We start from the raw sequence: 55,584 nt of genomic DNA, 5'->3' as shown, positions 1-55,584 counted from the left end.
GCCCTTGGTCATGCCGATCTTCTTGAACAGCTTATCGGCCTCGGCCTCGATCGACTTGACCATGTCCAGACCCAGCTGGTGGATCTCGTCGGGCGTCAGGGTCGAGGTCGTGTAGTTCTTCAGCGACAGCGCGTAGTAGTCAGCGCCGCCCTTCAGCCGCCAGACGCCCGCATCATGCGTGGCCTTCGGGCGGATGCTCTCCATCAGCGCGATCTGACGCTTCAGCGCCGGCAGCACCGAGTTCTCATAGATCTTCGAGGCCTCGCCCGCCCAGTCACCGGCGATCTTCTTGTCCTTGGTCCGACGCGCGATCGACTTGACCAGCGGCGCCTCGGCCGTCGGCGTGTCGGCGAAGGCGCGCATCTGGATCAAGGCCTTGTCGATGACGAAGTCCGGCGGGATCACGCCGTCGGCGATGTCGCGCTTGGCGATCGCCGTCTCCTGATCCATCAGCCGCGCGAAACCCTCCATCCGCGAGAGATAGGCGTCAGCATCGGCCTTGGTCTCGATGCTGTGCTGGGTGTCGAGGAAGTCGGGCATGTACTGGTAGCTGCCCGTCAGCTGGCTCAGCGCGTAAGGCGCGCCCGAGCCGCCGCCCGCATAGGTGAACTTCTTGTTGCCCTCGTCCTGCACCGACAGGATGAACTCGACCGTGTCGTAGTTCACCGCATCCATGCCCTTGAGCGCGCGACGGTCGATGGCGCGCAGGGCGGCCAGCTGCTTGCTGGTCATCGCTTGACCGGCCTCGATAGCGGCGAACGAACGATCGCCCAGCAGTCCCTTGGTCCAGGCCAGATCGCCGTTGTCGAGGCCAAGGCCGGTGGCGGTCTCGGGTGACTGGCGAAGCTGGATCGCCATCGCCTCGTCGAACAGGGCGTTCAGCTTGGCGACCTCGCCCTCGCGGGCCAGGGCCAGGGACGGCAGGCCGCCCGTAGCGGCGAACCCCGCCGCAGCGGAGGCGAACATCATCTGACGGCGATTGAGCAAGGCTTTTCCTCCCAGGAACCTATTTGGAGGACGAAGGCGTAAGGCCGCCGCCCATCGGCGCGAAATTAATTCCGAGTCATGTGGCCGCGTCCAGCCTTACTGATCACGCCAGCGTCACGAACAGCTCGTTCTCGATCACCCACTGGCCGGTGACCTTCTTCCACGTGGCGAGATAGGTCCCAGACTGCTCTGGCGCGTCCTTCCAGGCGCCGACCCAGCGACCCCGCTCGGCGGCGCGCGTCCCTTCGGCGTTCAGCGCGATGTCCTCGGTGGTGCGGACATAGGCCACAAAGCCCCTCTCGGCGAACTGCCCCGCGAACGCCGCCAGCACATCCTCGGCGCCCAACAGCAGGGAGCCGTCGCCGGCGATCAGCGTGACGCGCGGATCGAAGAAGGGCCTGAGGCGCGCGGCGTCCTTGGCGGCGATCAACTTGTTGGTCAGCTTGCGGCGGGCGGCGATGGCGTCGACGGGCGAGGTCATGGGGTCTTTCCTGAGAGGCTCGTCCGTGTAGCTTGCGGCGTATCCCTTCCGCAAACCTCGCGCCGATGCCTGCTCCGACCCTGACCACCGCGCGTCTCGCCCTGTCGCCGCCAACCTTGGGCGATTTCGAGGATAGCCGCGCCATGTGGGCCGATCCGATGGTGACCCGCCACGTCGGGGGCCGCCCGTTCACCGAGGAAGAGAGCTGGACGCGCTTGATGCGGGCCCGGGGCCTCTGGGAGGTGCTTGGCTACGGCTATTGGGCCGTGCGCGAGACCGCGACGGGGCGCTATGTCGGCGAGGTCGGCTTTGCGGACCTGCGGCGCGAACTGGAGCCCAGCCTCTACGACTTGCCCGAGATGGGCTGGGTGCTGGCGGCTTGGTCGCATGGGCAAGGCTTCGGAACCGAAGCGGTCCGCGCGGGCCTGACCTGGATCGACCAGGCCCTCGCGCCCGCAGTGGTCCCTTGCATCATCAACGTCGAGAACGCGGCCTCGATCACCCTGGCGACCAAGGTTGGTTTCCGAACAAAGACCCAAGCCACCTACAAAGGGTCGCCGATCCTGCTGATGGAACGGCGACGTCCAGGCGCGGCTTAAGCCGTGGCGGGTTGAGCCTCGGCGCTTGCCGCGAAACGCTTGGCCTGGGCGACCCATGCGTCGCGTTCGGCGCGCCCCTTCAGGCCCAGCTTCAGGTCGACCTCGGCCAGCTCCTCAGGCGTCCAGGCAGCGATCTGGCTGAAGGTGGTGACGCCCTGCTCGGCCAGCGAGGCGGCAAGCTTGGGGCCAACCCCCACCAAGCGCGTGAGGTCGTCGCCGAGCACGCTGATGACTTCGGCGACTTCGACGGCCGGCTCGACCGGAGAGTCCTCGACAAGCGCGGTCTCGACGGGAGCTGTTTCAAACGACGTCGCTTCGACCGGCGTCGTCTCGGCCAAGGTCTCGGACAAGGTCTCGGTCAGCGCCTCGACCGTCTCGGTCGTCGCGTCCTGCGCCGCCTCGGCCACGACTAGCGTGGCTTCGGCCAAGGTTTCTGTCGTCTCCTCGACAGCGTCGATCACGGCCTCGGTCGTCTCGACGGCGAGGGCGACGACCTCGACGATAGGCTCGGGCGTGGTTTCCAGGACTTCCTGGGCCTGCGCGGCTGGAGCGACGGGCTCTGGGGCCAAGGCCAACACGGCCTCGAGGTTCACCGCCTCACGCCACCGCGAAGCCCACCACCAGTAGGTGGCGCCAGCGACAGCCGCGCCGCCGAACATCATCCAAAGAGGAGAGGCCGCGCCCATCGCGAAGCGAGGGGCGGGTCCCGGTTCGATCTTGTCGGCGTCAAATGCTGGGAAGAAGGAGGACGAGGAAACCATGGGGCGCTCCCGGCTACCGCGATTTTGTGCGTCGCAGCATAACACGGAATTTCCTTTCGCAAGCGCGAAAATGATAACGTCACATCAACTAAGTCCGACCGCCTTCAGCAGCACGCCCGCGACGATCATGGCCGCGATCATCGCCAGCATCGGCAGCCGGCTGGCCAGCATCAGGGCCAGCGCCGTCAGCCCAAGCGCGGCGTAGTCGAGGCTTCCCAGATCCGGCAACATGACCCGCACGGGACCAGCCTCCAGCGTCTGGCCCGACCGGAACAGCAGGTGGATGGCGAACCAGAGCGCTAGCTGCCCGATCACCCCGACCGCTGCGGCCGAGATCAAGGCGAGCGCGCGGGCCGGACGCGGTCGCCGCCCCCAGCGCTCGAACAGTGGTCCGCCGGCGAAAATCCACAGGAACGAGGGCGCGAAGGTGGTCCAGGCCGCCATCAGCCCGCCCAGCACGGCCAAGGCCCAGGCCCACTCCGGCGCGGCCGTCTGGAAGGCGCCGACGAAGCCGACGAAGACGAAGACCAGGATCAGCGGGCCGGGCGTCGTCTCGGCCAAGCCCAGACCGTCCAGCATCTGGGTCGTCGTCAGCCAGCCGAACGCCGAAGCCGCCTGGCCCAGATAGGCGAGCGCCGCATAGGCCCCGCCGAAGCTGATCGCCGCCAGGCCGCCGAACGCCAAGCCCATCCAGGCCAGGGTCGAGCCGGGGGCCAACAGCCAGGCCAGGCCGATCGGCGCCAACCACAGAGCCAGGCATGTCAACGCCGTGCGCCCTTGCCCTTTCGCGGGCGTCGCAGCTTCCGCGACCGGCGCCCCGCCCTGCCTCGCCGTCAGCCAACCCAGCACGCCCGCGCCCAGCACCACCAGCGGGAACGGCACGGTCGTGAAGGCTAGCAGCGCGAAGGCCGCGCCGCAGACAAAGGCCGACAGCCGATCCTTCACCGCGCGCTTGCCGATCTTCAACAGGGCCTGCAGGACCAGCGCCACCACCGCCGCCTTCAAGCCCAGCAACACCGGCGCGGCCCAGTCCGATCGACCGTAGGCGATATAGAGCGCCGACAACCCCAGCATCACCAGCAAGCCCGGCAGCACGAACAGCAAACCGGCCGCGACGCCGCCTCGGATCCCGTGCAGGCGCCAGCCCAGCCAGGTCGCCAGCTGCTGGGCCTCCGGGCCAGGCAGCAGCATGCAGAAGCTCAAGGCACGGGCGAACTCGTCCTCGTCGATCCAGTCACGGCTCTCGACCACCTCCTTATGAAGAAGAGCGATCTGGCCGGCCGGACCGCCGAAACCCAGCACGCCGATCTTCAGCCAGACCGGCAGGGTCTCACCGAAACGGGGCGCGGCCTTGAGCTTCAAGTCAGGTCCGCCAGACGCGCGAGCGGCCGCCGGGCTCGCCCAGCCGCGCGGCGATCCATTCACCGGCCTCCGTGGCCGCCGCCTCCACGCTGGCGGGGGCGCCGACCATAATCATCGCGCTGCCGTTCATCTTCATGGGGTCCGTCAGGGGCCGCAGGCGGAGTTCGGCGACTAGCAGGTCTTTGGTGACGGTTTCCATCGCGCGCAGGAACGCGTCGAAGGTCTCGAGGTCCTTGATCGGCAGCCAGATGGCCAAGGCCGCGTCGGGCGCGCGGGCGAGGACCGCGCGGGTGGTCTGGGCGATCCGCGCATAGTCGTCCGGTCGCTCGAACGGCGGGTCGATGAGCACGAAGGCTCGCCCGCCCCTCCCCGCCTGGGCGGCGGCGGTGGCGTAGCCGTCAGCCTCAAGCGCCTTAGCGTTGGCGTAGGGCGCCAGCGTCTTGCTCAGCAGGAGCGCGTCATCCGGCCGAAGCTCGCAGCCGGCGTAGCGGTCGCTCGTGCGAAGCGCGCGGGCGATCAGTAGCGGCGAGCCGGGATAGAGGTCGCCAGCCTGGCCGCTGTTGATCTTGAGTACGGCCGCGAGCAACGGCGCGAACACCGCCGGCGCGTCGCTCGCCGCCTTCAGACGGAAGAGCCCCGCCTGCGCCTCGCCCGACCGTCGCGACATCTCGCCGGACAGATCATAGGCTCCCGCGCCCGCGTGGGTGTCGATCGCCGCCAGCGCCTGGCTTTCCCGCTGCAAGGCCGAAAGCATGGCCAGCAGGATCACGTGCTTTTGCAGGTCGGCGAAGTTTCCGGCGTGGAAGGCATGGCGGTAATTCATCTCGCTCCCTACCACGCCCCGTGCGCGCGGCCAGCCTCGCGCAGTTCCTGGACCATCATGTCCTTCAGCGCCTGAGGCGACACGATCTCGATGTCGCCGCCCCAGGTGAAGAGGTGCCAGGACAGCTCGCGCATGCCGCCCGCGCGGAAGGTGACCTGCACCGAGCCATCCGCCTCCTGTGTCACCTGCTGAGTCGCATGGAAGCGCCAGCGTAGGGCGTCCTCGGCGCGGCCCTTGTTGATCCGCAGGACCACGTCCTGGATCTCGTCGTGATAGATGCCGAAGCTCTCATCGGCGAAGGCCTGCAGCGAGAAGTCCTCCGGCGGCGAGGCCGGCTTATCGAGCACCTTCAGGTCGCTCATCCGGTCCAGGCGCCAGGAGCGCGGCCTGCCGCCCTTGCCCTCCAGCGCCACCAGATAGTTGCTGCGCCCGAACAGGACGCCCAGCGGCGTCACCTCGCGCGTGCGGCCCGGCGTGCTGCCGCCCTCGTAGCGGAATGACAGGGCCTGGAGACCCTTGACCGCGTTGCGGATGGCCGACAGCACGCCTGCGTCCTCGAACGGCCGGGGCCCCGCGTGGACCGCGATGGTCTCGGCCTGGACCAGGGCCTCGACGTCGGGGGCGACGCGCCGCCGCGCCGAACCGCGTAGTGCGGCCAGCAGCTTGGCCTCGAGCGCATACAGCGAGGCCGCGCGCGCCTCGGCGCCAGAGGCCTTGTAGCCGTCGGCCGCGCCGCGCAGGGCCGCCAACTCCTCGGCGGTCGGCGTCTGGAATACGCCATCCAGCCCGGACGGAATGCGGAAGCGCTTGGTCGGCGGATCGTCGATCGCCTCCATCTGGGGAAAGGCGGCCCAGACCGCGTCGCGCATCCGCTCGGCGGTGCGGCGCCCAACGTCCAGGGCCTCAGCCATCTCGTCGAGGGTCAGTCCCTCGGCGGAGCCGGCCAGCATCCGCGCTAGGTCCAGAAGACGGGTGGCTTTCTCGTGTCGCATGGCGGGAGCTTATACGACCGCTTCTGTCGCAGTGCGCGCACATTCTTCAAACGTCGAGAGTGGAGACCCCTCCAAGGAGCCCTTGATGTCGCGCTTCGCCTGTTCCCCCTGGGCCGTCGCCCCCGTCAACGCCGCCATGATCTCGGCCGTGCTCGACTACGCCGATATCTATCGCGACCTGGGCGGCGGCCGCATCCTGCGCCGGATCAGCCACGAGCGCGCCGCCAAGGCTGACATCTTCCTGCTGCTGGGCCGCGACGCTGAGCGTGTCACCGACATCGGCCTCGTCTGGGACGACCGCGAAGACCAGATCGTGCGGATCACCGACGACGCCGACCTGCGCGATTCCCGCCTCACGGCGTGGGAAGAGGCCTTCGACCTGTTCGAGACCGAAGAGACCGATGAGATGGCCGAGCCGATGCGCCTTTGCGCGTGAGCGAGGGGCGCTGGACACGCTCCGCGTGATTTCCGACCACGAACGAAAACGCCGTTCTGCCTAAAATCCGAGATCGACCGCCGCGCAAAATGGCGCCCATGAGGCGCCAGAGCGGTTCTCGCTCTTTCCAGCCACCCCCGCATTGCCGAACGCCGAAACTTCTCCCCCCAATGAATAGATCGGCCAGTTGCCGATGATTTTCAGTGCCCGCGTCAAAAAAATATAATCGTCGGGAGAAAAACGCCATGGAGAAGGGAATCTTAGCGCGTCAATAAACAGAATGAGGGGGTAGTTTATGAATCGGCGTTTTAAACCCGCATTGTTGGCGGGTATTTCTGCCTTGTCGGTTACTATTGGATACTCTTCTAACGCATTTGCCGCGGATGCGGCCGCCACGCCGCCCGACCAGGCTGAGGTCGACACCATCATCGTCACCGGCACGCGCCAAACCGGCCTGCGTGTCATCGACAGCCCAGCCCCCGTCCAAGTCGTCGACACCGCCACCCTTGAGCGCACGGGTCAGGTTGACCTGCGCCTGGGCCTTGCAAACCTGGTGCCGTCGTTCAACGCCCAGGCCTTTGGCGGCGACACCGCCAACCTGACCCTTTCGGCCCGCTTGCGCGGCCTTTCACCCAACCAGGCCCTGGTGTTGGTCAACGGCAAGCGCCGTCACACCACCGGCAACCTCGCGGTCCTGTCGGGCGTCTATCAAGGCGCCGCCGCCGCCGACCTCGGCTTCATCCCGATGGCCAGCATCGGTCGCATCGAAGTGCTGACCGACGGCGCCGCCGCCCAATACGGCACCGACGCCATCGCCGGCGTCGTCAACATCATCCTCAAGAAGAACGCCTCCGGCGGCTCGATCTTCGCCACCGGCGGCGAATACATCGACGGCGGCGGCAAGACTGCCGGCGGCTCGGTCAACATCGGCATGGCGCCGACCGAGAACAGCTATTTAAACCTGACGGTCGAGGCCAAGTACCACGGCTTCTCGAACCGCGGCCTGGCCGACCAGCGCGTGGCCAACCCCGCCAGCCCCAGCTACTCGGCCGCCCACAACGCCATCGAGAGCAAGATCCCGGGCTATCCGAACCTGAACCTGATTTCGGGCGACGCCGAGTATCGGATGCAGAACGTAGCCTTCAACGCCGGCGTGGAGCTGCCCGCCGAGTTCGAGCTCTACTCGTTCGGCACCTATGGGCACAAGGACGCCTCGGCCTACGAGAACTACCGCCGCTACAATCGCGTCCAGGGCAAGCAGGGCGCGGCCGACCGCCCCTTCCCGCTGGGCTTTAGCCCTCGCGAGCGCATCATCGAGGACGACTACGGCCTGACCCTTGGCCTGTCTGGCAAGGTCGCCGGCTGGGACGTCGACTTGGCGTCGACCTATGGCAAGGATGACATCGAGGTCCGCGTCGAGGACTCGGCCAACGCCAGCCTCTACGCCGACACCTCGACCCTGACGGCCAAGGGCTTCACCCCCACCTCGTTCCACGCCGGCAGCTGGCGCACCACCCAATGGACCAACAACCTGGATGTCCGCCAGGGCTTCGACGTTGGCCTGGCCGCCCCGCTGGACGTGGCCTTCGGCTACGAGCAGCGTCGCGACACCTACCGCATCGGCGCCGGCGACGCGGCCTCGACCTACAAGGAAGGCTCGCAGTCGTATCCGGGCTTCTCCAAGACCGACGCCGGCGGTCACTCGCGGACCAGCTGGGCGGTCTATACCGACCTCGCCACCAGCCCGGTCGCCGAGTGGAAGATCAACGGCGCGCTGCGCTATGAGAAGTTCAGCGACTTTGGCGACACCACCGTCGCCAAGCTGACCAGCCGCTACGACTTCAACGACCTGATCGCCGTCCGCGGCACGGTGTCGACTGGCTTCCGCGCCCCGACCTTGGCGGAGTCCTACTACTCGGCTACCAACGTCTCGCCGACCAGCGCCTTTGTACAGCTGGCGCCGAACTCCAATGCCGCGCGCCTTCTGGGCATCGAAAAGCTGAAGCCCGAGAAGTCGACCAACTACAGCCTGGGCATCGTGGCGCACCCGATCCCGAAGCTGACGGCGACGATCGACGCCTATCAGATCCAGTTGAAAGACCGGATCTTCGGCTCCAGCTCGGTCTACGGCATGCGTAACGGCGTGATCGTCAACCCGAACGTCAACGCCGCCATCGCCGCCAACGGCAACGTGCTCGACAGCACCGTCACCAGCACGGGCATCAACATCTTCTCGAACGGTCTGGACACCCGCACCCGTGGCCTGGACGTCGTGGTCTCCTACCCGACCGACCTGGGCGACTACGGCCGGATCGACTGGACCCTCAGCGGCAACATCAACAAGACCAAGATCACCAAGGTCAAGGCCGCTCCGGCCGCTCTGGGCGTGACCAGCACCACCTTCCCGAGCGGTCAGGTCCTGTTCGCCGGCAACGCCGCCTCGCTGCTCGAGAAGGCCGCGCCGAAGTACAAGATCGGCCTGAACGGCCTCTACACGTTCCGAAAGGTCACTCTGAGCGTGACCGAGACCTTCTACGGCAAGGCCTCGGCCCTGTCCGATCCGGGCACCGGTCCGCTGCAGACCACCGTGGCCAGCGCCACGGCGATCACCGACGCGGAACTCTCCTACAAGTTCCCCAAGGGCGTCGTCGCCGCGATCGGGGCCAACAACCTGTTCAACAAGTATCCGGACAAGTTCTCGGCCGCGTTCCAGGCCGCCTGCGTCGCGTCCGGCGGCGGCTGCGTCACCCAGTATCCCTCGTTCTCGCCCTACGGCATCAACGGCGGCTACTACTATGGCCGACTGAGCTTCTCGTTCTAAAACTCAAGGCTCAGGCGAAAAGCGAAGGGGCGGACCGAAAGGTCCGCCCCTTTTCTGTTTAGCGACTACAGCGCCTTGCCCATCCGGATCAGCGGCACGCGGTAGCCGCTGGAGGTCTCGGCCTCGAACGGTTCAATGTCGACATAGCCGCAGGCGCGATAGAGCGGCACGCCGCCCATGGTCGCGGCCATCTCGGCGCGCGTGAAACCTTCCGCGCGCGCCGCCACCTCGCAGGCGTCGAGGATCAATCGGCCCACGCCTTTGCGGGTATGATCGGGATGCGTGTACATCGCCCGCACCCGCGCCGCGTCCTTGGCGGGGTCCAGCAGCGCCGCGTCCCGACCAGCCGAGTGGTCACCGCCGAACAGGGTCGCGCGCCGGCTCCAACCGCCGCAGCCGGCGATCGCCCCTCCGTCCTCCACGACGAAGTAGGTGCCGTCCGCGATCAGCTGAGTGTCCAGCCCCATCACCTCATAGGACGCCGTCACCCCCTCGGGCGGCAGGAAGGCGGGCAGCAGATCGCCGATCGCCCGGTTCATCAGGGCCGAAAGGACAGGCATATCCTCGGGCTTGGCCAGACGCAGGCGAAGGGGGATGGCGGAAGCGGTCATGGCATATCCATCGGGCGGCGAGAGCGGGTGGAAAAACAGGGATTCGGTGAGTCCTCGACGATCTTTCCACCCCGCCCACCGATCGCTCAACCGCCGTCGTAGGCGCCCAATGGTCAGGCGTCCTATCGGTCAGTCCGCGTCTCGACTGAAAACGGATTGCGCGCGGCGGAGCTGAATTTCGAGATAGCCCCGTTCCGGCCAACGCGGCTGGACGAAGCCGGGCGCGGGGTCACCGTCCGGCCAACGAAAAAGGGCGGGGTGTAATGAGCGGTTTGGATTCTGTAACGGCGGGTGGCGTACTCACCCGGCGTCGTTTCTTCGAAAGCTTAGCCGCGGTCGGCGGCATGTCGCTGGTGCTGTCGGGCATGGAAGCCCTGGGCTTCTCTCAGGCCTCGGCGACCGAACTACCGCCCGAGCTGACCGGCGGCGCCAAGAACACCAAGGTTATCGTCCTGGGCGCGGGCCTGGCGGGCATGACCGCCGCCTACGAGCTCAGCAAGGCCGGCTACCAGGTCCAGATCATCGAGGCTCGCGACTTCGCCGGCGGTCGCTGCCAGACCGCGCGTAAGGGCTTCAAGCACACCGATCTTCTGGGCAACACCCAAGTCTGCGACTTCGACGACGGGCACTACATCAATCACGGCGCCTGGCGCATCCCGTATCACCACCGCTCGACGCTGCACTACACGAAGAAATTCGGCGTGCTTCTGGAGAGCTTCGTCAACGACAACGACGCCTCCTACGTCTACTTCGAAAAGGGCAAGGGCCCGCTGAACGGCAAGCCCGTCCGCAAGGGCGAGATCGCCGCAGACGTTCGTGGCTATACCGCCGAGCTGGTGGCCAAGGCCGCCAGCCAAGGCCAGCTGGACGCCCCGCTTTCGGGCGTTGATCGCGAACGCTTCATCGCCTACCTCATCAACGAAGGCCGGCTGTCGAAATCGGACCTGAGCTACAAGGGCACCGAGGGCCGAGGCTTCTCGGTCCATCCGGGCGCGGGCGTCGATCCGGGTCCTGGCAAGGAACTGCCGCCGTTCGCCTTCAAGGACGTCCTAGACAGCAACGCCTGGCGCGTTCTCAGCTCGGTGACGGGCTACGAGCAGCAACGCACGATGCTGCAGCCGATCGGCGGCATGGACCAGATCGCCAAGGCGTTCGAAAAGCAGGTCGGACCGATGATCCGCTACTCGACCCTGGTCGAGAAGATCAAGCAGTCGCCCACCGGCGTCACGGTCTCGGTCAAGGGCCCAGACGGCAAGACAAGCCAGATCACGGCCGACTACTGCGTCTGCACCATCCCGCTGAGCGTCCTCAAGCAGATCGACCTGGACGCCTCCGCCCCGTTCAAGGCGGCGATGGAGGGCGTGGCCTACGCGCCGGTCAACAAGATCGGCCTGCAGATGAAGAGCCGCTTCTGGGAAGACAAGCACCAGATCTATGGCGGGCACATCTATACCGACCTGGCGGGGATCGGCTCGATCTCCCTGCCCTCGTACGGCTGGCAAGGTCAAAAGGGCGTGCTGCTGGGCTACTACGCCTTTGGCGGCGAAGCCGCGCGCATCAGCGCCAAGAGCCCCGCCGACCGCGCAGCCTTCGCTGTGGCGGGCGGGCAGAAGGTCTTCCCGGAATACGCCGAGAACTTCGAGAACGCCTTCTCCTTCAGCTGGCACCTGGCCGAGCACAATCTGGGCGGCTGGGCTGAATGGGGCGAGACCGGCCGCAAGGAGGCTTATCCCGTACTGTGCGAGCCGGACGGCCGCCTCTATCTAGCCGGCGAGCACCTCAGCTACCTTGGCGGCTGGCAGGCCGGCGCCATCGAGTCGGCCTGGCAGCAGATCGCCAAGATCCACGCCCGCGTCCAGCAAGTCTAAGCTCCCTGTTCCGAGGATACGCATGACGTTCGCCTACCGTATCGCCGCCCTGACGCTCGCCGCGGGCCTCGCCGCCCCGGCCATCGCGTCTGCGGACGGCAAGTCGCTGTACATGGACAACTGCTCGGCCTGCCATCAGGTGTCGGGTAAGGGGGTCAAAGGCGCCTTCCCCCACTGGCCGGGTCGCCCCTGGTCCAGGGGCCGCCCAAGGTGGTTATCACCACCGTACTGAACGGCCGCGCGGGCATGCCCGCGTTCAAGGACGACATCAACGACGCCGACCTCGCGGCGATCCTGACCTATGCCCGCACGACCTGGGGCAACAAGGGCGCGGCGATCAAGCCCACTGAAGTCGCCGCCGCCCGCGCCGCAGCCAGGGCCGAAGCCAAGGCCCGTGGCCTACAAGCCCACTGATCCTCAACATTCATCCAGGGAAGAAACCATGAAACGCCTTATCGCTCTCGCTACGGCCGCCTGCGCTCTCGCCGGCGCCGCTCACGCCCAGGAAATCGTCCGCGGCGGCGATCCCAAGTCGCCGATCGCCAGCGTCGTCACCGTGCCGGCCGGCTTTGACACCATCTACGTCTCGGGCATGACCCCACCCGTGATCGACGACAAGGCTGTCGGCGTCGCGCGCTTCGGCGACACCAAGACCCAGACGCTTGGCGTGCTGGGCCGTATCGAGGCCGCCCTGAAGACCCAAGGCGCCACCATGGCCGACGTCGTGATGATGCGCGTCCTGCTGGTCGGCGACCCCGCCAAAGGCGGCAAGATGGACTTCGCCGGCATGATGGAGGGCTACAAGACCTACTTCGGCACGGCCGAACAGCCCAACAAGCCGTCGCGCATCACCAGCCAGATCTCCGGCCTCGTCGCCGACGGCATGCTGGTCGAGATCGAGGTCCAGGCGGCCAAGAAGAAATAGTCGCAACCCGCCGCCCGCCGACAACGCGGGCGGCGGATTTCACCGTTACGCGAAAGAATTTTCCTGACAACGTTGTCGGGTTCATTTCAACCGGCTATATGGAATTCAGCCCTTTCGGGCGTTTCCTCCCAATGACTCGGCCGCCTCCGCCTCCTGCGAGGCGGCCGTTCTTTTTTGTGTAGCGAGCGCGGCCCTTGGCTGGCGCCGCCAGACGCCTATCATGCGACCATGATCGCCCTGGCCGCCCTCGCGCTCTTGTCATCCGCCTCGCCGCCGCTTCCCGCCGCCGCGCGCGCCCATGTCCGGGATGTTCTGCGGATCGAGACCTTTAAGAGCGCGCAAGCGGACCTGAACGGCGACAGGAAGCCCGAGATTTTCATCTACGCCACCGGACGCGAGACCTGCGGCAGCGGCGGCTGCAATCTCTATGTCCTCTCCCCAACGAGGGCGGGCTATCAGGTCGTGCTGCGCGCCAGCGTGGCCCAACTGCCGATCCGACGTCTGGAGAGCGCGACGCGGGGCTGGCGCGATATCGGCGTCTTCGTCGCGGGTGGCGGCGCCAAACCGCATGAGGCCCGCCTGCGGTTCGACGGCAAGCGCTATCCGGGCAATCCCTCGATGGCGCCGGAGTCCGGAAATCCGCCTGGTGAGATCCTGATCAGCGATACGCCCTAGGCGGTGTAGAGACGCCCCTCCCGGACGAAGACCGGCCAGGGCGAAAGCCTGGCGCCGACGCAAGGCCCGCCGACGCACGCGCCCTCCTCCACCGTGAACACCGCGCCGTGCCACGAGCAGGCGATTAGGCCGCCATCCGGCGTCAGGTAGTGGTCCAGCTGCTGGGCCAGCGGCAGGCCGGCGTGCGGGCAGCGATCGACATAGCCGAACACCGCCTCGCCCTTGCGCACCACGAAGCCGTGGAAGCGCGCCTCACCGATCTGCAGGACATAGTTACGCGCGCCGCCGTCGGCGATCAGGTCCAGCGGGCCGAGATTGACCCCAGCTGGCGTCGACCAGACACGGCCAACGGCGGCGGCGCCCTCGTCCGTCAAATCCGCTCGACCGTCTGCTCGATGGCCCCGAAGATCGAGTGGCCCTTGGCGTCCTTCATCTCGATCCGGATCGTGTCGCCGCCCAGCAAGAACGGCGTCTTGGGCGCGCCGTGCACAAGGGTCTCGACGGTGCGGACCTCGGCCAGGCACGAATAGCCCAGGCCGCCGTCGCTGATCGGCTTGCCGGGGCCGCCATCGGCGTCGCGGTTGCTGACAGTGCCCGAGCCGACGATCGTGCCGGCGCACAGCGGGCGCGTCTTGGCCGCGTGAGCGACCAGGGTCCCGAAGTCGAAGGTCATGTCGACGCCGGCGTCGGCGCGGCCGAACGCCTTGCCGTCCAGCTCGACCAGCAGGGCGCCGTGCAGCTTGCCGTCCTTCCAGGCCTCGCCTAGGGCGTCGGGCGACACTGCAACCGGCGAGAAGGCGCTCGCCGGCTTGGACTGCACGAAGCCGAAGCCCTTGGCCAGTTCGCCCGGAATCAGATTGCGCAGGGAGACGTCGTTGCACAGCATCACAAGGCGGATGGCGGCCAGGGCCTCCTCGCGCGTGGCGCCCAGCGGCACGTCATCGACGATGACCGCCACCTCGCCCTCCAGGTCGCAGCCCCAGCTGGCGTCGGCCAGCGGGATCGGATCGCGGGGCGCCAGGAAGCCATCCGACGCGCCCTGGTACATCAGCGGATCGGTCCAGAAGCTCTCAGGCATCTCGGCGCCGCGCGCTTTGCGCACCAGCTGCACGTGGTTCACATAGGCCGAGCCGTCGACCCACTGGTAGGCGCGGGGCAAGGGGCTGGCGGCATTGTGCTCGTGGAAGCGCTCGCGCGGCACGGCGCCGTGCTCAAGGCTCTCGGCCAGGCCGCGCAGTAAGGGCTCGCAGTGCCACCAGTTGTCCAGCGCGGCCTGCAGGGTCGGCGCGACCGTTCCAGCGTCGGTGAACCAGGCCAGGTCGTTGGAGACCACCACCAGCCGGCCGTCGCGGCCGCCCTTGAGAGACGCAAGCTTCATCGGCGCTTCCTCGTTGTTCGTTCTTGTTAAGGTAGACGCGCTTTGGGAAAGCCCGCCCAGCACGCGTCATAGTCGGCCTGAAGCGCCGAAGTCTCCAGCGCGAACTTCGTCGGCCGGATCACCCAACGGCTCTCGAACATGAAGGCCAGGGTTCCGTCGATCTTGTGCGGCGCCAGCTCGGCTTCCGTGGCCTTGCGGTGGCTGGCGACGTCGGGGCCGTGGTCGCTCATGCCGTTGTGCAAGGACGCGCCGCCGGGGACGAACCCGCCTTCCTTGGCGTCGTAAGCGCCATGCACCAGCCCCATGAACTCGCTCATCACGTTGCGGTGGAACCAGGGCGGGCGGAACGTGTGCTCGGCCACCATCCAGCGCGGCGGGAAGATCACGAAGTCGCAGTTGGCGACGCCCGGCGTGTCGCTGGGCGAGGTCAGGACCGTGAAGATCGACGGATCGGGATGGTCGAAGCTGACCGTGTTGATCGTGTTGAACCGCGACAGGTCATAGCGGTACGGCGCGAGATTGCCGTGCCAGGCGACCACATCTAGCGGGCTGTGATCCCATTCGGCGGCCCACAGCGCGCCCTGGAACTTCTGGATCACCTGCGTCGGCGCGTCGATGTCCTCGAAGGCCGCAACCGGCGTTTCGAAGTCGCGCGGATTGGCGAGGCCATTGGCGCCGATGGGCCCGAGCTCGGGCAGGCGGAAGGCCGCGCCGTAGTTCTCGCAGACATAGCCGCGCGACGGCCCCTCGACCTCGACCCGGAACCGCACGCCGCGTGGGATCACCGCGATATGGCCCGGCCCGACGGTCAGCACGCCGAACTCGGTGACGAGCGTCAGCACGCCCATCTGCGGCACGATCAAGAGCTCGCCGTCAGCGTCGTAGAACACCCGGTTCTGCATCGAGGCGTTGGCCAGATAGACGTGGACGCCGACGCCCGACAGCGTCGCCGCGTCGGCGTTGCCGGCCAAGGTGACGAGACCGTCGACGAAGTCCGTCGGCGCGGCCGGGATGTCCAGCGGGCTCCAGCGCAACCGGTTGGGCGTCACCGGCCTGCCAAAGGCTGAGACCAGCTTGTCCTGCGCATAGGGCGCGTATGGCCCATGACCCGCGCTGGGCCGCAGGCGATAGAGCCAGCTGCGGCGGTTCTCATGGCGCGGCGCGGTGAAGGCCGTGCCCGACAGCTGCTCGGCATAGAGGCCGAACGGAACCTTCTGCGGCGAGTTCTGCCCGACCGGCAATGCGCCGGGATGGGCTTCGGTCTCGAAGTAGGAGCCGAAGCCGGTTTGGTAGCGGAGGTCCATCTGCGTTTCCGTGCCCTTGTTCAGCACTTATTCCCTCGTCATCCCGGACGCCCTGAAAGGGCGATCCGGGATGACGACGAAGGGTATTTTTCGAGGCGGTTCTACGCCTCGACCGTGATCACCCCGCGGCGGATCTGGTCCAGCTCGATGCTCTCGAACAGGGCCTGGAAGTTACCGTTGCCGAAGCCTTCGTTGCCCTTGCGCTGGATGATCTCGAAGAAGATCGGGCCAAACAGGTTCTCGGTGAAGATCTGCAGCAGCAAGCCTTCCTCGCCGACGGCGCCGTCGATCAGGATGCGGTTCTTGCGCAGGCGCTCCAGGTCCTCGCCGTGGCCGGGCACGCGCTTGTCGACCAGCTCGTAATAGGTCTCGATCGTGTCCTGCAGCTTGACGCCTCGGGCGCGCAGCTTCTCGACAGTGTCGTAGATATTGTCAGTGGTCAGGGCCAGGTGCTGGATGCCCTCGCCATTGTACTGGCGGATGAACTCCTCGATCTGGCTCTTGTCGTCCTGGCTTTCGTTCAGCGGGATGCGGATGGCCTTGTCGGGCGCGATCATCGCCTGGCTGAAGAGGCCCGTCGCCTGGCCCTTGATGTCGAAGTACTTCTGCTCCTCGAAGCCGAAGACCTGATGATAGAAGGTCGACCAGGTGCGCATCTGGCCGCGCTTCACGTTGTGGGTAAGGTGGTCCAGCAGGTCGAGGCCGACATTGTTCTTGGCCTCGGCCAGAGCCGCGCCCGGAACCTGCTCCCAGCTGTCATAGATCGTGCCGGCGTCGCCGTAGCGGTCGACGAGGTAGAGTAAAGACCCGCCGATGCCCTCCAGCACCTTGGCGCCTTCGCCCAGCAGCGAGCGCGAAGCGTCAGCCGGCCTGGCCCCGCGCTGGATCGCGTCGGCATAGGCGCGCTCGACGTTCTCCACCCGGAAGGCCATGCCGTTGGCCGACGGACCGTGCTCAGCGCGGAAGTCGGCGACCTGGCCGGCCGGCTCCTCGTTGACGATCAGGTTGATGCGGCCCTGCTTGTAGCGGGTCGCGGCCTTGGTCGGGTGCTTGCTGGCGGCGACGAAGCCCAGCTGCTCGATCAGGGCCTTCATGGCGGCCGGATCAGGGCTGGTGAACTCGACGAACTCGAAGCCGTCGAGGCCCAGGGGGTTCTGGTCGGTGACGAGGGTCATGGGCGGCTCTCTCCCTAAAGCTCTTATGTCGCCAGCGCGGCCGGCAAGGCGGCGATCATGGCGTCGTTGTCGGCCGGTCGGCCGATGGTGATCCGGACCCAGCCGCCGGCCACCGGCGTCGGGCGGATGATGAGCCCCTCCTGCAACAAACGCGCGGCGGTCACGTCGGGACCAGCCGGGGCATGCAGGAAGACGAAGTTGGCCTCGCTGCGCGTGTGCTCGACGCCCAGGTCGTCCAGCGCCGCCTCGATCCGGCCGCGCTCGGCGATGGTCAGGGCGACGGTGCGGGCCAGATGCTTAGGATCGTTCCAGGCGGCCAGGGCGGCGGCCTGGCTGACGGCGGTGACGTTGAAGGCCGGCCGCAGACGGTCGAGATAGCCGACCAGCTCAGCCGACGAGGCGATACCGTAGCCCACCCGCATGCCGGCCAGGCCATAGGCCTTGGAGAAGGTGCGGGCCGACACCCACGGACCGCCCCAGGCGTCCAGCAGGGCGAACGTGTCGAACGCCTCATGGTACTCGCGATAGGCCTCATCGACAAAAACGAGGGTCGAGCGCGGCGTCACCGACAGGATCTCCTCGATGTCCGAGGCGGTCAGGGCGTTGCCCGTCGGGTTGTTGGGCGTGCACAGGACCAAGAGCTTGGGCCCCTGCGCCGCGGCCGCCTTGAAGGCCGGCACGTCGAGGTCGAAGTTCGCCAGGCGCGGCACGTCGACGATCCTGGCCTCGGCGCAGCGGGCGAAGATGTCGTAGGCCGGGAAGGTCGGGCTGGAATACAGGATGGCGTCGCCAGGATGCAGCACCGCGCGGAACAGGTAGTCGATCAGGGCCTCAGAGCCCGGCGAGACCACGATCCGCGAGGCGTCGACGCCCAGACGGCCGCCGATCGCGGCGCGCAGCGTCTCGCAATAGGGGTCAGGATAGAGCTCGGGCTCGGCGATGGCGGCGGCGACGGCGGCGGCGACCTTGGGGCTAGCGCCCAGCAGGTTCTCGTTGCTGGCCAGTTTGGAGAATTGCGACCGCCCGGTGCGACGCCCGGCCTCGGCCAGTGTCATACCGGAGCGATAGGCTTGAACGCCATCCAGCGCCGGTCGCATCGGAGAGGCGAGCGCCTGGCTGACGGGCTTGCGATCCAGAACCAACATGCGGCCGCTCCAAAAGACGAGGAAGCGGCAGCTTATCGCGAGACCGAAGTCAGAACGTGGCAATCATGACCCAATTAAACTCGATTCAGGTCACATCATGCCAATTGAAGCGATTGATCCTCATCAAAGTGATCAGTCCAGATAATCCAGCGGCAGGGCCGTGGAATCCTTCAGCGTGTCGAGCACGAACGAGGAGCGGATGTCCTTCACCGCCGGCATCTTCAGCAGCCGCTTCATGGTGAAGTCGGCATAGGCGTCGAGGTTGGGGACGGCGACTTTCAGCAGGTAGTCATAGCCGCCGGTCATCACATAGCAGCCGACCACCTCTGGCTCGCGCAAAACCGCCTGCTTGAACGCCTCGGCCGCCTCCTCGCTGTGGCGGTCCACCTGCACTTCGACATAGGCCAGCACGTCCAGCTTGGCCTTGCGGCGATCCAGCAAGGCGACATAGCCGCTGATCAGGCCCGAGGCCTCCAGCTGCTTGACCCGGCGCAGGCAGGGGCTGGGCGACAGCCCCACCCGCTCGGCCAGGTCGACGTTCGAGATCTTGCCGTCCTGCTGCAGGATCTGAAGGATCTTCCGATCGGCGCGTGTAAGCTTCATCGTGACCGCTTTCCCGCCAGAATTGGCATAAAGTGACCAAGTAGCCGATTTCGTTGATCCTGAGGAGAGACGCCTTGCGCGCAGCCTCGCTTGCAGCTCTACCATTGGGGGCAAGATTTCACGCGAGGATGCCGCATGCCCGACAGCCCTTTCGCCTTTCCGCCCAGCAAGCCGTCCAAGCCCTCGCTTCCGATGGGGGGGCGGCAAGTCATGATCTGGACGGCGGTCGCGCTGCTGCTGCTCCTAGGCTCGTGCGCCGTCGTCACCCAGAGCTCGACGGTCGAGCCGGGGAATGTCGGCGTGAAGATCCGCACCCTGGGCGCGTCGGCCGGCGTCGACCCTGACCCCCTGCCCGCCCGCTGGTACCTGCGCGGGATCGGCGAGCGGATCATCCAGTACCCGGTGATCCAGCGCACCTACGGCTACACCCGCGAAGCCGATGAGCGCGGCAACGAGAACGAGGAGATCACCTTCTCGGACAACACCGGCCTGCCGATGACGGCCGACATCTCGGTGACCTTGCAGGTCAATCCGGCCTCGGCCCCGAGCCTGTACCAGACCTATCGTCTGTCCTTCGACCAGCTGCTGGACGGCCCAATCCGCAATGACGTCCGCTCGGCCGTCGCCGCCGAGGCCGAGAAGGTCGGGGTCGAGACGCTCTACAGCGGCGGCCGTCAGATGGTGATCCAGAAGGCCTACGCCCGCGTCTCCAGCAAGTGGGCCCGCCATGGGGTCAATATCAGCCAGCTCGACTGGATCGGCTCGATCCGCTACCCGCAGGCGATCATCCAGCAGATGCAGGCCAAGACCCAGCTGGAGCAGGAGGCCCTGGCCGCCAAGGCGCTCGAAGCCAAGGAAACCGCGCTGGCCAACGCCGCCGTCGCCAAGGCGCGCGGCGAGGCCGAGGCCATCCGCATCAAGGGCGAGGCGCTGCGCGCCAACCCGCAGGTCCTCCAGCAACTGGCCATCGAAAAGTGGAATGGCGAGCTACCGAAGGTCACCGGCGGTTCGACCCCGTTCGTGAAGATCGACTAGAGATCGGCCCTAGGCGCGGCGCGGACGGGTTGCTGACACGCGGCGGCCCGTCCGGCGCCTATCTTCCGGCCCAAACGACGGAAGCGCCGATGCGATACGAGTTTGAAGCCGAGATCTGGCGATCCAGCGGCGCAGGCGGGTGGTTCTTTCTCACCCTGCCCCTCGACGTGGCCCAAGGTCTGCGCACCTTGAGCGGACCGAAGGCGGGCTTCGGCTCGATCCGCGTCCGCGCGAGCCTCAACAATACGGACTGGAACACCTCGGTTTTCCCCGACGCCCGGTCGGGCAGCTTCCTGTTGCCGGTGAAGGTCGAGGTCCGCCGCCGCGCCAAGGTCACCGCCGGTGACCAAGTCCGCATCTGCCTTGAACTGGCCATGTGAGAGGCCGCTCGGCAAACCAGATGACCTGGCTTTAATGAGAAATATTTAAGTACCGCCCAGAGCCATTATGGCCAATAGAAAGCTCAGGAAGCGCCTCATTACCGGCGCTTGGTATATCACCGGGGCGAACTTGAAACACGTTGAACTCTACGGGCCAAGAGAGCCCGAGCATCGTCGTACATGGACCGCGGCGGCCATCCCTCTCATTCTTATGTTCTTCATCCTGGGCCAGCTGATCACGATCTTCGGCGTGCTGAAGCCGATGGGCTTCCACCAGGTCGATCTTGAGACCCAGTGGCTGCCCCACGTCATTCAGTTACTCGGCTTCGGCATAACGGCGGCGCTGCTGCTCGTCTGGGTCCGGCTGTTCGAGCGTCGGCCGCCGTCGGTTCTGGGCCTGAACGGCCAGGGCCTGGTTCGCTACGCCCGAGGCTTGGCGGTCGGTATGGGTTTTCTGTGCGGCGTGATCGCGCTGATCTGGCTGACGGGCGGCTACCGCATCGAAGGGCATGGTGTCTGGGCCGCGCCTTCGCCCCTGCTGTTCCTGCCGATCCTGGCCCTATTCGGAGCCTTCATGATCCAAGGCGCAACGGAAGAGCTGCTGATGCGAGGCTGGCTGATGCAGCTGGTGGCGTCCCGCCATGGGCTCGTCGCCGGCATCGTCGTCAACGCCGTGCTGTTCGCGCTGATGCATGGCGGCAATATCGAGCCATCCAAGGAGCTGGTGCTGGCCCTGGCCAATCTGGTGCTGTTCGCCGTGATGATCAGCCTCTACGCGATCAAGGAAGGCTCGCTGTGGGGCGTATGCGCCTGGCACACCGCCTGGAACTGGCTGCTGGGCGTGGGCTTTGGCCTTGAGGTCAGCGGCGGACGTATTCCGGTCCAAAGCCTGGTCATCGACCTGGCCCCCAACGCTGGAGCGCCCTGGTGGCTGACGGGCGGCGCCTTTGGCCCCGAGGCCAGCGTCGCGACGACGGTCGTGCTGCTGGCGGGCTGCGTCTATTTCGGCGCCACGGGCGCGCTCCAAGGCGCCAAGGCCCGGGCGGCGGCCTTCGCCTGAGGAGCACCGGGAGGGTCGAGTCTAGAGCGCTTCACAGAAGAAGCGCCCCGGGATCGGCCCCTCCGGGTAAAGCGCCTGAAACCGGTAGAGCACTAGAACCCATTCGGCCTCCTCCAAGCAGACGCCGAACCGTTGCGCCACCCAGGCGGCGGACGGCTCCTCGAAAGCGTCGTCCCGGATTTCGTCGCGGCGGCTCAGCTCCATTGGGGGAACGGATCCGGGAGCTTGGCCCAGGCTTTGAGGCCAAAACCGAATTGCAGGTCGGACAGAAGGCAGGCGTCAAAGCCCTGGGTCAGAGCCTCGCGATCCATGTTCTGGCCGATCAGCACGATCTCCTGGCGGCGGTCGCCGTGGACCGGCTTCCAGACCTTCTGGATCGCCGCGCGCCAGGCGGGGTCTTCGGGCCAGTATTCCTCCGGCGCGCTGGCCCACCAGCGGCCATGCGGGCCGAACTGGGTGACCGCGCCCGCCTGACTCCAACCGCCAACGCGATCATAGCGGGTGGCTAGCCAAAGGAAGCCCTTGGAGCGGATGACGCCCGGCCACTCGCTGTCCAGCCAGGCCTTCAGCTTCTCGGGATGAAACGGCTTGGACGCGCGATAGACGAAGTGGCTGATGCCGTATTCCTCGGTCTCGGGCAGCACCTCCCCCATCAGCGCCTTCTGCCAGCCGGCCGCGCCCTCGGCCCGGACGGGATCGAACAGGCCCGTGTCCAGCACGTCATCCAGCGCCACCGCGCCGCGCTCGGAGCGGACGATCCGCGCCTGCGGATTGAAGGTTGCGACAATCGCCTCGAGCCGGCCCAGGTCTTCGGCCGACACCAAATCGGCCTTGTTCAGCACGATAACGTCGGCGAACTCGATCTGCTCGACCAGCAGATCAACGACCGTGCGCTCATCGCCCTCCCCCGCCGTCTCGCCGCGATCGGCCAGGCTGTCGCGCGAAGCGTAGTCGCGCAGGAAGTTGAAAGCGTCGACCACCGTGACCATGGTGTCCAGGCGCGCCACGTCCGACAGGCTCTGATCGCTCTCGTCCCGAAAGTCGAAAGTGGCGGCGACCGGCATCGGCTCGGAGACACCCGTGGACTCGATCAGCAAGTAGTCGAACCGTCGCTCGGCGGCCAGACGGCGCACCTCCTTGAGCAGGTCTTCGCGCAGGGTGCAGCAGATGCAACCGTTGGACATCTCCACCAGGGTCTCGTCGGTGCGCGACAGGTCGGCGCCGCCCTCAGCGACCAAGGTGGCGTCGATGTTCACCTCGCTCATGTCGTTGACGATGACCGCGACCTTCTTGCCCTCGCGGTTGCCAAGGACGTGGTTCAGCAGCGTGGTCTTGCCAGCGCCCAGAAAGCCCGACAGCACGGTGACGGGCAGGCGGCGGTCGATCCGACCTCTGGTTTGGGGAGCTTCGACGGTCAAGCGCGACCTCATGTGTTATACAATAACACCAGTAGCGCGTCAGCTCAGGCCGCTCAATAGAATTGTTATCTTATAACACTTCTTCGCACGCGCCCGCCGAAACGCAAAACGCCCCGGAGTCTCCTCCGGGGCGTTTCGTCATTTTGGCCCCCTCTTGGGGTTCGCTTTTCAGTTGGCCAGGCGGCGCAGGAAGGACGGGATTTCCAGGTCTTCGCCGTCGTCGGCCTGAGGCGTTTCCACCGGGGCCAGCTGCGGGCGGACGCTCTGGGTGGTGCGAGCCTGCGGTTGCGGGCTCGAGGCCTGCTGCTCGTAGCGCTGACGACCACCGCCGAACATCGAGAGCCAGCCGCCCTGCTTCTGCGGACGACGCTCTTCGTAGTAGTTGCTGCTTTCCGGGAACAGCGGCTCTTCGGCAACCTCATCGACCAACGGATCGACGATGCGGTTCACCTGCCGGGCCGCCGGCTGGGCCACGCGCGGTTCTTCAGCTACGGTCGGCTCGTCGTAATAGAGCTCGGCTTCCGGCTCCGGCTGGGGCGCGGACATGACGATCTCGGGCTCGGGAGCCGGCGCCGGTTCTGGCGAGAAGGCCGACGAGTACGCCGTGGAGGGGCGCTCGGCCGGACGGGCCGCTTCATAGCGAGCGGTCGGGCGGGCGGGCTCCGGCTGCGGAGCCGGCGCGCGAGCCGTGTCGGCGATCAGCGGCTGGGTGGTGGTGTTGCGGGTGACCGGCTTGGGCTCGATCTGGGCGATCGAGGCGCCGTCCATACCTGTGGCGACCACCGACACGCGGATCACGCCTTCCAGCGACGGATCGAAGGCCGCGCCGAAGATGATGTTGGCTTCCGGATCGACCTGGTCGGAGATCGCGTTGGCGGCCTCGTCGACTTCCAGCAGGGTCATGTCCATGCCGCCGGTCACGTTGACCAGCACCGCCTTGGCGCCCTTCAGCGAGACTTCGTCCAGCAGCGGGTTGGCGATGGCGTTCTGAGCGGCCATCAGGGCGCGGTCTTCGCCCGTGCCCTCGCCGGTGCCCATCATCGCCTTGCCCATCTCGGTCATGACCGTACGGACGTCGGCGAAGTCGAGGTTGATCAGGCCCGGCAGGACCATCAGGTCGGTGATCGAGCGGACGCCCGAGTGCAGGACCTGGTCGGCCATGCCGAACGCTTCAGCGAAGGTCGTGCGTTCGTTGGCGACGCGGAACAGGTTCTGGTTCGGAATGACGATCAGGGTGTCGACGTAGCGCTGCAGTTCCTGGATGCCGCTGTCGGCCAGACGCATGCGGTGACGGCCTTCGAAGTGGAAGGGCTTGGTCACAACGCCGACCGTCAGGATGCCGCGCTCACGAGCGCACTTGGCGATGATCGGGGCCGCGCCGGTGCCGGTGCCGCCGCCCATGCCGGCGGTGATGAACACCATGTGAGCACCGTCGAGGTGCTCGCCGATCTCCGGGAAGCTCTCCTCGGCGGCGCTCATGCCCACTTCCGGGTGCGCGCCGGCGCCCAGGCCTTGCGTCACTTGCACGCCCAGCTGGATCCGCCGATCGGTCTTGGCGAATTGCAGCTGCTGCGCGTCGGTGTTGGCCACCACGAACTCAACACCCTCGAGGCCAGCCTCGATCATGTTGTTCACGGCGTTGCCGCCAGCGCCGCCAACACCAAAGACCACGATGCGCGGCTTCAGCTCGGTCGTACGCGGCGCGGAAAGAGAAATAGCCATGGGACCCTCGCGTCCTAACGCCGAAATCGTCAAATGTGACCTCGGCGACACCCAATCGCCGGGGAGCGCCTCGACGATCGTGTTAACAGAACAACCACCATCGTTAATCGGCAGTTAACTGCATAATCTGAGTCGGGGTCTGGTCGAGCGCGGCCGTGGGATAAATTGTGGTCTATCAACAGAAAACCCTGACGAACCAAGGGTTCAGTTAACATCCACAGACATGTGCGACCGAACGCCGCTGAGTCTCTATTCTGACGAATAGCCACGCTTCGAGTAGCAAAAAAGGCCCGTACGAGATGCTCGAAGGGGCCTTTAAAGTTAAACAGTAGAGTTAATCACGCTTAAGGTTTGAAGGCCGTGCCGGCCGCTCGGCCTAAAGGTTGTCGCGCAGCCAGGCAGCCGCGCGCGAGATGGGGCTGGCGTTCGGATCCAGCGGACGCTTGCGGGCGACGCCACCGGCCAGGGCCTTTGACGACACCGCCTCGCGCGGGCCGAAGGCGGTGCGATGGAGGGTGCCAGCGGCCGCGCAGAAGGCCGGGCCCGAAGCGGCGTCGGCCAAATGAGGAACCCTACGTGGACGACCCAGGCGCACGGGACGGTCGAACACCCGCACAGCCACTTCGCGCACGCCGGCCAGCTGGCTGGCGCCGCCTGTGAGCACGATGCCCGCGCCCGGCTCCACCGGCGCGCCGGAAGCCTTCAGGCGCTCGCGCAGCAGTTCGAGGGTCTCTTCGACCCGCGGCTGGATGATGCCCTTCAGCAGGGAGCGCGGGGCAATCACCGGACCCGCGCCCGGATCGTCGCCGCGCGGCGGCGCCTCGATCATCTCGCGGTCCTCGTTGGCCGAGGCGATGGCGCTGCCGTGCAGGGTCTTGATGCGCTCGGCGCCCACGACCGAGGTCTGCAGGCCGCGCGCGATGTCTTGGGTCACGTGCCCCCCGCCGACGGCCAGGCTGTCGACGTGGCAGAGGGCGCCGTTGTTGAACACGGCCACCGAGGTCGAGCCGCCGCCCATGTCGATGCAGACCGCGCCCAGGTCCATCTCGTCCTCTTCCAGGGCCGCCAGGGCCGAGGCGAACGGCGCGGCGACGACGCCCTCGAAGCTCAGGTGAGCGCGTTCGACGCAGTGGGCCAGCGTGTGGAAGATATTCTCGTTGACCGAGACGACCAGCAGTTCCAGCCCCAGCGAGCGGCCGAACATGGCGCGCGGGTCGCGGATGCCGCGCTGACCGTCGACCGACCAGGCGATCGGCAGCAGATGGATGGGCTTGCGGCCGGGAATGCGGACCTGGGCCAGGGCCGAGGCGATGGCGCGCGACAGGTCGCCGTCCGAAATCGGACGGGCGCCCAGCGAGACCTGGGCGTGGACGCGGTGGCTGGCCAGCTGACCGCCGGCGGTGCACACGCTGACGCCCTGGACGTTGACGCCAGCCACGGTCTCGGCGCGCTCGACGGCCTGAGCGATGGCCTGGGCGGCTTCGTCCAGATTGACGATCGCGCCGCCGCGCACGCCGCGCGACTGGACATAGCCGACACCCGAGGTCGTCAGGGTGCGGTTCTCGCGGTGGATGCCGTCGGGCTTCATGATGAAGCACGTCACCTTGGACGCGCCCAGGTCGACGGCCGCGATGGCGGGCTGGCGCACAAGCGTCGCCTTCAGGCCCTCGCGAGCCTGTTTCCGGTCCTCCATTCGCGACATCGCTATCGTCACCTTAGCCCATCAAGTCCATTACGCCCCATTCGCCGCGGGCTGCCCAGGCAGCGCCGCGTCGCGAGGTCTCACAGCCACCATTTCGGGGTCGCGCAGATCGATCCGCGCGAAACCCATGTCCAGGATTCTCTGCCGCTGATCGAGCTGATCCAATTGAATCAACGCGGATTCTTCGTCAATAGCGGGAAGCTGAATAAGCGACCCATCCTTCAAACGAAGATCCCAGCGGCGGTCGTCCACCCGCACCAGCGCTTCCAGCCGATCGCGCAGGCGGGGACGCGAGGCCACCGCCGGCAGGATCAGACCTGCGGCCTGGTCAGCGCCCTGCCCCACCACCAGCGGCAGCTGCGGGAAACGCGCTGGATCAGCCTCGTTGATCACCCGCCCCTCGGCGTCGATCACCTTCATCCGGCCTTGGTTCTGCCAGACCGCCAGAGCCGGCCGCTCCTGGACGGAGATCAGCACGGTGTCGGGCAGCATCCGCACGACCTGAACGTCCTTGACCCAGCCCACGCCCTGCACGCGCTGGCGGACGCCCGCCAGGTCCATGCCCAGCGTCGGCTGGTCAAGGTACAGGCCCGAGGCCTTCAGGATGTCGGCCTGGGCGGTCGCCGAAGCGCCCCGGATATGGACAGTCTTCAGCTTGAACCCAGCAGACGCGAACGCGCCGTCGACGCTATGGGCCATCGCCGCGCCGATACGCTCGGCGCGGTGCCCTGTGGCCAACATCACCACCAGTCCAAGGCCCAGAGCCGCACCCGCGACGCTGAGGGCGACCGTGGGCGACAGGCCCACGCCCTTAGCGGCGTGCAACTTGGCGGCTGGCTGCGCGCCTCGCGGCGCGGCCCGGCCTTTGCTCGGACTTACGGGCGCTTCGGCCCGGGGTCGCCTAGGCTTAGGCGGTCCCCCCGCGTTACGGCGGGCATAAGCGTCCTCCACGATCCATAGAACCAAATGATCAAACGGAATCCCGACGTGGGCGGCCTGCTCGGGGGCGAGCGAGGTCGGAGTCATGCCGGGCTGCGTATTGACCTCTAGAAGGACCAGAATGTCGTTAATGTCGTCATAACGAAGATCGGACCGGGTCACACTTCGGCAACCAAGAGCAGTATGGGCCAATTCGGCCATCCGCATAGCGCGATCCCTTACGCCATCAGGGATTGGGGCCGGCAGGACGTGGATCGAGCCCCCTTCGGAGTACTTGGCCTCGTAGTCATAAAAACCTGTGGATGCACGAATATCGGTGACCGCCAGCGCCCTGGGACCATTCGCCTCACCCATCACGGCGACCGCCAGCTCCAGGCCGCGGATGTACGGCTCGACCATGACCTCCTCGCCGAAGGTCCACGACGGCGCGCCGACCTCCTCGGGCGGACGGTTGGCGCCTTCCTTGACGATGAACACGCCGACCGAGGAGCCCTCGGCGTTCGGCTTGACCACATAGGGCGGCGGCAGGACGTGGTCGCGGGCCACGTCGTGACGGTTGAAGAGGCCCCCGCCGGGCACCGTGACCCCGGCCGCCGCCAGCACGGCCTTGGCCTTGGCCTTGTCCATCGCCAGGGCCGAGGCCAGGACGCCGGAGTGGGTATAGGGCAGCTTCAGGGTTTCCAGCACGCCCTGGACACAGCCATCCTCGCCCCATTCGCCATGCAGGGCGTTGAAGACGAGGTCGGGCTTGGCCGCCGTCAGCACCTGGGCGATGTCGGGGCCCGCGTCGATCCGCGTGACCTTGGCCCCCAGCCGCTCCAGCGCGTCGGCGCATTCGGCGCCGGAGACCAGGCTGACCTTGCGTTCCGACGAGGGACCGCCCAGCAGGACGGCGATGTGGCGGCCAGAGAGAGGCTGCTGGGTCATTTGGCGGGAGACTCTTTGGAAGGCTGTAGCGTTCAGCCACTCCTAGTCAGCCCGGACGCGCCTGCCAACCGCTAGACGCGCAAGCGCCCCCTCCGTCGCGAAGCTTCGCATCGCGCCACCTCCCCCGTTTCACGGGTGAGGAGGATACCGCCCATCCTCCCCCGCTCGCGGGGGAGGATGGGCGCAAAGCGACGAGACGGAGGGGGCGCTCTCAACCGCCTAGTGCGCCGCCGGGGCCGCCGGCTTCAGCGCGCGGAAGTCGATGTCGCTGTCGGCGACCAGATAGATCAAGCTGGTCCAGGCGGCGACGTTCTGGGCCAGTTGCAGCGGATCGACCTTGTTCAGAGTGTCGTCGGCCGTGTGGTGGTAGTCGAAGTAGCGGCTGGCGTCCTGCTTCAGCGCAAAGGACGGGACGCCAGCCTGCTCCAGGCCCTCGATATCGGCGCCGCCGTGGGTGGCGGGCTGGCGGCTCACATAGATCTTCAGCGGCGCGAGCACGTTCGCGGCGGTCGTGGCCAACGGGTGGCTCAGCGCGCCGGCCGGCAGGTTCAGGGCGTAGATGCGATCGGCGCCGCTGTCGCTTTCGCCGGCCAGGACGATCTTGGACACCTCGTCCTTGTGGGCGGCGATGTAGGCTTCCGACGAGCCGCCGCTTTCCTCCGAGCCCCACATCACGACGCGGATGGTGCGCTTGGGACGCTTGGGCAGCTCGCCGATCAACTTGGCGGCGGCCGTGGTGATGCCGATGCCCGTGGCGTCGTCCAGCGCGCCCGTGCCGACGTCCCAGCTGTCCAGGTGCCCGCCGATGACGATCACCTCGTCAGGCTTTTCCGTGCCCTTGATGTCGCCCGAGATGTTCCAGGCCACGTCGTTCGGATCGGTGGTCGAGGCCAGCTTCAGCTTGATGCGCAGCGGGCCCTTCTTGGCCAGGCGCTCCAGCTGCTCAGCCTCGGGCACGCCCATGGCGGCGGCCGGAATGGTGACGACCTGGTCGCCGAAGGCGGTCATGCCGGTGTGGGGAACGGTCGAGTCCGAGGTCGAGACCGAGCGGATCAGCAGGGCCACGGCCCCGCGCTTGGCGGCCTCGACCGGACCGGCGCGGCGCGAGATCCCGGCGACGCCGTAGCCCGAACCGTCCTGAGCCTTGACCATCGGCTGGGTGATGACGACGATCTTGCCCTTCAGCGCGCCCTCGGGGGCGGCGATCATCTCGGCATAGGTGCGGAACAAGGCAACCTCGGCCTCGATCCCGGCGGCCGGGGTCGGCACGGTGCGGCCCAGGCCCACGATGTCCAGCTTCATCGGATAGGGGGCGACCAGCTGGGCGCTCTCCTCGCCGCGCGTCCAGGACGGCTTGGCGAATTCCTCGACCTTGATGTTGGTGAAGCCCAGAGCCTTGAACTTGGCGACGGCCCAGTCCTTGGCCCGCTCCATGGCTGGCGAGCCGACGACGCGCGGACCGATGCTGGTCGTCAGATCCTCGGTGATGTCCCAGGCGGTGCGATCCAGCAGCGCCTTGTCGCGCAGCGCCTCGGCGATGCGGACGTCTTGAGCGTGGGCGGCGCCCGAAAGCAGGGCGAAAACGGCCGAGGCGGCCAGTAAGCGACGGTACATGAGCAAGGACTCTCCCCAATGGCGCGGCAGTCATAGCACCCGTTCGCGCCACGGGGAGTCAGCAATGGAACGGCGGGCGCGAAAGCGGCGACGCGACCAGAAACAAGGCAGACGCACGACTTCGCCGCTTCACGCGGCCAGCCGCTGAAGGGATGAAAGGGGATGCGGAGCGCCCGGACATTCGTCCGGATGAGGATAGAGTTGTTACCGTTTCGACGAAGCCAGAGCGCTCCGCGCAGTCGTTATCCGGTGAGCCTTCGACGCGCGGGGTTTTAACCCGCTTCCGAAAGAGGCCCCCGGCGGGCGGGCCGGGCTGGCGACCCGGTCCCCGGACCGTCCGGGCGATTTCAGCCCGAACCTAAAGTCCCGCTCGACCACCCCCGACAGCCGTCACGATCGCCGGCCGGACGTCCCTTCCAAGCCATCGGGTGAGATCAGTATGGAGGGGGTTTCAACGCGGATGATCCAGCGGCGTGTAAAAGTGAGAAGTGTTTGATTTTGCTGGATTCGATTTCGCCAACTACGAGCGTTCAGCGGTGCGGACGCTCCTAAAGATCCTCCCCCGTGACACGGGGGAGGTGTCGGCGGAGCCGACGGAGGGGGCGAACTGGGGATCGGCCGAGCTAGCCCCCTCCGGCCCTCTGGGCCACCTCCCCCGCATCGCGGGGGAGGATCTGAAAGCCACCCCTACCCCGCCCGTCCGATCCGCTTGATTTCCCAGTCCAGCTGGACCCCGGTCTTGGTCTTCACGTCGGCGCGGACGGTCTCGCCGAGACCCTCCAGGTCGGCGGCCGTCGCCTCGCCGGTGTTGATCAGGAAGTTGCTGTGCAGCGGCGAAAACATCGCCCCGCCAAACGGCTTCCCGCGCCAGCCGGCCTCGTCGACCAGCTTCCACGACGAATGGCCCGGCGGGTTCTTGAAGGTCGAGCCGCCGGTCTTTTCGCGGATCGGCTGGGTGGTCTCGCGGCGGGCGGTGATCTGCGCCATCCGTTCCTTGATCGCCTCGGGCTCGTCGGCGGTCCCCTCGAACACGGCGTCCAGCACGATCACGGTCTCGCCGTCCTGCAGGGCGCTGTGGCGGTAGGTGTAGTGCAGATCCTCGACCGAGAGCTCGCGCACCACGCCCGCGCGGTCCATCACGCGGACCGACTTGACCACATTGACCGTCTCGGAGCCGTAGCAGCCGGCGTTCATGATCACCGCGCCGCCGATCGTGCCGGGCACGCCGACATAGAACTCAAGGCCCGCGATGCCCGCCTCGGCCGCCTTGCGGGCCAGGATGGCGTCGGGAACGGCGCTGCCAGATCTGATGCGGTTGTCGCCCAGCGCCTCGACCGTGTTGAAGCCCTTGCCAAGGCGAATGATCACGCCCTCGACGCCGCCGTCGCGGACCAGAAGGTTGCTGCCGACCCCGATCGCCATGACCGGCACGGCCGGATCCAGGGCCTTCAGAAAGTCCGACAGGTCCTGCTCGTCGGCGGGCAGGAACACCACGTCGGCCGGACCGCCGACCCGGAACCAGGTGAACGGCGCCAGCGGCTCGTCGATCAGCAGCTTGCCACGGACGGTCGGGAGTCGGGTTTTCCAGGTCATCAATACGTCTCCCCTTCTCCCCTTGCGGGAGAAGGTGTCAGCCTCAAGCTGACGGATGAGGGGTTTCTCGGCGTCGCCAAACGACCCCTCATCCGGCCGCTGCGCGGCCACCTTCTCCCGCAAGGGGAGAAGGGAGGGACCGAGGGGCGCTTCACTTCGCCAGCGCCTCAAGCTGCCCCGGCAGAGCATAGGCCCAGGTGGTGATGTCGCCGGCGCCCAGCAGCACGACCAGGTCACCGCTGGTCGCCTCGGCCGCGATCAGGCGCGGCAGGGCCGTGGGGGCCTCCAGCGGCAAGGCCCGGCGGTGGCCGAACTTCTTGAGGCCCTCGACCAGGGCGTCGCGATTGACGCCTTCGATCGGCTGCTCACCGGCGGTGTAGACATCGGCCACGATCACCGTGTCGGCGTCGTTGAAGCACGAGCTGAACTCGGTCATCAGGTCGCGCAGGCGGGTGTAGCGGTGCGGCTGAACCACGGCGATCACCTTGCCGTTCGGGGTCACGGCGCGGGCGGCCTTCAACACGGCGGCGATCTCGACCGGGTGGTGGCCATAGTCGTCGACCACGCGAATACCATTGGCGACGCCGGTGGTGGTGAAGCGGCGCTTGACCCCGCCAAAGCCGGCCAGGCCCTTGGCGATCGCCTCGGCGTCGACGCCCAGCTCACGCGCCACGGCCACGGCGGCGGTGGCGTTCAGCACGTTGTGATGGCCGGCCATCGGCATCTTCAGCCCGTCATAGCGCACGACCTCGCCGTCGCGCGGCGAGATGACGATGTCGAACTTGGCGCCGTCCGGGCCCATCTCGATGTTGGAGACCCGAACCTCGGCCTGCGGATTGGTGCCGTAGGTCACCAGACGCCGGTTCTCGATCCGCGAGGTCAGGGCTTGGACTTCCGGGTGGTCGGTGCAGACGGCCGCGAAGCCGTAGAACGGGATGTTCTGGATGAAGTCCTGGAAGCCCTTCTTGACCGCATCGAAGTCGCCCCAGTGGTCCAGGTGCTCGGCGTCGATGTTGGTGACGATGGCGACCGTCGACTTCAGGCGCAGGAACGAGCCGTCGCTCTCATCGGCCTCGACGACGATCCAGTCGCCCTCGCCGACCTTGGCGTTGGTGCCGTAGGCGTTGATGATGCCGCCGTTGACGACGGTGGGGTCCATGCCGCCGGCGTCCAGCAGGGTGGCGACCATCGAGGTCGTGGTGGTCTTGCCGTGCGTGCCGCCCACCGCGATCGAGAACTGCAGGCGCATCAGCTCGGCCAGCATCTCGGCGCGGCGCACCAAGGGCAGGCGCTTGTCGCGGCCAGCGACCATCTCGGGGTTATCGGCCTTCACGGCCGTCGAATAGACGATCGCCGAAGCGCCCTCGACATGGGCGGCGTCATGGCCGATGAAGATGCGCGCGCCCAGCTTTTCCAACCGCTCGGTGTTGGCGCTGGCCTTGGCGTCGCTGCCCTGAACGGTGTAGCCGATACGCAGCATGATCTCGGCGATGCCGGACATGCCAATGCCGCCGATGCCGATGAAGTGCACGGGGCCGAGTTCGAAGGGGACGGGGCGTCGACGCTGGATCATGACGAGCCGATTAGACCAATTCCGCGCGGCGCGAAACGCCCTGTTGGCCTTCTGTTTGTGGACGGGGCCGGCTCTGGCCCAAACCCCCGCCCCGCTTGAGCTGCGGCTGGCCGACGTCGGCCGCTTCGCCGTGTTCGTCGACATGGGCGGCGTCCAGTGGACCGGGCGCGTGGCCAAGCTTCGCGTGCTGCAGGTCGCCGAGGGCGGCTTCAAGGCGGGCGCGGAGGAATTCTGGGGCGGTTGGCGTCACGAGGTCATCGACTGCGACGCCCGCACCATCGCCCACGCGGGCTTCTCCAGCGTCCGAGCCGGCGGCCGCGAGGGTCCGCTGACGGGCGACCAGCGCCCAGCTCAGCCGCTACCGGTGGGGAGCCCGGACGAGGCCGTGGCCAAGGTGGTCTGCGACGGCTGGCGGCCCTATGCAACCATACCGGTCTCAACTAGCGTAGCGCTAGCTGTAGCTACCGGGCGTCCGCTCATTGAGAGCGGTGCTGAGCCGTGAGCAGCAAAAATAGGAGCGTCCCGTGCGGCGTCTAGCAACGGCCTTCCTCAGCCTAGGCCTCATGATTGGCCAAGCCGGAAACGCCTTTTCCGCGCCCATCGACAGAGGGGCGGTGAAGTTGCCGGAAGGACGTATGCTGCTCGTCGCCACCAATCAAATGGGCGCGGTGATGATCGGCCTCGACAACATGGTGAGGGATAGCCATGGCGCTGTGGTTCTCGTCTATCGAGTTTTCGATCCACCGCGCGTCCTTGAAGGTGGTCCAATCATCACTGAAGAAGCCGAAGCGCAGCGTTTCGATTGTGACGCGCAGAACTATCAAAGCCTTGGCTCGTCACAATACAATGCCGCTGGCGAGGAAGTCCTTTGGACTGAAGAAGAGCCAACCAAACCCGTGCGCGAGCGCACAATGACCTCCCGCGTCGCGGATGTCGTTTGCGGCAAGGTTCAGCTTCCCAGCGGAAACATCGCCAAGGATCGAGCAACCGCTAGGGCCATGGTGGCCCAAAGTAGAGCGGCCGCCCCCTGATCGAGACGGGCGCCGAGCCCTGAACACGAAAAAGCCCCCGCCGGCGGACCGGCGGGGGCTGTTTTACGTCGAAGCCTAAGCGACGCTTACGCGCCGCCTTGCTGACCTAAGCGTCGCTTACGCGCCGCCCGGGAAACGGAAGGGAACCTTCACGGTGCCGGTCTTGGCGCCCATCGGCAGCTTTTCAGCGATGCACATGGCGGCCTTGTCGAAACCCTTGCCCGAGGCGCTGTTGTCGACGACCTTGCAGTCCGACAGCTTGCCGCCGTCGGCGGTGCATTCCAGCATCACTTGAGCCGCGTCGCGGGTGTTGGCGAACTGCTGCAGGCAGCGGCCCATTTGATCTTCGAAACCGCCGGCGGCCGAAGCGGCCTGAGCGACGAAGAAGCTGCCGGCGAGACCCGCCGCGATCGCGATAGAGAATTTCATAACACGCCCATCCCTTGTGTGCGGCAAACCAATCTGATGGACGCTTTGTCGCAGAGAAGAGCTAATGAACGCCCAAGCATCGCGGTTAATTGTTCGCGAACATGGTGAATGACGCGCGGACGTTAAGCTTAAGCCGCGATGCGGATGGCCTCGCGTTTAGCGGGCCGTCCTTTCCACCAGGTCCGCCAATGCCTCGGCCGCGTCGGGCTTGGCCACCGAGCGCGCCCCGGCCGCCATCCGCCCCAGGCGCTCGGGATCCTTGAGCAAGGCGTTCAGGGCGCCGGCCATGGCGTCGACCGTCAGTTCGTCCTCCAGGCACACGGCCGCGCCGCCCGCCTCTTCCAGGAGCTTGGCGTTGAAGCGCTGGTGGTCGTCGGCGGCGATCTTCAGCGGCACCAGGATCGAGGGCCGGCCGGCGACCGCCAGCTCGGTGCAGGTCGAGGCGCCCGAGCGGCCAATCACCAGGTGCGACTGGCGCAGATAGCCGGCCATGTCGCGGAAGAACGGCGCGACCTCGCAGTCGACCATGGCGTTGCGATAGGTCTTGCGGGCCTGCTCCATGCTCTCGGGCCGGGCCTGCTGGAACACCTTCAGGCGCGAGCGCAGGTCCTCGGGCAGCTTGGCCACGGCCTCGGGGATCAGCTCCGACAGCAGGCGCGCCCCCTGGCTGCCGCCGGTGACCAGGATGCGCAGCTGCGCCTCGGGCGGCAGATAAGGCGTGTCGTAAAGCGCGCGGACGGGCGGGCGAACCGGGTTGCCGACGACATGGGCGCGGGCCTTCACGGCCGGCTTGGCCATCTCCAAAATCGGGAAGGCGCAGGCGACCTCATCGACCCGAGGGGCCAGGAAGCGGTTAACCCGGCCCAGCACCGCATTCTGTTCATGGATAACGGTCGGGCGTTTCTGACTCAGCGCGCCCAACAGGGCCGGCAAGGCGGGATAGCCGCCAAAGCCGACGACGACGGCCGGGTCCAGGCGCTTAAACGCCGCCCGGGCCTCCAGCACGCCCTGCAGCACGACGAAGCCGGCCTTGATCATGCCCAGCGGGTCATTGGCCTTGGCGGTGGCGGCCGACAGGGCCAGGCGCTCCTGGGCCGGGAACTTGTCGGCATAGAGCGCGCCGCGCTCGTCGGTGGCCAGCACGATCCGCCAGCCGCGCGCGGCGAGCGCCTCGGCCAGGGCTTGAGCGGGGAACAGATGTCCGCCGGTTCCTCCGGCGGCGACGACAGCCAGCTTGCTCATGTCAGGCGTAGGCGCCTTGCGGGGCGAGCTCGCCCGTCACGCCGTAAGCGCCGGGACGCTTACGCACCAAGGCTAGGGCCATGCCTAGCGTCAAACCCATCGCGAGCATCGAAGAGCCCCCGTAACTGATGAACGGGAGCGTCATGCCCTTCGTCGGGATCATGTTCAAGTTCACCGCGATATTGATGATGGCCTGCTGCCCCAAAAGCACGAAAAGACCGGCCGCCGCGACCTGCTCGAACGGGTCGTTCAGCTTCATGGCCTTGTAGAGGCCGCGCACCACCACGAAGGCGAACAGCGCGATCAGGGCCCACGAGAAGATCAGCCCGTACTCCTCTGCGGCGACAGAATAGATAAAGTCGGTGTGCAGGTCGGGCACGTGGCGCTTCATGACGCCCTCGCCCGGTCCTCGGCCGAACAGCCCCCCGGCGCGGATGGCCTCGGCGGCGCGGGTGATCTGGTGAGTGTCGGCCTGGTCGGGGCTGAGGAACTTCTGCACCCGGGCGTGCACGTGGTCGAACAGGAAATAGGTCGAGCACAGGCCCGCCACCGCGACCCCGCCCAGCCCCATGATCCACGAGATCGGCACGCCGGCCATCCAGAAGGCCGCTCCGAACGCGATCGTGATCAGCACGGTCTGGCCGACGTCGGGCTGCACCAGAAGCAGCGCCACGGCGATGAAATAGAGCAGGAAGGCGATCGAGACTCCCGGCACCCCCTCGCCCTTCTGGCCCTCGGAGAACATCCACGAGACCAGCACGATCAGGGCCGGCTTCATGAACTCCGACGGCTGCAGGGTGAAGCCGCCGAACTGCAGCCAGCGCGTCGCGCCCTTGGCGTTGTGGCCGATGAACGGCAGGGCGATCATGATCGCGATCGCGCCGATATAGATGAAAAACGCCGTCCGCCGAATGCCCTTGGGCGACAGCATCGACATCACCAGCATCAGCACGGTCGAAGCGCTGGCGAAGAAGCACATGCGCAGCGCAAAGTGGAACTGGTCGCTGATGCCGATGCGCTGGGCCGCCGCCGGACTTGAGGCGAACGACAGCAGCATGCCCAGGGTCGCCAGGATGGCGGTCGCCCCCAGCAGCCAGCGGTCGGTCGTCCACCACCATAGGCCGAGCGCGGTGCGGTCGGTGCGGGCGAAGGCGTGTGTCGCGTTGGAGGCCATGGGCGGAGAGTCGGACCGCAGGGTTAATCAAACCTTGCTTGACCACGGCCAAGCCGTGGAAAAGCGGCCATAATCTAGGGGTTCAGCGCAGTTCGAAATAGGCGGTGTCGCCGCCTTCGCTATGCGCGATCACCGCCACCCGCAGGACCACCCCGTCATCGAGGGTCAGGCGACATTCGCCGGCCCGGAAGGCCCGTCGCAACAGGTCGGTCTCGGCGACGATGCTGCCCTTGCCGCCCTTCTTGGCGCCTTGGCCATCCACGAACAGGACCGAGAAGGCCACCGCCTGCTCCTCGCCCGCCAGCCCCAGCGCGCCCTGCCCCGTGCGCGGCGGCTTGGGTGTCTTGCTGAACGCCATCAATGAAAAACCTCGAAACCGAAGACGAACTTCTACACCCTGCGGATGATATTTCATAAAATATAAATCAGAAAAAGCGCGCCCCATCTGGACGATCTATTCGCGGGGGCGAGCTAATTGATTAGGTCGCGAGCCGATTATCTGTTAGATTTCTAAAATCTGTGGCGCACATTTCCATGGTCGCGCCCGAAAAGCCGAACGAATTCCGTTCGCACCACGAAAGAACTCATGCTTTCATCGCAAGATATCAGCCATTCGCAACGACAGAAGACGGCTGCGGACGCCAAGGCCGCGCTGCTGGCCAAGTTCAAGCCGCGCCCGAGCAACACCGATCCGCGCTTCGGCGAGCGCGACACCCTGCGCGCGGCCGAGCTGACCCGCGTTCGGCAAGAGCGGAACGACGCCCGCAGCGCCCGCCGCCAGTCGGTCGCCGACGCGGCCCAGGCTGTGATCGACGCCGACGCCGCGATCCAGGCGGAAGCCCTGTCGGCCAAGCGTGGCGAACGCAAAGAACGCAAGGCCCTTTCGGCGGCCGAGGCCAAGGCCAAGCGCGACGCGCGCTACGCCGCCCGCAAGGCGAGGTGATCCATGGCCCGTAAGCCGAACTACGATTTCGAGCGCAAGGAGCGCGAGCGTCAGAAGGCCGCCAAGGCCGCGGAGAAAGCGGCCGCCAAGCGACCGCCCGTCAATGACGAGGACGCCTCGGCCTGACGCGGCTGACAAGCAAAGCCGAGCCCGAAGACACTTCGCGCGCAAGGCTTTGCTTGAATTCCCACACGGGAAGGTAATCATGCTCTCATAGCGGGAGCGATTTGTGGCCGACGGCGCATCTGACGAAACGGTTCTCGAGGGCGCGGGCGCTTATTTCCTGAGCGTCATTGAAGCCAGTCAGGACTGCATCCGCGTGATCAGCGCCGATGGCTACGTCGAATATATGAACGCCCGCGGCAAGCAGCTGCTTGAGATCGAGGATTTCGAGGGCCGCAACCGCGACCGCTATTGGCCGGACATGTGGCCCGCCGAAAGCCGGCTCATTGTCGAGAACGCCCTTCGCGCGGCCCTGGCCGGCCGGGCGGTCTCGTTCCAGGCCTTCAACCCGACCGTCAAGGGCGCGCCCCGCTGGTGGGACACCATGGTCTCGCCCGTCATCGTGGACGGCAAGGTCGTGCGCGTGCTGGCCACCTCCCGCGACGTGACCGGCGAGCGCCTGGCCGAAAGCCACCGCCAGCTCTTGGTCAACGAGCTGAACCACCGGGTCAAGAACACCCTGGCCACCATCCAGTCGATCACTCAGCAGTCCCTGCGCAACGCCGGCGTCGACTGCGCCGTGCGCGATGCGCTGGAGGGGCGGCTGATGGCGATCGCCGCCACCCACAACGTGCTGACCGACCAGAACTGGTCGGCCGCCAGCCTGCGCCAGATCATCGACGGCTCGGTGATCCCTTATCGCGCAAGTCCCGACCAACTGACCGTATCGGGGCCCGACCTGAAGGTCTCGCCCAAGACGGCCGTGGTCATGGCCCTGGCCTTCCACGAACTGGCGATCAACGCGCTGAAGTACGGCGCCCTGTCGGCGCCGACCGGCCACGTGGATGTCATCTGGACGGTCAAGCCCAAGGACCGGCTCCACATCGAGTGGCGCGAGAGCGGCGGTCCGCTGGTGCGCCCGCCCAAACGCCGGGGCTTTGGCTCACGGATCGTCGAGTCGGCGCTACCGGGCGAACTGGCCGGCACGGTCCAGGTCGACTACCGGCCCGACGGCCTGCGCTGCGCGATCGACGCGCCCCTGTCGGCGCTCGACAAGGCGGATGCGTTCATGCCGCTGGGGTAGCTGGAGACAGCAAAGCGGACATACTGAAGTTCTCTTCGGGGTGGTGAGCCGACACTCGCTGCGATAGCTTGGCCGCATGGAGCATCCGAAACAGACGCTTTTCGGCATAGGGCTTACAGTTCTGGTACTGCTGTTCGTCACGGTCGCCTCACCAATAATCGACCGCCATCTCGCAGAATCGCACCTCGAAGCGGAGGGGTTCCGCGCAGTCGAACTTGATTGGACTTACAGCAGCGGCCGCTGCCTCAAGGGGCGAAGAACATTCGCTCTCGATGCAATTCGGGCGGATGGACATCACGTCGTCGGCTTCGTCTGCGCTGGACACTTCTGGCCGGCCATCACGCATGTGACAGACGATCTCGACGCGCGCGCTACGTCGATGGGGGCCTCGACGGAAAGCGGACTATCAGAACGTTACTAGAGGGTCGATCGTAGCCTTCAACACCCATCCAGAAACCCGACCTTCCCGGCGAATGCCGGGACCCAGATCGAACGCACAGGGGCCATCCCGTCAGCGCCGCGCGAGGTCGCGTCATCCCCAGCCGCTCCAGATGAATCTGGGCCCCGGCATTCGCCGGGGAGATCGGGGGTATTGCCCCCCTACCCCGTATCCCCCGTAAGCTCCCGCCGCGCCTTTTCCAGCTCTTCGGCATAGCGCCGCGTCACGTGGGCTTCGGTGATCAGGCCGATCACCTCGCCGCCTTCGTCGACCACGGCCAGCTCGTCGGCGCCGGTCTCGTCGAAGGCGGTCATGATCGCCTTGATCGACAGCTCCGGCGTCAGGGCGACGTCGGCGTTGGCGGCCAGGGAAGAGAGCGGGGCTTCGCGCTCGGGCGGCTGGGCGTAGACGGCGGCCGTGGCGACGATGCCGGCGTAGCGGCCGGTCTCACTGGTCAGGACCGCGCGCTTGGTCGAGCCCAGCGGGAAGCGGCGGCGGAATTCAGCCAGGCTGGTGGCGGCGGGAACCGTCTTGACGTCGCGGCGCATCATCTTGCCGGCGGTCAGGTTGCGCATCCACGACACGTCGTGGGCGCTGCGGATGGTCTCGCCGCGCAGGTGCAGGCGCCAGGTCGAGAACGAATAGCCGAACGTCTCGCGCACCACGGCGCTGGCGATCAGCGAGGCGGCCAGGGTGGCGGCGGTGATCGTGAAGTCGCCCGTCGCCTCCAGCACCAGGAACGACATGGTGAAGGGCCCGCCGACGATGGCCACCCCTAGCGCGCCCATGCCGACCAGCGAGGCGGCGATCGGGTCCAGCCGCCCCTCCCCGGCCACCAGGTTCACGATGTCCGAGAACGACTGGCCCATCAGCGCGCCCAGGAACAGCGCCGCGAAGAACAGGCCGCCCCGAAAGCCGAAGCTGAGCGAGATGATCGAGGCCACGGACTTCATCAGGATCAGGATCAGCAGAAGCTTCAGCGGCAGGTCGCTGTTGAGGTCCAGATGCAGGGCGCCGTGGCCGCCCGACAGGGTCTGGGGCGTGACCATCGCCATGGCGGCCAGGGCCAGGCCGCCGATCGCGGGCCGGGCCCAGCGGGGCGGGGCGGCCTTGGCGACCCAGCGGTCGGCGACCGCGACCGCGCGCATCAAGGCCACGCCGAATAGCGCCGCGACCAGGCCCAGAAGGCCGTACAGTAGATAGTCGGTCCACGAGCTGATCGCGATGACCGAGCTCTTGATCAGGTAAGGCGTCGAACCCAGGGCCTTGGCCGCCAGCACGCCGGCCAGGGCCGCAGCGGCCACCGGCGCGATGTTGGCGACGGTGTAGGCGCCGATGACGATCTCGAACGCGTAGAAGGCCCCCGTCAGGGGCGCGCCGAAGGCGGCGGCGATCGCCGCGCCGGCGCCGGCGCCGACCAGGATCCGCAAGTCGCCCCGGCGCAGGCTCAGCTTCTGCCCGACCCACGAGGCCGCCGCCCCGCCCGCCTGGGCGTAGGCGGCTTCCAGCCCCACCGAAGCCCCGCAACCGTTGGAGATCAGGGTCTGGCCGCAGATGAAGGCGCTGTCGCGCACCGACAGTCGCCCGCCGTGCAGGGCGTTGGCCTCCACGGGGTCGACGGCGGGACTGGGTCGAAAGCGCAGGACCAGCGCGGTAAACAGCCCCAGCAACAGCCCGCCCAGCGGAATAGCCAGCAGCCGCCAAGGCTCGACCATGGCCTGGGCCGACAGGCGCTCGTCGGGATTGAAGGCGAACAGCCACACCTGGGTGCTGTGCGCGATCTTGCCCAGCAGCACCGCCAACGCCCCAGCGGTCGACCCCACCACCGTCGCCACGGCGATCAGCCACAGCTCCGAGGAGCGGGTCCGGCGACGCAGCCAGGCCAGCCACGGCAAGGCCTGGCGGCGGGCGTCGCGGAAGGCCGCGCGTTCGGTCAGCGCGGTGCGCAGGACCCGACGCCAATGACGGGTCTCGGCGGCGGGATCGGGCTTGGTCGTCTCCGCCGGCTCGGTCATGATCGTCTAGGCCACGGCGGCCTTGCCGCCGCCCACCAGTCCGTTGACGGCGGCGCGGAAGGCTTCACCCCGCGCCTCGAAGTCACTGAACTGGTCGAACGAGGCGCAAGCCGGCGACAGCAGGACGATCGCCTCCTCGTCGCTGGCGGCGGCGTCGGCATAGGCCTGTTGGACGGCGCGCTCCAGCGTGCCGCTCATGGTGACCTCGGCCTTGCCGGCCAGGGTCCAGGAGAAGGGCTCGGCCGCGTCCCCGATCAGATAGGCCTTGGCGACGCGCGGGAAGAGGTCCTTCAGGTCGTCGATGCCGCCGGCCTTGGCGACGCCGCCGGCGATCCAATAGAACTTCGGATAGCTCGACATCGCCTGGCGCGCGGCGTCGGCGTTGGTGGCCTTGCTGTCGTTGACGAAGCGGACCTTGCCGATCTTGCCGACCGTCTCCATCCGGTGCGCCAGGCCCGGGAAGGTCATCAGGCCGTCGACGGCGTCCTGCATCGGGATGCCGATGGCGCGCGCGGCGGCGTAGGCGGCCGCCGCGTTCTGCCAGTTGTGGCGGCCGGGCAGGCTGCGAGCACGCAGCAGATCGGCGACCTCGACCACGCGCTCTCCCGTCGCGTCGTAGAGCACGCCCTGCAGGGCGTAGACGCCCCGCCCCATGGCCTTGCCCGAGCTGATCGGCCAGATCGTGCGGCGGTTAGCGGCGGTGATCTCGGTGCAGATCTGCTGGCACCAGGCGTCATCGACCCCGATGATCGCGGTGTCGCCCTTGCCCTGGTTCAGGAAGATCCGGCGCTTGGCGGCGATATAGCCGTCCATGCCGCCGTGGCGATCCAGGTGGTCGGGCGAGATGTTCAGCAGCACCACCGCGTCGGGGTGCAGGCTGGAGGTCAGGTCCAACTGGTAGGACGACAGCTCCAGCACATAGACCGCGCCGCCGTGCATGTCCTCAAGGCCCAGGACCCCCTGGCCGATATTGCCGCCGATCCGCGTGTCGCGGCCGGCCGAGGCGCACAGGTGGCCGATCAGGGCGGTGGTGGTCGACTTGCCGTTGGTGCCGGTGATGGCGATGATCTTGGGGCGCTTGTGGACCGGCGCGGCGGCGACCGTGCGGGCGAACAGCTCGATGTCGCCCAGCACCTCGACCCCAGCGGCCTTGGCCTTCTGGACGGTCCAGTGGGGCTTGGGGTGGGTCAGCGGCACGCCCGGCGACAGCATCAGGGCGGCGAACTGGCGCCAATCGGCGGTCTCGAGGTCGACGACCGGGAAGCCCTCGGCGGCGGCGGCCTCGCGGCTGGCGACCTTCTCGTCCCACAGGGCGACCTTGGCCCCGCCCGCGATCAAGGCGCGCGCCGCCGTCAGCCCGGTGCGGCCCAGGCCAAACACCGCGACAGTCTTGCCCTCGAAACCACGGACCGGGATCATCGCGCTCGCCTCCCCTACCGTAGCTTCAGCGTGGCGAGGCCGACGAAGGCCAGCATCATCGACACGATCCAGAAGCGGATCACGACGGTGGATTCAGGCCAGCCCAGCTTCTCGAAGTGATGGTGGATCGGCGCCATCAGGAAGACGCGCTTGCCGGTCTTCTTGAAGTAGGCGACCTGGATCATGACCGAGAGCGCCTCGGCCACGAACAGACCGCCGACGATGCCCAGAACCAGTTCGTGCTTGGCGCAGACCGCGATCGCGCCCAGCGCGCCGCCCAGGGCCAGGGAACCGGTGTCGCCCATGAAGATCTTGGCGGGGGGCGCGTTATACCAGAGGAAGCCCATGCCCCCGCCGATGATCGCGCCGCACAGCACCGCCAGCTCGCCGACGCCCGGCGCGAAGTGCAGGTTCAGATAGTCGGCGAACTTGTAGTTGCCCACGAGGTAGGCGATCAGGCCGAAGGTCGAGGCCGCGAACATCACCGGCACGATGGCCAGGCCGTCGAGGCCGTCGGTCAGGTTCACGGCGTTCGAGAAGCCGGCGATCGTGATCGCGGCGAAGGCCACGTAGAACCAGCCCAGATTGACTACCAGCGCCTTGAAGATCGGGAAGACCACGCTGGTCTCCATGCCCGGCGTCATCGGCGACTTGGGCGCGAACAGGATCAGGATCACGGTGGCGGCGATCGCGACGATGAACTGGGCGATCAGCTTCTGGACGCTGGAGAGGCCGGCCGTGGTCTGCTTGGTGACCTTGGCGTAGTCGTCCATGAAGCCCAGTACGCCGTAGCTGCCGGTGACCAGCAGCACGACCCAGACGTGGACATTGCGCAGGTCGGCCCACAGCAGGGCGCCGGCGAACAGGCCGGCCAGGATCATGAAGCCGCCCATGGTGGGCGTGCCGGCCTTCTCGGTGACGTGGCGGGCGATGCCGTCGGTGCGGATCGGCTGGCCCTTGCCCTGCTTGGTCTTCATCCAGCGGATGAAGCGCGAGCCCATGGCCACGGCGACGATATAGGCGGTCAGCATCGCCATGCCGGAGCGGAACGTCAGGTACTTCAACAGGTTAAGCATCGGCACATGCTCTTGCGAGCGCGCCAGCCATTCATACAGGAAGTACAACATCAGACCCGTTCCCCGAGATCGAGCGCGGCCAGGGCGCCGGCGAGCACGCCAGCCCTGGAGCCGTTCGACCCCTTCACCATCACTACGTCGCCGGGCTGGATCGCCCCCGCCAGCTGCGCCGTTAACTTTTCAGTAACCTCCGCGTAACCGCCTCGCCGAGTCGACGGAAGCGCCTCCCACAGCGATTTCATGTGGACGCCCGCGAGAAAAACCATGTCAACGTTTGCAGCCGCGATGGGCTCCGCAAGCTCGACGTGAAACCGCGCGGAGCCCTCGCCTAATTCGAGCATGTCGGTCAGCACGACGACCCGGCGACCGGCGACCTTGCGCGCGCCCAGCGTCTTCAAGGCGGCCTGCATCGAGACCGGATTGGCGTTGTAGCTCTCGTCGACCAGGGTGAAGGCGCCGCCCGCGATCCGGATGGTCTTCTCGGCGCCGCGCCCCTCGATCGGCGCGAAGGCCGCCAGCGCCGCCAAGGCGGTCTCGCGCGGCACATCCAGCGCTTCCAGCATCAAGAGGACGCACAGGCTGTTGGGGCCCCAATGGACGCCGGTCTGTAGCAGGGAGAACGCGATCGGTTCGCCCTTGATCACCGCCTTAACCACCGACTTCCCCGGCGAAGGCCGGGGCCCAGATTCATCCGGAGCGCCTGCCGCCTTGTCATCTGGGCCCCGGCCTTCGCCGGGGAGGTCGGATGAAAATGAAATGAGTTGAGCGGTGCAGTCCGGCGAAGACCCAAAGCTCCAGACGGTCGCGCCAGCCTTCTCGGCTTCGCTCTTCAAGAAGTCGAACCAGCGGTTGTCGGCGTTCAGCACCGCGATCCCGCCCGGCAGCAGACCCGCGAAGATCTCGGCCTTGGCGCGCGCCACGCCCGCCTCGCCATCGGGGAAGTTCTCGATATGCACCGGGCCGACCGTGGTTATCGCCACCGCGTGCGGCTGGACAAACCCCGACAGCGGGACGATCTCGTCCTCGTGGTTCATGCCCACTTCAAACACCGCCCGCTGGGTGTCGCGCGGCATGCGGGCCAGGGTCAGCGGCACGCCGATGTGGTTGTTGTAGCTCTTGACCGAGGCGTGGGCCTTGCCGGCCAGGCGCAGGCCCGCCTCGATCGCGCGGGTGACGCTGGTCTTGCCGACCGAGCCGGTCACCGCGCCGCGCTTGCACTGCGGCGCGCGCTCGCGGGCGGCAACGCCCAGGGCTTCCAGAGCCTTGAAGGTGTCGGCGACCATCACAGCCGGGGCGTCGACCGGCTTGGCCGCCAGGACGCCTGCCGCGCCATTCGCCACCGCCTGCGGGACGAAGTCGTGACCATCGCGCGCGCCGACCAGCGGCACGAACAGGTCGCCCTGCTCCACCGAACGGGTGTCGATCGAGACGCCGGTCGCGGCGAAGTCGCCGGCGACCTTGCCGCCGACCGCCTGGGCGATCTCATCTGCGGTCCAGAGCGCGTCAAGCATCGACACCCTCCAAAGCCGCGAGGGTCTCGGCGACGTCGTCGAACGGATGCACGACGCCGGCGACGATCTGGCCCTGCTCGTGGCCTTTGCCGGCGACGACCAGCACGTCGCCCTCGGCCAGCAGGTCGACGGCGGCGCGGATGGCGGCGCGGCGGTCGCCGATCTCGCGCGCGCCCGGGGCGGCTTCGAGAATGGCGGCGCGGATCGAGGCGGGATCTTCCGAGCGCGGATTGTCGTCGGTGACGATGGCGACATCCGCCAGCTTCGCACCGATCGCGCCCATCAGGGGCCTCTTGCCCCGATCGCGGTCGCCGCCCGCGCCGAAGACGGCGATCAGCTTGCCGCGCGTGTGTGGACGCAAGGCCTCCAGCACCGTCTGCAAGCCGTCGGGCGTGTGGGCGTAGTCGACATAGGCCTCGCCGCCCGTGGGGCCGCGCCCGACGCGCTGTAGGCGCCCGGCCGCGCCTTCGAGGCTTTCGAGCGCCTTCAGCACCTTGGCGACGTCCTCGCCGGCGGCGACGCAGAGGCCGGCCGCGACCAGCACGTTCGAGGCCTGGAAGGCGCCGGCCAGCGGCAGGCGGATCTCGTAGGTCTGGCCCTGCGCCTCGACCACCATGTCCTGGCCGGCCGGCGTCGGCGTGCGCGACAGCAGCCGTAGGCCCTGCCCATCCTCGCCGACCGAGAACACGCTCTGGCCCGAGGTCACGGCGGTCGAGGCGAAGGTCGGGAAGGCCTCGCTGTCGGCGTTCAGCACCGCCGTCGCGCCGGCGGGCGTCAGGGTGTCGAACAGGCGCAGCTTGGCGGCGCGATAGGCCTCCATCGAGCCGTGATAGTCCAGGTGATCCTGGGTGAAGTTGGTGAAGCCGGCCGCGTGCAGCTTCACACCGTCGACACGGCGCTGGTCGACGCCGTGCGAGCTGGCCTCCAAGGCCAGGTGCGTGACGCCCATATCGGCCAGGCGCGCGATCATCTCGGCGACGTCGCCGGCGTCGGGCGTAGTCAGGCCCGGCGGGGTCAGTTGCTGGTCGGGCTGGCCGGCCTGGCTGACCACCACGCCCAGGGTCCCCATGCTGGCGGCCTTGTGGCCCAGCTGGGCGAAGATCTGGCGGCAGAAGCCGGCGACCGAGGTCTTGCCGTTCGTGCCGGTCACGGCCACGCACATGGCCGGCTGCTTGCCCCAGAAGGCGGCCGAGGCCAGAGCGTAGGCGCGGCGGGCGTCCTCGGAGCGCACCACCGGAACGCCAATGCCTTCAAGGCCGCCTTCGGGCGCCAGGATGGCGGCGGCGCCCTTGGCCACCGCGCCCTGCGCGAAGTCGCGGCCGTCGACCTTGGTCCCCGGCAGGGCGGCGAACAGCCAGCCGGCCGTGACCTTGCGGCTGTCAGCGGTGACGCCGGCGATCACCGGATCGGGCGCGAACGGACGGTTGAACAGTTCGGACAGACGCTTGGTCATAGGCCCGCCTCCGGAGCGGCGTTCTTGGGGGGAGCGGCGATCGTCACCAGCTCGGGCTTTCTCTGCACGCCGAGGAACGGCGCGATGCGTTCGATCACCTTGCCGGCGGCGGGCGCGGCGACCCAGCCGCCCGTCGAGAAGCCGAAGGAACTGGCCGTGCCGCGCGGCTCGTCCATCAGGATCAGGACGAAGTAGCGATCGGCCTCCAGCGGGCTTTCGGTCGGAAACACCGCCGCGAACGAAGAGACCTGGCGCTGATGGTTGTAGCCACGGATCGCGGGGTCGTACTTCTCGCCGGTGCCGGTCTTGCCGCCGACCGACAGGCCAGGGACGTCGGCCTTGCCGCCGCTGCCGCCTTGGCCGGGCACGACGTTGGCGCGCATGATCCTCAGCATCTCGGCCGAGGTGTTCTCAGAGAGCACCCGCCTGCCTTCGGGACGCACGCCGTCGGGCAGCTTCCGGATGGTCAGCGGCAGCACCTTGCCGCCGTTCAGCAGAGCCCCCATCGCCTGGGCCAGGGCCAGCGGGCTGACATTGATGCCGTGGCCGAACGAGGTGGAGGCCACCGCGTCCATGTCCCACTTGCGCGGCGTCAGCGGACGGGCCGATTCCATCAGCTCGACCTTGGCCGGCTTGGTCAGACCCAGCGCCGTGAAGTAGCGCGACAGACGCTCGCCCCCAACCCGCTCGGCCAGCATGGCCGTGCCGATGTTCGAGGAGTGCTGGAAAACCTCGACCAGGTTCAGGATGGCCTTGGCCGCGTGATAGTCGTGGATCGTGCGATAGCCCAGCTTGTAGGGCTCGCGCGCGTCGAAGGTCGAGGCGGGCGTCGCCACCCCGGTGTCCAGACCGATCGCGACCGTAAACGCCTTGAAGGTCGAGCCCATCTCGTAGACCGAGGCGGCGGCGCGGTTCAGGCGCTGGTCGTCGGTGGCTTGCCCGGCCTTGTTGGCGTCGTAGTCGGGCAGGCTGGCCAGGCCCAGGATCTCGCCGGTGTGGACATTGGTGACCAGACCCACCGCGCCCTTGGGCGTGAACTCGGCGGCGGCCTTGCGCAGCTCGTCCTCCAGCGCGGCCTGGACGCGCACGTCGATCGACATCTGGACCGGACCGCCCTCGCCGCCCACGGCCTTGCGGATCGGATCATCCAGGGCGCGCTCGGCGCCGGCCAAGCCCTTGCCGCCGCTGTCGACGAAGCCGACCAGATGCGCGGCCGTCGGCCCCAGCGGATACATCCGCCGCTCCTGCTCCTCGAACGAGATCCCCGGCAGGCCGAGATTAAAGACGGCGTCCTTTTCATCCGGCGTCAGGCCGCCGACGACGAAGGTGCGGTGATCGCCGAACACGACCTTGTCCAGCCGCTTGGCCGGAACCTGCGGCAGAGCCTTGCCCAGAGCCCGGCGCGTCTCCTTGGCGTCCCACACCTCGCGCGGATCGACATAGAGGGCGTAGTGGGCCAGATCGACGGCCAGCAGCTTGCCGTGGCGGTCGACCAGATCACCCCGCGCGCCTTCGGCGCCCATCGCATAGGCGCTCCCACGCCCGGCGTTCGAGAACAGCGCCGCCCAGCTCGCGCCCAGACCGACGCCGACGAAGCAGATGCCGAAGAACACCATCACCAGGAAGATGCGGATGCGGGTGTCGTCCTGCGGCTTTGCCGCGGCTCGCGAACGCTCGAACGCATGCTCCAGACGCCAGACGCGCTCGACAAGCCACCGCCAGGCGGGAGAATGGAAGCCGCCGGGTCCGAGGTTGGAGAGGCTCATCGCCCGCCCCCGGTCGGCGGCGGCGGCGGATCCTCGGGCAAGGCCTCGGGCGCGTCAGCGGCCATGGCGTCTGTCGCCGGCGGCGCGGCCGTGACCGGCGCCTGCGGCAGGTCGCGGCCACGGGCCACGTCGATCAGGGCGTCTTCGGTGATCTCGCGATCAGCCGCGATCGGCGCCAGCTGCATCATCTGCGCCAGCTGTTCGATGCGGCGCGGCTGCTCCAGGTGAGCGACCTCGGCCTCGAGCAGACGCTTGCGGCCCGCCTCCTCGTCGATCTCCTGCTGGATGCGGGCGATCTCCTGGCGCTCGCGGCCGGCGAAGGTCTTGGCCAGATAGACGCCCGTGACCAGGGCCAGAAGGATTCCCAGGCCCAGCACCTCGACGACCCGGAAGCCTCGCACCCGCCGATTGAACAGCTCCATGAAGCTCATGGGGCGGCCTCCCAGACGGGGGCCTCGGTACGTACGGCCGCGCGCAGCTTGGACGAACGGGCGCGCGGATTAGCCGCCAGCTCGGCCTCGCCCGGCGCGATCGCCTTGTTCGAGATCAGCTGAAAGCTGGGCTGGGCGGCGGCGGCGACGGGCGGCGCATGACGCGAACCACCGGGCGTGCGCCCCGCGCGCTCGGTCAGGAACGCCTTGACGATGCGGTCTTCCAGCGAGTGGAAGGTCACGACCACCAGGCGGCCGCCGGGCTTCAGCACCCGCTCGGCGGCGGCCAGGCCCGCCTCCAGCTCGCCCAGCTCGTCATTGACCGCGATCCGCAGCCCCTGGAACGACCGCGTGGCCGGATGGACCTTGGCGCCCTTGCGGCCGCCGACGGCGCGCTCGATCACCTCGGCCAGGTCGAGGGTGCGCTCGAAAGGCTTCTCTTCACGACGCCGCAGGATGAAACTGGCGATGCGGCGCGAGGCGTGCTCCTCGCCATAGACATAGAGGATCTTGGCCAGCTCGACGTAATCCAGGGTGTTCACGAGATCGGCGGCGGTCGGGCCCGTGTCGCCCATCCGCATGTCCAGCGGCCCGTCGCGCATGAACGAAAAGCCGCGTTCGGCCTGGTCCAGCTGCATGGACGAAACGCCCAGGTCCAGCATCACGCCATCAACCGACTCCGGACCCAGCTCGTCCAACATCTCGGAGAAGCGGGCCTGGATCAGGCGGAAGCGGTCGGCCGACAGGCCTTCGGTGAAGCGCTGGACGGTCGGGTCGCGATCGAAGCCGATGACGCCGGCGCCGGTGGCCAGCACCGCGCGGGTGTAGCCGCCCGCGCCGAAGGTGCCGTCCACGACGACGTCGCCGGGACCGGCGCCCAGCGCCTCGACCACCTCATCGAGCAGAACCGAGATGTGCGGCGCGGCGCTCACGACACGACGCCCAGACGGGCGGCCCGCTGCTGGGCGCGCAGGGCGGCCAGGCCTTCGCGCGCCAAGTCGCGCTGCGCCGCGCGATGGGCTTGGAAAGCCTCGCGGGACCAAATCTGAAAACGCTCACCCATACCGACGACAGCAACCCAATCCGTGAGGCCGCACATTTCGCACAAATGGTCGGGCAAGGTAATGCGACCAGCCGTATCAAATGACAGCTTGGCCATGCCGCCCAGCACGCTGGTCTCCAGCGCCGAGCGGATCGGATCGCCGAACGGCAGCTCCTCGATCACGCCCGTATAGCGGTCAAACAGGGCCTTGCCGCCCGCCTCCAGGCAGTCGGCCTCGATCGAGGGAAAGCAGAAAATGCCGTCGAACAGGCCGGACACGGCCGCGCGGAATTCCTGCGGCACAACGATGCGCCGCTTGCTGTCGAGCTGTTTCTCGAAGGTCGAGAGAAACAAGAGCCGAACCCCGCCAGATCCACGCCGGTCGACGACCCGCCACATCGCCCCGACGCAATTGGGTTAACATGGGATGAATTGGGATACAATGACACCGAATGGGGTTTCATCGAGATTTCAAAGGTGTCGCACCGTCGCTCCACTGGGAGCGACGGTTAATCAACAGAACATACACAGAACCGCTCGGTGAATGAGGCGCGCGGAGGCAGTTGAAGGCGGAGCGAGGCAAGGAAACTAGATGCTCCCCAGCGATGCGGGGGAGCTGTCGCCCCCGGGTCGCGCGAAGCGCGCGCCCGAGGATAAACTCCGCGACTGAGGGGGCGAGCGGGACTTGCGCCTAGCTGATCTGGAGCCGGCGCTTCACGGCGAGGCCGAAGAGGAAGATGAGGGAGAGCAGCGACTAGGCGGTAATCGGCTGACGCAGACAAAGCCGAGCCAATTGATGCTCTGCCACCGCAATTCCGACAACGCCTTGCGGACCGCGCCGACCGCCAGAAGGGGGGTTGTGGTGCTACAGCGGGGAAGGCGGTATGGGTCGTGCATGAGCGCTACCGTTGAAGTGGTTGATCCCAATGCAGCCGTTCGGGTCTTCCTAGACGCATATTGCACCAGCACCGCGCCGCTGAACTATGCGGTCCTCCTCACCGGCCCCTGGGGAGCGGGCAAGACCCATTTTCTGAAGACCTATCTCGCCGACCGGAAGCGCGCCCACATTTACGTGAGCCTTTACGGCGTCAGTTCGGCTAGCGAAATCGACGATCAAATCTATCGTCAATTGCACCCTGCTCTTTCGTCGAAGTACACGAAGCTCGGTGGCGTGCTCGCACGTGCATTCCTAAAAGGCGCGCTCAAGATTGATCTCGACGGCGACGGGAGAGACGACGGCTCGATAAACGGGGGGCTGCCCGAGATCGATCTGAATGATTTTGCTAAGAACGCCAAGGACCGACTTTTGGTGTTCGATGATCTCGAGCGGACGGCCATGAAGCCTGCGAACGTATTGGGCTACATCAATGCTTTCGTGGAACATGAAGACGCGAAGGTTGTGATTCTGGCCAACGAGACGGAAATCGAGAAGGAAGACCCAGACTTTAAGAGGATCAAGGAAAAGCTGATCGGTCAGAGCCTGGTGATATTGCCCTCCGTCGAGGCGGCCTATCCCGAATTGCTCAAACTCGTGACCCACCCATGGGCAGCCAAATTTCTAGAGATGTCCAAGGCGCAAGTGCTCGACGTCTTCGCGCAGTCTGAGGCCAATAACTTGCGGGTCTTAAAACAGGCGCTGTGGGATTTCGAGCGAGTTGCTAAAGGTCTCCGGCCCAGCGACCTAGCTCACACCAATGAGCTGAAGGCCATGCTTCAGGCGATTGTGGCTCTCTCTATAGAGGTTCGTACGGGGCGACTTCCCAAGGAGCAACTTCAAAGCCTAAAGGCTAATCGGTGGGCGCGCTTGTTCCGCCGTGGCAAGGAAGAAACGAAATCTTCTTTGGAGCTTAGTGAAGACCGGTATCCCGGCATCGACCTTCGGCCCGCTGGCCTTGATCCCGATCTTGTGGTTGCGTTGCTAACACGCGGCTATGTTGAGCCAGTTGAGGTCCAATCTAGCTTGGATCGCGCGCCGCCCTTCATCTCGCCAGATGCAGAGCCGATTTGGCGTCGCGCGTGGTATGGCTATCGATCCACCGATGCAGAGTATGCCCAATCAATGGCTGCTCTGGAAGCCGAGTTCGTCGCAAGGGCTTTCGTCACCCCCCCGATCATCATGCATGTATTCGGGATTATGTTGAATGCAGCGCGTATTGGCTACGGCAGGCCCCTCGCCCAAGTCCAAAAAGACTGCCGAGCCTACGTCGACGATCTCGCAGCGAATAACAGGTTCGACCTGACCATCGCCCGGCCTGAGCACCTGAGAACGGACTCGGGATATGATGGCCTAGGCTATATCGACGTTGAAACGCCCGAGTTCAAAGCTCTGGCGAATTATCTCGATGGTGCAATCAATAAAGCATGGCGGAAAATGCTTCCGGTCGCCGCTGAGAAGCTACATGAGACACTTAAAGCCGAGCCTGATCGGTTCACACAGCAAACCACAATCAATAATTCACCGACACCTGCAGCGTTCTGGGACGTCCCGCTTCTTCACTATATCGCGCCAGAGGAATTCGCGAAAACTATACTGACGCTTGAGCCAGCCGCGCAAATCTCGGTACTACAAGGTTTAAGCGCGCGGTATCAGAGGGGAGATGCCTCCGACGTCCGCACCCTCGAACTTCCCTGGCTTGCTAAGCTGCGTCGACGGTTGCTGACAGCTGCGCGGAATCTGGGCCCAATGTCTCGGCATCGTCTCAAAACCGCCGTCGCCCGGGAGATAGACCCCTTGCTGCCTGCGAAGGTGTCGACTCCCAAGTCTACCGGACCATAGCGTAGCGTTAACGTGCACTACGGAACAATACTACGATCACCACGATGACAGTGCACCAGCATCCACTTCGACTTGCGACCCTGCGTGCGGGAAAAACGAGACGCCGCGCACGCGGCGAGACGGAGGAAGCGCTGTCCGCCTCCGTGAAATGGACCAGATGATCTGTAAGCCGGGTTCTGTTCCGCCCCGCCAATCCGAAGACTGAAGAGACGGCGACGATCATTCCTCTAGGCCGGCCATTGCTGGACGGCTCTCGCGACCTACCCGGACCCTCTCAGCCAGTGACGGCCTATCCGACGCGAGGTCGGCGCGGGGTCCCTATTCGGTCTTGCTCCAGGCGGGGCTTGCCATGCCGTCCCTGTCACCAGGTCCGCGGTGGGCTCTTACCCCACCCTTTCACCCTTCCCGCCCCGTAGGGAGGAGGTTTGCTTTCTGTGGCGCTATCCCTGGGATCGCTCCCGGTGGGCGTTACCCACCGCCTTGTCACCGTGGAGCCCGGACTTTCCTCGGCGTCCGAAGACGACGCGACCGCCCGACCATCTGGTCCGGGGGTTCAATGGCCTTGCGGGGCCGCGAGGTCAACTTTCATCCGACCTCCCCGGCGACACTTCAGTGCGGCGAAGCCAATGCCGGGGCCCAGATTCATTCCGAGAGTTTGAGGTGTTTGCGCCAATCGACGGCGTCAAAATCGCGGCGGTCCGTGGGTTCGATCTGGGCCCCGGCATTCGCCGGGGAAGTCGGGTTCAGGGGATATCTCGCATCAGCCCCGCGATCGGGTGCTTGCCCAGCCCCTTCGCCGCGCCCAGGCGGTCGGCGTCGGACTTGTTCTGCGAGAGCTTGAAGGTCCCCTCCAGGCGCTCGACGAACAGCCGGCCGCCCATGATGCCGCGCAGCAGGGCCTCGAACTTGCCGGCCTTCATCTTGTCGCGGGTCCAGGGCTTTTTGGGGAGAAGCCGCGCCTCTTCCTGCGCCGACAGGTCGTCGAGCAGCGCGATCAGCTCGGCCTCGTTCAGCGGCGCGACCGAGCCCTCGGCCTCGAGCGACTGGTAGTTCCAGGTCGGGACCTGGTCGGCGCTCTCGTACCAGTCGGGGCTGATGTAGGCGTCGAGGCCGGTCGCCAGCACCACCGCGCGGAAGCCTTGCGTCAGGTGCGGCGTCAGGACGTTGCCGCGCGACAGGTGGAAGTCGAGCGCGATCTCGCCGGAAAGCTCGCGGATGACCACCGGCGACTGGGCGACCATCGGCCGGCCGCCGACGCTGGCGGCGATGGTGACGAACGGATGCGCTCGCAAGAAGTTGAGCAGGACCGCGCGATCCTCGACGTGGAAAGCCGGCGCCGGATGCATCAGTCCGCCGCCGCGCGCAACAGGGCCACCAGGCGCGAGCGGGTCTCGCCGTCGGCGATGCCGTCGAAGCGGCTCTGCAGCCAGTGGCGCTGGAAGGCGGCGACCACGGTCGTGGTCCATTCGTCGTACTGGCCGGTCGGGGCGCAGTCGAAGCCCAGGCGCGTCAGCCCCGCTTGAAGCGCGAAGACGCCGGTCCCCTCCTCGCCCTGGCCCAGCGGGGCGCCGGGCGACGGCGGCGGCTCGACCCACAGGCCATGGCCGCTCTCGGCCAGGCGCTTCCACGGGAAGAGCTCGCCCGGATCGACCTTGCGGGCGGGGGCGACGTCGGAGTGGCCGAGGATGCGGCTGTCGGGGATCATCCAGCGCGAGCGCACGTCGGCCAGCAGGTTGATCACCGCCGCGACCTGGGCGTCCGGGAACGGGCGATAGCCAAACTCGTGGCCGGGATTGACGATCTCGATGCCGATCGAGGCCGAGTTGATGTCCTTGACGCCCTTCCAGAAGGCCGCGCCGGCGTGCCAGGCCCGGCGCTCTTCGGGCACTAGGCGGAAGATGCGGCCGTCTTCCTCGACGCAATAGTGCGCGCTGACCTTGGCCTGCGGATCGCGCAGCCGCTCGATCGCGCCCTCGCCGGTTTCCATGCCGGTGTAGTGCAGGACCACCGTGTCGGGGACGGCCTTGCGGGCGTCGAAATTGGGCGACGGGGCCTCGATAAAGGACAGGCTCATTGGACGCGGTTCCGGATCGACATCAACAGCGGCATGACCTGATTCCGCCGAAGCGCGATGATCAGAACACCCAGCAGCGCCAGGGCCGCCCCGATCCCCATCCGCAGATCGAAGTGGTCGTTGGTGACCACCACGCCCATGCCGATCGTGAAGAGCGGCGTCATCAGGGTCAGCGGCGCGATCAGATTGGCCTCATAGCGCTGGATCAGCCCGTAATAGGCCGTGTGGGCCAGAACCGAAACCACCAGAGCCGAAAACACCACCGCCGCGAGAAAGGGCCAGCCGGCGTGAAGGCCTGCGGCCACCTGCCCCGGCTCCATGAGCGCGCTCATCAGCCCGAGAGGCCACAGCGAGGAGAAGCCGACCCAGGCCTGGAACTGGAGCGGTTTGACGCCCTCGATCTGCTTCATCATCACCGCGCCCAGCGAGCCGGTGAAGGCCGCCGCGACGATCAGCCAGAGGCCGGGCGACAGCTCGATGCCATGCGGGCTCCACATGACAACCACCGCGCCGAGCAAGGTGAGCGCGATGCCGGCGCCGCGCCGCCAGCGGATGCGCTCGCCCAGCATCAGCACCGACAGCACGGTGGTGAACGGCACGCCCAGCTG

53 protein-coding genes, 1 other RNA gene and 4 pseudogenes (2 of these 58 running past the window's edge) are annotated in these 55,584 nt (G+C 67.0%); 17 read left to right on the top strand and 41 right to left on the bottom strand.

The features are described 5' to 3' along the window. Both CSW59_RS03805 and CSW59_RS03800 read right to left on the bottom strand, forming a co-directional pair. Positions 1–987, bottom strand: partial view of a DUF885 family protein gene (locus CSW59_RS03805; protein WP_099442781.1) — the 5' portion only. 837 nt of this gene lie to the left of the window's left edge; only the first 987 of its 1,824 coding nucleotides appear in the window; the start codon lies at positions 985–987; its stop codon lies off the left edge, out of view. 103 nt (positions 988–1,090) lie between these two features. Next, positions 1,091–1,468: a nuclear transport factor 2 family protein gene (locus tag CSW59_RS03800; RefSeq protein ID WP_099442780.1), complete on the bottom strand. Its 378-nt coding sequence runs from the start codon at positions 1,466–1,468 to the stop codon at positions 1,091–1,093. A gap of 65 nt (positions 1,469–1,533) precedes the next feature. On the opposite strand from CSW59_RS03800, the gene CSW59_RS03795 reads away from it, so the two are divergent. Beyond that, a complete protein-coding gene (locus CSW59_RS03795) occupies positions 1,534–2,067 on the top strand; it encodes a GNAT family N-acetyltransferase (RefSeq protein WP_099442779.1) in 534 nt (177 codons plus the stop codon). Here CSW59_RS03795 and phaH read toward each other — a convergent pair. From phaH to CSW59_RS03775, 4 genes are all read right to left on the bottom strand, one after another. Continuing rightward, positions 2,064–2,828 (bottom strand): phasin PhaH, encoded by a 765-nt coding sequence (phaH, locus tag CSW59_RS03790; RefSeq protein WP_099442778.1) that lies wholly within the window; start codon positions 2,826–2,828, stop codon positions 2,064–2,066. The two genes, CSW59_RS03795 and phaH, sit on opposite strands and share 4 nt — an antisense overlap. An 84-nt stretch (positions 2,829–2,912) precedes the next feature. Continuing rightward, the gene (chrA, locus tag CSW59_RS03785; RefSeq protein WP_099442777.1) at positions 2,913–4,190 is read right to left on the bottom strand and encodes a chromate efflux transporter; all 1,278 of its coding nucleotides are present in this window, start codon (positions 4,188–4,190) and stop codon (positions 2,913–2,915) included. Position 4,191: 1 nt separating this feature from the next. Further along, entirely contained in the window at positions 4,192–5,013 is an 822-nt protein-coding gene (gene rlmJ / locus CSW59_RS03780) for a 23S rRNA (adenine(2030)-N(6))-methyltransferase RlmJ (RefSeq protein WP_099442776.1), read from the bottom strand. Positions 5,014–5,021: 8 nt separating this feature from the next. Beyond that, a complete protein-coding gene (locus tag CSW59_RS03775) occupies positions 5,022–6,005 on the bottom strand; it encodes a YafY family protein (RefSeq protein WP_099442775.1) in 984 nt (327 codons plus the stop codon). 85 nt (positions 6,006–6,090) lie between these two features. On the opposite strand from CSW59_RS03775, the gene CSW59_RS03770 reads away from it, so the two are divergent. Together CSW59_RS03770 and CSW59_RS03765 are read left to right on the top strand one after the other, a co-directional pair. Next, complete coding sequence (locus tag CSW59_RS03770) at positions 6,091–6,441, top strand: hypothetical protein (RefSeq protein WP_099442774.1); 351 nt, start codon at positions 6,091–6,093, stop codon at positions 6,439–6,441. 340 nt (positions 6,442–6,781) lie between these two features. After that, positions 6,782–9,262 carry a TonB-dependent siderophore receptor gene (locus CSW59_RS03765; protein ID WP_236632150.1) on the top strand — a complete coding sequence of 827 codons (2,481 nt, stop codon included), beginning with the start codon at positions 6,782–6,784 and terminating at the stop codon, positions 9,260–9,262. A gap of 65 nt (positions 9,263–9,327) precedes the next feature. Here CSW59_RS03765 and CSW59_RS03760 read toward each other — a convergent pair whose 3' ends face one another. Then, a complete protein-coding gene (locus tag CSW59_RS03760) occupies positions 9,328–9,873 on the bottom strand; it encodes a GNAT family N-acetyltransferase (protein WP_099442772.1) in 546 nt (181 codons plus the stop codon). A gap of 263 nt (positions 9,874–10,136) precedes the next feature. Here CSW59_RS03760 and CSW59_RS03755 point away from each other — a divergent pair, with 263 nt between their 5' ends. From CSW59_RS03755 to CSW59_RS03740, 4 genes and pseudogenes are all read left to right on the top strand, one after another. Next, positions 10,137–11,741: a flavin monoamine oxidase family protein gene (locus tag CSW59_RS03755; protein WP_099442771.1), complete on the top strand. Its 1,605-nt coding sequence runs from the start codon at positions 10,137–10,139 to the stop codon at positions 11,739–11,741. A gap of 22 nt (positions 11,742–11,763) precedes the next feature. Next, positions 11,764–12,155, top strand: a pseudogene (locus CSW59_RS03750) (cytochrome c). A 28-nt stretch (positions 12,156–12,183) separates the two neighbouring features. Next, complete coding sequence (locus CSW59_RS03745; RefSeq protein WP_099442770.1) at positions 12,184–12,666, top strand: RidA family protein; 483 nt, start codon at positions 12,184–12,186, stop codon at positions 12,664–12,666. 228 nt (positions 12,667–12,894) lie between these two features. Continuing rightward, on the top strand, positions 12,895–13,341 hold the full coding sequence (locus tag CSW59_RS03740) for a hypothetical protein (protein WP_143754943.1): 447 nt from the start codon (positions 12,895–12,897) through the stop codon (positions 13,339–13,341). On the opposite strand, the gene CSW59_RS03735 is transcribed toward CSW59_RS03740, so the two are convergent. From CSW59_RS03735 to CSW59_RS03710, 6 genes are all read right to left on the bottom strand, one after another. Next, the gene (locus CSW59_RS03735; protein ID WP_099442768.1) at positions 13,338–13,715 is read right to left on the bottom strand and encodes a Rieske (2Fe-2S) protein; all 378 of its coding nucleotides are present in this window, start codon (positions 13,713–13,715) and stop codon (positions 13,338–13,340) included. The genes CSW59_RS03740 and CSW59_RS03735 overlap by 4 nt on opposite strands. After that, positions 13,712–14,719, bottom strand: coding sequence for a fumarylacetoacetate hydrolase family protein (locus CSW59_RS03730; protein ID WP_099442767.1), 1,008 nt, complete (start codon positions 14,717–14,719; stop codon positions 13,712–13,714). The genes CSW59_RS03735 and CSW59_RS03730 overlap by 4 nt, the downstream gene beginning before the upstream one ends. A gap of 26 nt (positions 14,720–14,745) precedes the next feature. Beyond that, positions 14,746–16,023 carry a homogentisate 1,2-dioxygenase gene (gene hmgA, locus CSW59_RS03725; RefSeq protein ID WP_099442797.1) on the bottom strand — a complete coding sequence of 426 codons (1,278 nt, stop codon included), beginning with the start codon at positions 16,021–16,023 and terminating at the stop codon, positions 14,746–14,748. Between the two features lie 101 nt (positions 16,024–16,124). Further along, positions 16,125–17,198: a 4-hydroxyphenylpyruvate dioxygenase gene (gene hppD, locus CSW59_RS03720; protein ID WP_099442766.1), complete on the bottom strand. Its 1,074-nt coding sequence runs from the start codon at positions 17,196–17,198 to the stop codon at positions 16,125–16,127. 23 nt (positions 17,199–17,221) lie between these two features. After that, the gene (hisC, locus tag CSW59_RS03715) at positions 17,222–18,343 is read right to left on the bottom strand and encodes a histidinol-phosphate transaminase (protein WP_099442765.1); all 1,122 of its coding nucleotides are present in this window, start codon (positions 18,341–18,343) and stop codon (positions 17,222–17,224) included. 132 nt (positions 18,344–18,475) lie between these two features. Further along, positions 18,476–18,946, bottom strand: a complete 471-nt coding sequence (locus tag CSW59_RS03710; protein WP_201722708.1) for an Lrp/AsnC family transcriptional regulator — start codon at positions 18,944–18,946, stop codon at positions 18,476–18,478. 192 nt (positions 18,947–19,138) lie between these two features. Here CSW59_RS03710 and CSW59_RS03705 point away from each other — a divergent pair, with 192 nt between their 5' ends. The 3 genes from CSW59_RS03705 (at position 19,139) to CSW59_RS03695 (ending at position 21,421) form a co-directional block, all read left to right on the top strand. Next, entirely contained in the window at positions 19,139–19,981 is an 843-nt protein-coding gene (locus CSW59_RS03705) for an SPFH domain-containing protein (RefSeq protein WP_369825740.1), read from the top strand. A gap of 89 nt (positions 19,982–20,070) precedes the next feature. Then, positions 20,071–20,361: a DUF1905 domain-containing protein gene (locus CSW59_RS03700; RefSeq protein ID WP_099442796.1), complete on the top strand. Its 291-nt coding sequence runs from the start codon at positions 20,071–20,073 to the stop codon at positions 20,359–20,361. Between the two features lie 130 nt (positions 20,362–20,491). Beyond that, positions 20,492–21,421, top strand: a complete 930-nt coding sequence (locus CSW59_RS03695; RefSeq protein ID WP_099442795.1) for a CPBP family intramembrane glutamic endopeptidase — start codon at positions 20,492–20,494, stop codon at positions 21,419–21,421. Positions 21,422–21,442: 21 nt separating this feature from the next. Here CSW59_RS03695 and CSW59_RS03690 read toward each other — a convergent pair whose 3' ends face one another. The 11 genes and pseudogenes from CSW59_RS03690 to murC all read right to left on the bottom strand — a co-directional run bounded on the left by CSW59_RS03690 (position 21,443) and on the right by murC (position 32,909). Next, positions 21,443–21,625: a hypothetical protein gene (locus tag CSW59_RS03690; protein WP_099442762.1), complete on the bottom strand. Its 183-nt coding sequence runs from the start codon at positions 21,623–21,625 to the stop codon at positions 21,443–21,445. After that, positions 21,616–22,839 carry a zinc metallochaperone GTPase ZigA gene (zigA, locus tag CSW59_RS03685; RefSeq protein ID WP_236632149.1) on the bottom strand — a complete coding sequence of 408 codons (1,224 nt, stop codon included), beginning with the start codon at positions 22,837–22,839 and terminating at the stop codon, positions 21,616–21,618. The genes CSW59_RS03690 and zigA overlap by 10 nt, the downstream gene beginning before the upstream one ends. A gap of 168 nt (positions 22,840–23,007) precedes the next feature. Continuing rightward, complete coding sequence (gene ftsZ / locus CSW59_RS03680) at positions 23,008–24,561, bottom strand: cell division protein FtsZ (RefSeq protein ID WP_099442760.1); 1,554 nt, start codon at positions 24,559–24,561, stop codon at positions 23,008–23,010. Positions 24,562–24,598: 37 nt separating this feature from the next. After that, positions 24,599–24,662, bottom strand: a pseudogene (locus CSW59_RS20900) (hypothetical protein); the annotation flags it as partial. Positions 24,663–24,937: 275 nt separating this feature from the next. Then, entirely contained in the window at positions 24,938–26,263 is a 1,326-nt protein-coding gene (gene ftsA, locus CSW59_RS03675; protein ID WP_099442759.1) for a cell division protein FtsA, read from the bottom strand. A gap of 30 nt (positions 26,264–26,293) precedes the next feature. Beyond that, complete coding sequence (locus CSW59_RS21155) at positions 26,294–26,962, bottom strand: cell division protein FtsQ/DivIB (protein ID WP_369825739.1); 669 nt, start codon at positions 26,960–26,962, stop codon at positions 26,294–26,296. Between the two features lie 216 nt (positions 26,963–27,178). Then, a pseudogene (locus CSW59_RS20895) lies at positions 27,179–28,129 on the bottom strand (D-alanine--D-alanine ligase); the annotation flags it as partial. Between the two features lie 46 nt (positions 28,130–28,175). Further along, positions 28,176–28,342 (bottom strand): annotated as a pseudogene (locus CSW59_RS21150) (hypothetical protein); the annotation flags it as partial. Between the two features lie 6 nt (positions 28,343–28,348). After that, a complete protein-coding gene (locus CSW59_RS03665) occupies positions 28,349–29,749 on the bottom strand; it encodes a M28 family peptidase (RefSeq protein WP_099442757.1) in 1,401 nt (466 codons plus the stop codon). 681 nt (positions 29,750–30,430) lie between these two features. After that, positions 30,431–31,336 carry a UDP-N-acetylmuramate dehydrogenase gene (gene murB / locus CSW59_RS03660; protein ID WP_099442756.1) on the bottom strand — a complete coding sequence of 302 codons (906 nt, stop codon included), beginning with the start codon at positions 31,334–31,336 and terminating at the stop codon, positions 30,431–30,433. 151 nt (positions 31,337–31,487) lie between these two features. Then, complete coding sequence (murC, locus tag CSW59_RS03655; RefSeq protein WP_099442755.1) at positions 31,488–32,909, bottom strand: UDP-N-acetylmuramate--L-alanine ligase; 1,422 nt, start codon at positions 32,907–32,909, stop codon at positions 31,488–31,490. Here murC and CSW59_RS03650 point away from each other — a divergent pair. Together CSW59_RS03650 and CSW59_RS03645 are read left to right on the top strand one after the other, a co-directional pair. Further along, positions 32,908–33,411, top strand: coding sequence for a hypothetical protein (locus CSW59_RS03650; protein WP_099442754.1), 504 nt, complete (start codon positions 32,908–32,910; stop codon positions 33,409–33,411). The two genes, murC and CSW59_RS03650, sit on opposite strands and share 2 nt — an antisense overlap. 133 nt (positions 33,412–33,544) lie before the next feature. Next, positions 33,545–33,940, top strand: a complete 396-nt coding sequence (locus CSW59_RS03645; RefSeq protein WP_099442753.1) for a surface-adhesin E family protein — start codon at positions 33,545–33,547, stop codon at positions 33,938–33,940. A gap of 117 nt (positions 33,941–34,057) precedes the next feature. Here CSW59_RS03645 and CSW59_RS03640 read toward each other — a convergent pair whose 3' ends face one another. The 4 genes from CSW59_RS03640 to CSW59_RS03625 all read right to left on the bottom strand — a co-directional run bounded on the left by CSW59_RS03640 (position 34,058) and on the right by CSW59_RS03625 (position 37,143). After that, complete coding sequence (locus tag CSW59_RS03640) at positions 34,058–34,369, bottom strand: hypothetical protein (RefSeq protein ID WP_099442752.1); 312 nt, start codon at positions 34,367–34,369, stop codon at positions 34,058–34,060. Positions 34,370–34,525: 156 nt separating this feature from the next. Next, positions 34,526–35,611 carry an undecaprenyldiphospho-muramoylpentapeptide beta-N-acetylglucosaminyltransferase gene (murG, locus tag CSW59_RS03635; RefSeq protein ID WP_099442751.1) on the bottom strand — a complete coding sequence of 362 codons (1,086 nt, stop codon included), beginning with the start codon at positions 35,609–35,611 and terminating at the stop codon, positions 34,526–34,528. 1 nt (position 35,612) lies between these two features. Beyond that, positions 35,613–36,785 (bottom strand): putative lipid II flippase FtsW, encoded by a 1,173-nt coding sequence (gene ftsW, locus CSW59_RS03630; RefSeq protein ID WP_099442750.1) that lies wholly within the window; start codon positions 36,783–36,785, stop codon positions 35,613–35,615. 82 nt (positions 36,786–36,867) lie between these two features. Beyond that, on the bottom strand, positions 36,868–37,143 hold the full coding sequence (locus tag CSW59_RS03625) for a hypothetical protein (protein WP_099442749.1): 276 nt from the start codon (positions 37,141–37,143) through the stop codon (positions 36,868–36,870). A gap of 228 nt (positions 37,144–37,371) precedes the next feature. Between CSW59_RS03625 and CSW59_RS03620 the strand changes: the two genes are divergently transcribed. From CSW59_RS03620 to CSW59_RS20520, 4 genes are all read left to right on the top strand, one after another. Further along, complete coding sequence (locus CSW59_RS03620; protein ID WP_099442748.1) at positions 37,372–37,728, top strand: DUF6481 family protein; 357 nt, start codon at positions 37,372–37,374, stop codon at positions 37,726–37,728. A 3-nt stretch (positions 37,729–37,731) separates the two neighbouring features. Continuing rightward, positions 37,732–37,854 (top strand): hypothetical protein, encoded by a 123-nt coding sequence (locus tag CSW59_RS21595; protein WP_255408963.1) that lies wholly within the window; start codon positions 37,732–37,734, stop codon positions 37,852–37,854. A 103-nt stretch (positions 37,855–37,957) separates the two neighbouring features. Next, positions 37,958–38,974, top strand: coding sequence for a sensor histidine kinase (locus CSW59_RS03615; protein ID WP_099442747.1), 1,017 nt, complete (start codon positions 37,958–37,960; stop codon positions 38,972–38,974). Between the two features lie 76 nt (positions 38,975–39,050). Continuing rightward, positions 39,051–39,395 (top strand): hypothetical protein, encoded by a 345-nt coding sequence (locus CSW59_RS20520; protein ID WP_143754942.1) that lies wholly within the window; start codon positions 39,051–39,053, stop codon positions 39,393–39,395. A gap of 179 nt (positions 39,396–39,574) precedes the next feature. On the opposite strand, the gene CSW59_RS03610 is transcribed toward CSW59_RS20520, so the two are convergent. From CSW59_RS03610 to CSW59_RS03570, 9 genes are read right to left on the bottom strand one after another with little or no spacing between them, the layout of a single operon-like run. Further along, a complete protein-coding gene (locus CSW59_RS03610) occupies positions 39,575–41,428 on the bottom strand; it encodes a chloride channel protein (RefSeq protein ID WP_099442746.1) in 1,854 nt (617 codons plus the stop codon). Positions 41,429–41,434: 6 nt separating this feature from the next. Then, positions 41,435–42,847, bottom strand: a complete 1,413-nt coding sequence (gene murD / locus CSW59_RS03605; protein WP_099442745.1) for a UDP-N-acetylmuramoyl-L-alanine--D-glutamate ligase — start codon at positions 42,845–42,847, stop codon at positions 41,435–41,437. Between the two features lie 14 nt (positions 42,848–42,861). Beyond that, positions 42,862–43,974, bottom strand: a complete 1,113-nt coding sequence (mraY, locus tag CSW59_RS03600) for a phospho-N-acetylmuramoyl-pentapeptide-transferase (RefSeq protein WP_099442744.1) — start codon at positions 43,972–43,974, stop codon at positions 42,862–42,864. Continuing rightward, positions 43,974–45,434, bottom strand: coding sequence for a UDP-N-acetylmuramoyl-tripeptide--D-alanyl-D-alanine ligase (gene murF / locus CSW59_RS03595; protein WP_099442743.1), 1,461 nt, complete (start codon positions 45,432–45,434; stop codon positions 43,974–43,976). Before murF ends, mraY begins: the two co-directional genes overlap by 1 nt. Further along, positions 45,427–46,887, bottom strand: coding sequence for a UDP-N-acetylmuramoyl-L-alanyl-D-glutamate--2,6-diaminopimelate ligase (locus CSW59_RS03590; protein ID WP_099442742.1), 1,461 nt, complete (start codon positions 46,885–46,887; stop codon positions 45,427–45,429). Before CSW59_RS03590 ends, murF begins: the two co-directional genes overlap by 8 nt. Next, positions 46,884–48,653: a penicillin-binding protein 2 gene (locus CSW59_RS03585; protein WP_099442741.1), complete on the bottom strand. Its 1,770-nt coding sequence runs from the start codon at positions 48,651–48,653 to the stop codon at positions 46,884–46,886. Before CSW59_RS03585 ends, CSW59_RS03590 begins: the two co-directional genes overlap by 4 nt. Continuing rightward, positions 48,650–49,084 (bottom strand): cell division protein, encoded by a 435-nt coding sequence (locus CSW59_RS03580; RefSeq protein WP_099442740.1) that lies wholly within the window; start codon positions 49,082–49,084, stop codon positions 48,650–48,652. Before CSW59_RS03580 ends, CSW59_RS03585 begins: the two co-directional genes overlap by 4 nt. Further along, positions 49,081–50,016 (bottom strand): 16S rRNA (cytosine(1402)-N(4))-methyltransferase RsmH, encoded by a 936-nt coding sequence (gene rsmH, locus CSW59_RS03575; protein ID WP_099442739.1) that lies wholly within the window; start codon positions 50,014–50,016, stop codon positions 49,081–49,083. Before rsmH ends, CSW59_RS03580 begins: the two co-directional genes overlap by 4 nt. Next, positions 50,013–50,480 (bottom strand): division/cell wall cluster transcriptional repressor MraZ, encoded by a 468-nt coding sequence (locus tag CSW59_RS03570; protein WP_099442738.1) that lies wholly within the window; start codon positions 50,478–50,480, stop codon positions 50,013–50,015. The genes rsmH and CSW59_RS03570 overlap by 4 nt, the downstream gene beginning before the upstream one ends. Before the next feature lie 541 nt (positions 50,481–51,021). On the opposite strand from CSW59_RS03570, the gene CSW59_RS03565 reads away from it, so the two are divergent. Next, on the top strand, positions 51,022–52,902 hold the full coding sequence (locus CSW59_RS03565; protein ID WP_161495015.1) for a P-loop NTPase fold protein: 1,881 nt from the start codon (positions 51,022–51,024) through the stop codon (positions 52,900–52,902). 149 nt (positions 52,903–53,051) lie between these two features. Here CSW59_RS03565 and rnpB read toward each other — a convergent pair. From rnpB to CSW59_RS03545, 4 genes are all read right to left on the bottom strand, one after another. Then, an RNA gene (rnpB, locus tag CSW59_RS03560) (RNase P RNA component class A) lies at positions 53,052–53,446 on the bottom strand. Between the two features lie 199 nt (positions 53,447–53,645). After that, entirely contained in the window at positions 53,646–54,248 is a 603-nt protein-coding gene (locus CSW59_RS03555) for an FMN-binding negative transcriptional regulator (RefSeq protein ID WP_099442736.1), read from the bottom strand. After that, positions 54,248–54,976: an N-acetylmuramoyl-L-alanine amidase gene (locus CSW59_RS03550; RefSeq protein WP_099442735.1), complete on the bottom strand. Its 729-nt coding sequence runs from the start codon at positions 54,974–54,976 to the stop codon at positions 54,248–54,250. Before CSW59_RS03550 ends, CSW59_RS03555 begins: the two co-directional genes overlap by 1 nt. Then, positions 54,973–55,584: the 3' portion of a DMT family transporter gene (locus CSW59_RS03545; RefSeq protein ID WP_099442734.1), read on the bottom strand. Its footprint extends 282 nt past the window's final position; only the last 612 of its 894 coding nucleotides appear in the window; the start codon falls outside the window, past its right edge; the stop codon is at positions 54,973–54,975. Before CSW59_RS03545 ends, CSW59_RS03550 begins: the two co-directional genes overlap by 4 nt.

Source organism: Caulobacter sp. BP25 (genome assembly GCF_002737755.1).
In the GTDB taxonomy this organism is placed as follows: Bacteria; Pseudomonadota; Alphaproteobacteria; order Caulobacterales; family Caulobacteraceae; genus Caulobacter.
The sequence above is the reverse complement of the archived record's forward strand: the minus strand, read 5'-3'. Positions and strand labels throughout refer to the sequence as shown.

Excerpts from the sequence above, each read along its gene's own strand:
- CSW59_RS03650 (WP_099442754.1), top strand. The coding sequence starts at position 32,908 with ATGACGAGCCGATTAGACCAATTCCGCGCGGCGCGAAACGCCCTGTTG.
- murD (WP_099442745.1), bottom strand. The coding sequence starts at position 42,847 with ATGATCCCGGTCCGTGGTTTCGAGGGCAAGACTGTCGCGGTGTTTGGC.
- CSW59_RS03645 (WP_099442753.1), top strand. The coding sequence starts at position 33,545 with ATGCTGCTCGTCGCCACCAATCAAATGGGCGCGGTGATGATCGGCCTC.
- CSW59_RS03565 (WP_161495015.1), top strand. The coding sequence starts at position 51,022 with ATGAGCGCTACCGTTGAAGTGGTTGATCCCAATGCAGCCGTTCGGGTC.
- CSW59_RS03795 (WP_099442779.1), top strand. The coding sequence starts at position 1,534 with ATGCCTGCTCCGACCCTGACCACCGCGCGTCTCGCCCTGTCGCCGCCA.
- CSW59_RS03775 (WP_099442775.1), bottom strand. The coding sequence starts at position 6,005 with ATGCGACACGAGAAAGCCACCCGTCTTCTGGACCTAGCGCGGATGCTG.
- murF (WP_099442743.1), bottom strand. The coding sequence starts at position 45,434 with ATGCTTGACGCGCTCTGGACCGCAGATGAGATCGCCCAGGCGGTCGGC.
- phaH (WP_099442778.1), bottom strand. The coding sequence starts at position 2,828 with ATGGTTTCCTCGTCCTCCTTCTTCCCAGCATTTGACGCCGACAAGATC.
- CSW59_RS03770 (WP_099442774.1), top strand. The coding sequence starts at position 6,091 with ATGTCGCGCTTCGCCTGTTCCCCCTGGGCCGTCGCCCCCGTCAACGCC.
- murB (WP_099442756.1), bottom strand. The coding sequence starts at position 31,336 with ATGACCTGGAAAACCCGACTCCCGACCGTCCGTGGCAAGCTGCTGATC.
- murG (WP_099442751.1), bottom strand. The coding sequence starts at position 35,611 with ATGAGCAAGCTGGCTGTCGTCGCCGCCGGAGGAACCGGCGGACATCTG.
- hppD (WP_099442766.1), bottom strand. The coding sequence starts at position 17,198 with ATGACCCTCGTCACCGACCAGAACCCCCTGGGCCTCGACGGCTTCGAG.
- rlmJ (WP_099442776.1), bottom strand. The coding sequence starts at position 5,013 with ATGAATTACCGCCATGCCTTCCACGCCGGAAACTTCGCCGACCTGCAA.
- CSW59_RS03740 (WP_143754943.1), top strand. The coding sequence starts at position 12,895 with ATGATCGCCCTGGCCGCCCTCGCGCTCTTGTCATCCGCCTCGCCGCCG.
- mraY (WP_099442744.1), bottom strand. The coding sequence starts at position 43,974 with ATGTTGTACTTCCTGTATGAATGGCTGGCGCGCTCGCAAGAGCATGTG.
- CSW59_RS21155 (WP_369825739.1), bottom strand. The coding sequence starts at position 26,962 with ATGGCCCATAGCGTCGACGGCGCGTTCGCGTCTGCTGGGTTCAAGCTG.
- CSW59_RS03550 (WP_099442735.1), bottom strand. The coding sequence starts at position 54,976 with ATGAGCCTGTCCTTTATCGAGGCCCCGTCGCCCAATTTCGACGCCCGC.
- CSW59_RS03610 (WP_099442746.1), bottom strand. The coding sequence starts at position 41,428 with ATGACCGAGCCGGCGGAGACGACCAAGCCCGATCCCGCCGCCGAGACC.
- CSW59_RS21595 (WP_255408963.1), top strand. The coding sequence starts at position 37,732 with ATGGCCCGTAAGCCGAACTACGATTTCGAGCGCAAGGAGCGCGAGCGT.
- CSW59_RS03710 (WP_201722708.1), bottom strand. The coding sequence starts at position 18,946 with ATGAAGCTTACACGCGCCGATCGGAAGATCCTTCAGATCCTGCAGCAG.
- CSW59_RS03755 (WP_099442771.1), top strand. The coding sequence starts at position 10,137 with ATGAGCGGTTTGGATTCTGTAACGGCGGGTGGCGTACTCACCCGGCGT.
- CSW59_RS03580 (WP_099442740.1), bottom strand. The coding sequence starts at position 49,084 with ATGAGCTTCATGGAGCTGTTCAATCGGCGGGTGCGAGGCTTCCGGGTC.
- CSW59_RS03640 (WP_099442752.1), bottom strand. The coding sequence starts at position 34,369 with ATGAAATTCTCTATCGCGATCGCGGCGGGTCTCGCCGGCAGCTTCTTC.
- CSW59_RS20520 (WP_143754942.1), top strand. The coding sequence starts at position 39,051 with ATGGAGCATCCGAAACAGACGCTTTTCGGCATAGGGCTTACAGTTCTG.
- CSW59_RS03620 (WP_099442748.1), top strand. The coding sequence starts at position 37,372 with ATGCTTTCATCGCAAGATATCAGCCATTCGCAACGACAGAAGACGGCT.
- CSW59_RS03585 (WP_099442741.1), bottom strand. The coding sequence starts at position 48,653 with ATGAGCCTCTCCAACCTCGGACCCGGCGGCTTCCATTCTCCCGCCTGG.
- CSW59_RS03555 (WP_099442736.1), bottom strand. The coding sequence starts at position 54,248 with ATGCATCCGGCGCCGGCTTTCCACGTCGAGGATCGCGCGGTCCTGCTC.
- CSW59_RS03800 (WP_099442780.1), bottom strand. The coding sequence starts at position 1,468 with ATGACCTCGCCCGTCGACGCCATCGCCGCCCGCCGCAAGCTGACCAAC.
- hisC (WP_099442765.1), bottom strand. The coding sequence starts at position 18,343 with ATGTTGGTTCTGGATCGCAAGCCCGTCAGCCAGGCGCTCGCCTCTCCG.
- murC (WP_099442755.1), bottom strand. The coding sequence starts at position 32,909 with ATGATCCAGCGTCGACGCCCCGTCCCCTTCGAACTCGGCCCCGTGCAC.
- CSW59_RS03745 (WP_099442770.1), top strand. The coding sequence starts at position 12,184 with ATGAAACGCCTTATCGCTCTCGCTACGGCCGCCTGCGCTCTCGCCGGC.
- ftsZ (WP_099442760.1), bottom strand. The coding sequence starts at position 24,561 with ATGGCTATTTCTCTTTCCGCGCCGCGTACGACCGAGCTGAAGCCGCGC.
- ftsA (WP_099442759.1), bottom strand. The coding sequence starts at position 26,263 with ATGTCGCGAATGGAGGACCGGAAACAGGCTCGCGAGGGCCTGAAGGCG.
- hmgA (WP_099442797.1), bottom strand. The coding sequence starts at position 16,023 with ATGGACCTCCGCTACCAAACCGGCTTCGGCTCCTACTTCGAGACCGAA.
- CSW59_RS03700 (WP_099442796.1), top strand. The coding sequence starts at position 20,071 with ATGCGATACGAGTTTGAAGCCGAGATCTGGCGATCCAGCGGCGCAGGC.
- CSW59_RS03590 (WP_099442742.1), bottom strand. The coding sequence starts at position 46,887 with ATGACCAAGCGTCTGTCCGAACTGTTCAACCGTCCGTTCGCGCCCGAT.
- CSW59_RS03705 (WP_369825740.1), top strand. The coding sequence starts at position 19,139 with ATGGGGGGGCGGCAAGTCATGATCTGGACGGCGGTCGCGCTGCTGCTG.
- CSW59_RS03625 (WP_099442749.1), bottom strand. The coding sequence starts at position 37,143 with ATGGCGTTCAGCAAGACACCCAAGCCGCCGCGCACGGGGCAGGGCGCG.
- CSW59_RS03730 (WP_099442767.1), bottom strand. The coding sequence starts at position 14,719 with ATGAAGCTTGCGTCTCTCAAGGGCGGCCGCGACGGCCGGCTGGTGGTG.
- CSW59_RS03690 (WP_099442762.1), bottom strand. The coding sequence starts at position 21,625 with ATGGAGCTGAGCCGCCGCGACGAAATCCGGGACGACGCTTTCGAGGAG.
- CSW59_RS03760 (WP_099442772.1), bottom strand. The coding sequence starts at position 9,873 with ATGACCGCTTCCGCCATCCCCCTTCGCCTGCGTCTGGCCAAGCCCGAG.
- ftsW (WP_099442750.1), bottom strand. The coding sequence starts at position 36,785 with ATGGCCTCCAACGCGACACACGCCTTCGCCCGCACCGACCGCACCGCG.